The following is a 57,671-nucleotide window of genomic DNA, read 5'->3' on the forward strand; positions in this document are numbered from 1 at the left end:
TGCGCGTGGACGAGGAACCTCCGAAGGCATACGCCAGGAGCGTCAGCAGTACACCGATCGCGGCCAGTGTCCACCAACCCGATCGAGACGGGAGCGGCTGGTGGTGGCACTGGCCCAGGGGTCGGGCGGCGGGCGCGCCGGGGCCGGGGTGGTCTGCGCAGGCGCGATCGGGGCCGGGGTAGTCATGACGGATAGCTCCTTCGCATGACGGATAGCTCCTTCGGTGGATGGGGGATGCGCTGGCGCCACAGTCCGCGATCCGGAGGCGTCGGCGGCGCGTCATCCCTTACGGGCTGTCCCGCGATTGGTCATGAGGCGTGTTGGCCTGGAGGTTCGGCCGGTGGTTGGTTCAGCGGGTCATCGGACGGACGGGCACGAGTTCGGTGCTCGTCCGGCGCTGGGTGGTGCGCTTGGCGGCGCGGTCGGAGGCCAGGCCGGCGACCGCTGCGTGGGTTTCGCCGTAGGCGCCACATTGCCCGGTGTATCTCTGGAGCGGACGCCACTGTGGAGTTCGGCGTTGGCGTGTTCGACGCGGATCCGGCATGAGGACTGGCGGCGTTTGCGCTCGCGCCAGCGGTAGTACTCGGTGACCGGCAGGTCGTCCAAGTCCTTCGGTCGTCGTGGCGGGGCTGAGATCTGGTTGGGGAACTCGTTCGCAAGGCCCCGATAGCCGTCGTCCACCTATGCCTTAACGCCAGGGTGGAGGCGAAACTGCTCGGCCATGCCCTCGGTGCGCTCGCAGGTCTGGTCATGCATCCGGCCCGGACGCACCGCTCCGGACCACAGCGTCCGGCCCTGCCCATCGCTGATCGTGGTCGTCTTGACCGTGTTCTTCTTGCGCTTGCCCGACTCAAACGCACGTCGGCCGGGCCGGTGTGCTCTGGGGCGCCTCACCTGGGTCTCCATCTCGTCGATCCGCAGGGTCACCCCCTCGGCCTCGGCATGGGCGAACACATCCTCCAATGTGCGCAGCCGCAGCCCGGGGCGCTGCGGCACCGCGAGCCCGCGGGCCGCGAGTAGTGGCCTCACCTCTGCCACCGCCCGGCCGATCGTCGACTTGCCTACCTGGTAGATGACGCCCAGCGCCTCATAGGTGAGCTTGGTCGGCAGGTGCACCAGCGTGGCCAGCTGCCGATCGGTGAACACCAACTCGTACTTCGGCCCGGCCCCCGCCTCACGTCGGCGCAAAGCCTGACGCCGGTCATGACGTTCGGACTCGCAGCGGGCCTCCCAGTGCCCAGTGAGCTCCGTGATCAGCTCGCCCAGGAGCCACTCCGGGACACCGCAGAAGGCGGGATGCGTCATCACCGCATGGATTTGATGGGTCATCACGATCCGGATAATTCGCACGAACATCCTGATGTTCCCAATCGTGACGAAGATCATCGCTCGCGGAAGAGCCCATAAATCCCAGGTGTCCCCTCCCGACCGCCCCGGTAGCGTGCGCCGGCATGACATCGGAACTGGAATACACGTGGGCCACCGCCGCGTTGCCGCGGCCACCGCCGCGTTGCCGATGCTCCGCTGGAACGCGTGGATCGCGGCCGGGGCGCCGCCGGCCCTGCCGAACGGCGCTGGGCTCGGAACCGGTGGAGCCGTGCCGGACGGCGGGGCTTCGCCTCGTCTGTCGCTTTGCCCGGATCCCGCGCGCACATGCGGTGAGCCTCTTCCGAGGAACAGGAAGGGCCGCCTCATAGGTACGGGATCAACTGGGCCCGCCGGAAGGGGAAAAGGCAGTGCCTCCGCACCTTGAGGGCATCCGGACGCGTCTGCCGGGACACCGGCTGTGTCCCCCGGTCTGCTGACCGGAGACCTGCTCTGCCGGTATTTTCGTACGGTGAGCCTATGGACTTCCCTTGAGCCGGCGTCAACCACCGTAGACGCGGGCGGTGCAGCCACCGTACGACTACGGCTTCGCAACACCGGCGACGTGGTTGACGAGTACCGCTTCGTCCCCGTCGGGGAGATCGCGCCCTACGTCGCTGTGGAGCCGCCGACCCTCCGGCTGTACCCGGGCACGACCGGAACCGTCCAACTCACCTTCGCGCCGCCGCGTACCCCGGACGCCACCGCCGGGCCCAACCCGTACGCCGTGCAGATCATTCCGACGGAGCACCCCGAGGCGACCGCGGTCCCCGAGGGCAACCTCACCATCACGCCGTTCACCGAGATACGGGCGGAACTCGTCCCGCACACCGTCAAGGGACGCTTCCGGGGGCGGCCCAAGCTCGCCATCGACAACATCGGCAACACCACGCTCACCGCTTCCATCGCGGGGAACGACAACGGCGACCAACTCTCGTACGACGTCCACCCCGCCAATGTCCAGATCGAGCCGGGGCGCGCCGCCTTCGTCAATGCGACGCTACGGCCCCGTCAGCTCATCTGGTTCGGCCACAAACAGCAGCGGCCCTACCGCCTGGCCGTACGCCGTTCCGGCACCGCGCCGCTCGACATCGAGGGCACGTACATCCAGCGCGGTTTTCTTCCCGGCTGGCTAGCCACCCTTCTCACCCTGCTGATCGCCCTCGCCGTCGTCTTTCTTGTGCTCTGGTTCACCAAGGCAGCTTCGGTCACCAGTCGGGCCACCCCGCAGGCCTCGCAGCCCGCCGTCACCGCCCTCGCCCCGCCGCCCACCTCAGTGCCTCCGGCGCCCAGCGATACGCCGTCCCCGTCAGCGACCGAGACGCAGGCCGAGGCCGGAGGCGGTGGAGGGGCGCCGGCCGAGCCGAAGGCCAAGCCCAAGCCGAAGGCGAAGCCCAAGCCGGACACCGCGTCGGTCGCTGTCACCAGGCTGAACGAGAAGGCGCCAGGCCGGCACGTCTGTTACCGGGCCTACGTGGCCGATATCGGCTGGCAGCACTCGGCGTGCGACGGCGCCATAGTCGGCACGCAGAACGAGGGCCGCTCCATCGAGGCCGTCAATATCGCCGTGTCGGGCAGCAGGGCCACGTCGGGCAACGCGTTCATGGAGACGGTCGGTTTCCCGCCCTCATGGACGTCCGCCGCGGAGAAGAAGGATTTGACGGTTGGGACCCCCGGCAAGGGCCTGCAGTTGGACCAGTTCACCATGAGCCTCAGTGACGGCGTCATCTGCGGCAACGCCTTCATCGAGAGGGACCAGTGGCTGGGAAAGCAGTGTGACAGCCCGGGTGGCGCGGCCCATTGGATCAGTGTCGGGGTCACTGGTCAGACACTCCACCTCGAAGCCTTCCAGCTCAAGATGGACAGCATGGACGGTGTGGGCAGCTAGGTGGGGGGTTCGTGATTCTTTGGGTTGGTCTGCTGTCGCCTGATGGTGTGGCGGCCGGGCGGAGTCGGCCGGTCCGCGGTTGGTGATCTGGTGATGTGACCGGGTGAGTGAACGCAAGCCGTACCCAGGTGACTTGCGTACAGGGCGCCACGGTCGCCGTCTTCGGCACGGTCACGCAGCGCCGCCTCCATGCCCTGCTCTCGAAGTGATCTGTTGAGTCTTCGACGTGCGTGGTTATCCGTGGGGGCGCGCTGCGTGAGTTCTGGAATCCGTTCCGCTCGGGCCAGTAGATCCATGTGCCACAGATGGTTGTTGTGCATGTCTGGATCGTCGGAGAAGCATTCGGCGTGGGCGCTTACCAGCGCGATCGCCACGTCCCAGTCCTGTAGCTGTTCCGCCGCCCGAGCCCGCTCCGACCAGTCCACGAGACGAGTATCGCCTGTGGCCCCACCGGGCAGCGCCTTTTGAAGTAACCGCTGATGAGCGCCCTTCAAGGCGAGGCACGGCCAAATGCTCACGAACCGCCCTGTGGGAGGTGTCCCGCTGGTCGAGGGCCAGGTAGGGCTTCTGGCGTGCCTTGGTGGGGTTCTCCGCCCACGGGCATGGGGTGGCGGTGGTGCGGTCCGGGGTACTTCGACCGGTGCGGTATCGGGGCCCGGCCCGGAGCCCGGAGTTACCGCTCGTGCGGGGCCTGTCGCCGTCCGTCGACAAGGCCGGACTCCCAGGCCCAGGCGGCGATCTCCACGCGGTTGCGGGCGGACAGTTTGGTCTGCACGTTGCCGAGGTGCGTCTTCACGGTGCCTACGGAGATGGACAGTTCGGTGGCGATTTCTGCGTTGGTCAGTCCCCGGGCCACCAGCCGCACCAGGTCTTTCTCGCGTGCGGAGAGCGCGGTGTGCGGCTCCCGGGGAGCGGGGACGGCGCTGTTGAGGCGCCGCAGCAACCGGACGGTGATGGCCGGGCTCACCAGCGCCTCGCCGGAGGCGGCTGCTCTGATGGCCTCGACCAGGAGGGCGGGGCCGGAGTCCTTGATCAGGAATCCGGAGGCCCCTTCGCTCAGGGCGCGTTGGACGTATTCGTCGTCGTCGAACGTGGTGACCACGACGATCTTCGGTGGGTCCACGGTGCCGGGGCGCGTCAGCCTGCGCAGGGCCTCCAGCCCGTCCATGCGGGGCATCCGGATGTCCATCAGCACCACGTCGGGCCGGTGGCGCTCGGCCAGTTCCACGGCATGCAGCCCGTCCGTGGCCTCTGCCACCACGTCGATGTCGTTCTCAGCGGCGAGGATCATCGCGAACCCGGCGCGGACCATGGCCTGGTCGTCGGCGATCAGTACGCGGATCGTCATAGGGCCACCGCTCCTGCCGTGGACACGGGGAGGGTCGCCTCGACGCCCCAGCCGCCGGCTGTCACCGGCCCCGCCTGGATGCTTCCGCCGATCAGGCTCACCCGCTCGGACAGGCCCTTCAGCCCGAAACCGTTGTGGGAGGCGTGGCGCGGGTGTCCGTCGTCGCTGATCCGTACGGTGAGCCGGCCCTGTGAGCGGTCCACGCATACCAGCACTTCGGTGCAGCCGTGGGCGTGTTTGCGTACGTTGGTGAGGGCTTCCATGACCACCCGGTGCGCGGTGGTGGTCACCTCCACGGGCAGGTCGTCGAAGGTCCCCGCCGTGTGAAGCAGGGCGCGGGCGCCGCCGACGGCCGAGAACTCCTCGACCAGTGACCGTACTTCGCCGATGCCGGCCAGGGGTGTCAGAGCCACTTCCCCGTCGGTGTCGCGCAGCATCCCCACCATGTACCGCATGGAGGTCAGTGCCTCCGAGCCCGCCTGTTCGATCCGCTGCAGCGCGGGTGGCAGCAGTTCGGGGCGCCGGCCGGCGATCGCCTGGGCTCCTTGTGCCTGTACGACGATGCCGGTCACGTGATGGGCGACGAAGTCGTGCAGGTCTCTGGCGAACTCCGTGCGCTGCTCCAGTCTGAGGGCTGCAGCCTGCCGGCGCCGGTCCACCAGCAGCAGACGCATGCCGAGGCCGGTGCCCAGCGCCGTGACTGCCGCCAGGGCGAAGAGGAGCGCCATGATGGTGGTGGACTGCCGCACCGAGACCGATACCGGCCGCAGCACGATGGCCATGCCGAGCAGAGGCAGAGCGGGGGTCGCCCACGACGGTTTCCCCCGTCGGGCGACCAGCAGCAGGAGCCACACGAGCGCGGCCGGTTCGGCGAATCCCAACGCCTGGGAGCTGCCCACCATTTCGAGGTGGATCCAGACCGAGAGGCACAGCGATCCGGCCGCGCACACGCAGGCGGCCACCGGCAGCGCCCGGCTGTCGAGTCGGGGTGAGACGACGGCGAGAGCGACGATCAGCAGGGCGCCGATCAGTTTGGCGGGGCCGCGGTAGTGGATCCAGTAGAGGCCGCCTGCCGAGTCGAGCACGACGAGGCCGATCAGGACCCCGGCGAGCAGCATCCATGCCGTGACGGGCAGTACCTGCGAACGCCCCGTCTCTCTTTTCCTTGTGTCCGTGGGTGTGGACGCTTCGTTCGCCGCTTGCACCATCTCTCGCACCGTCCTTCCGGCGGACCGGCCGAAAGTAGGAGCCGGTCGCGCATGATCTGTCTTTCGTCCGATCCGCCGCGAGTCGCCGCGCAGGAGAGTCGTGGTCACCGGGCGGCGTTCGCCGTTCATCACGCAAGACGCAAGGACCACGTCATGATCACGGCCGATATCACCCTAGTGGGGAGCCCCGGGGGGTTCGGATCCCGCGTCGGCCGGGAGCTTGGTGGCAGCCGGGGAGGCTGCCCGCGCGGCTGCTTTGCGGGCGCTGCTTTCCGGGCACTGCGCGGCAGCCCCCGGCCGGCCGCTCCCCCACACGGCATGCCCGCCCCACACGTACAGGAGCCACACATGGAGCACAGGGACCACGCGGAGATGCGGCACGGAATCGGGCCGGGGTGCGTACCCCCCGCCGGGGAGCCGGCGATCGAGGCCCGTGGGCTCGGCAAGAGGTATCGGCGCGGCTGGGCCCTGCGGGACGTTTCCTTCCGGCTGCCGGCCGGGCGGGTGTGTGGCCTTGTCGGCCCCAACGGCGCAGGCAAGAGCACGCTGATGGGTCTGGCCACCCGCATGGTCCGGCCGACGACCGGCGCCCTGCGGGTGTTCGGTGCGGCTCCGGGGTCGGCGGAGGCGGTCCTGCAGACCGCGTTCCTCACTCAGGAGAAGCCGCTGTTCCGGCGCTTCACCGTGGCCGAGACCCTGCGTCTGGGCCGTGAGCTGAACCCCCGCTGGGACCAGGAGGTCGCCGAGGGCATCGTCCACGCGGGCCAGGTGCCGCTGAAGGCGAAGGTCGGCACACTGTCCGGCGGTCAGCGCACTCGCGTCGCCTTCGCCCTGGCCTTCGGGAAGCGCCCTGACCTGCTGATCCTCGACGAGCCGATGTCCGATCTGGATCCGCTGGTCCGCCGCGAGCTCATGGCCACACTGACGGCGGAGGCCGCTGAACACGGCACGACGGTCCTGGTCTCGTCACACATGCTCGCCGAGCTGGAGTACATCTGCGACTACCTCCTCGTCATCGCGAACGGCGGTCTGCGTCTCGCGGGCGGGGTGAACGAACTGCGCGCCGCCCACGCCCTGTTCACAGCCCGGGGGGACGGGTCGCTCGCCGCCGTCGCACCGCACACGGTCATCGACGCGCGCGGCGGCGAGGGCAGGCCGGGCGCCCTGGTGCGCCTCGGCGGGCCTGTCGAGTACGGCGGTCAGGCCGAGTCCCCCACCCTGGAGGAGCTTCTGCTCGCCTATCTGCGCTCACCCGACGCGCCGCCGCTGATCGCCCCCAGCGCCAGGATCGGCGACATCCACGACATCATCACCCGCGATCAGAAGAAGGCTGTGACCGCATGACCACGCTCACTCCTGACCCGGTCCGTTCGGCGCGCGGTGGGCGCGCACACAACGGGCGGGGTCCGCGGCTCGGGGGTCCGGCCTGGCTCATCCTGCGCCAGCACCGCGCGGCGTTCTGGACCCTCTTCGCCCTCACCCTCCTCTGTGTGATCGCCATGGTCTGTCTGCGCGGGCAGATGATGAACTACCTGGACGCCCTGGGCTCATCCCAGCGGAAGGCCGGCAGTCTGCCGCCGGATTTCGAGAAGTACTCCAACCGCCTGTCCGGTTTCGGGGGTTACCTGGGCTATCTCCCTGTCCTGGCCGGGGTCTTCCTCGGCGCTCCGCTGATCGCGGGTGACCTGGAGACCGGCACGGCCAAGCTGGTGACCTCGCAATCCGTCAGCCGGCTGCGGTGGCTCGCCGCGAAGCTCGCCATACCCGCCGTGCTGATCGCTCTGTCCGCCGCTGTGCTCGGCGCTGTGTTCAGCTGGTGGTGGCATCCGGTCAAGACTCTTACCGATCAGGTGGAATGGACCAGCGGCACCTTCTTCGATGTCACAGGGATCATGCCGGTGGCCTACGCGCTGCTCACGTTCGCCGTGGGTGCGGCGGTCGGTATGCTCCTGCGCCGCACGCTGGTGTCGATGGTGGTCACTCTGGGTATCGTCGTGGCGATCGGGGTGGTCTGGGACCGGTTCCGGCTGGACCTGGGGCATGTCCTGTCGGTCAGTACCAGCAAGGGTGTCGGCCCCGGAGCCAGGCTCCCGAAGCTGCCCGCCGAGGCGGTCCAGCAGGGCCGGGGTACCTACTTCCTCACCAGCTCCGGAGGCCGTCTGGACTGGACCACCTGCCTGGACGCACCGGACAACGAGAAGGCGCACACCGCGTGTCTGGAGTCCAGGCACGTCATCGGCTGGTCGATGGACTACCTCCCCGTCTCCCAGATGCACACGATGCAGTGGCTCGGAGCGGGCATCATGCTCACCCTGACGGCCGCGATCGCCGCCTTCGTCATCCTCTGGGGCCGCAAGCGACTCCTGTGAGGGGGTGCGGGGGCGGCGCGTGGGATGCGGGGGTCGCGGGCGCTCCCTGGGCGCGGGGTTGCGGCGGGGGCCGGGGGGCGGCGCCCTCGCACGGCGGGGAACCCGGGGCCGGGTCCGATCCTCGGCGGCGCCATCGTGATGCTGCTCGGCAACCCGCTTGCGGGCCTGGCCACCAACCCGCACCCGCAATAGGGGTGCGGGTGCGGCGTGTCCAGCCGTCGGTCCGTCGGTCCCGGAAGTGCGGCGGCGACCGTGCCGAGCGTGCTGCCTCGCACTGCCGACTGGGTTCGGCTGCCAGGGGCGGGGAGGCATTCAGGTCATTGGGTCCCGCGTGTGCGGCCTCGCGGCCGGATCACACCTGCCGGTTCGGCAGCACGATCACTTGGCGCAGGTTGACGTGCGCCGGTCGGCTGACGACGTACCCGATGAGGTCGGCGACATCCTCCGGTGCCAGGGTGCCGATCGCCTCGTACATGCCCCCGAGTTGTGACGACAGTTCCTGGTTGTCGAGGTGTTGATCGAGCTCGGTCTTGGTCAGCCCTGGCTCGATGTTGGTGACGCGGACGTCGCGCGTGCCGAGTTCGGTGCGCAGTGTTGCCGACAGGTGGGTGAGCGCGGCTTTGGTTGCCCCGTACACGGCGTACTGGGGGAATGTGACGTGCGCGCCGTTCGAGGAGATGTTGACCAGGTCGGCCGGCCGCTGCTCGGCCGCCGCGGCGACGAGGTCGGCGGTGAAGGCGCGGATGATCCGCAGCGCACCCGTCAGGTTGGTGTCGATCATGCGGGACCACTCGTCGATCCGGCCGTCGTCGACCGGGTTGGGCAGCATGACGCCGGCCGAGTTCACCACCAGGTCGACCGGACCGTATGCCTGGTGGATCCGGTCGGCGGCTGTGTCCACGGAGGTGCCGTCGGTGACGTCGACCGGTACAGCCAGCGCTTGTCCGCCGGCTGCGGCAATGCTTTCAGCGAGCTCGTCCAGCCGGTCCGCGCGGCGGGCCAGCAGCGTCACCCGGGCGCCGTTCGCCGCGAGCAATCGGGCGGTGGCCTCCCCCATGCCGCTGGCGGCTCCGGTGACGACTGCGGTACGGCCTGCGAGGTTGTCGTAGCTCATGCGGCATGCTCCCTGAGGTGGTGGTGGCGGGTATGTCCTGCTGACGCCCTTCACTGTGCTGCCGGTCGCGACGGCCGCCCGGGGTGGTGCTGTTCCTGGGTCTGCTGCTGCCTGTACCAGGCTCGGGTGCCACCCGTGATCGGGGCTGCTGTCATAGATACAGGTCCGGGCGGGTACCTGCAGTCGCGCCGCGCCCGGATCCAGCCGGGCGACGTGGGCCTGCCCTCACACGGGCTGCCCGCCTCGGCAACGTCCCGACACAGTGCTCGGCGTCCTGTCGACGCCGACGGTCATCCGTACGACATTGCGCCCGGCGTACACTTCGACGGCGATGACCTGGGGAAGTGGCTTCAGTGGCAGGAACTGGCCGGCAGCTGGGCGCGGCCCAGCAGGGGCGGCGGTGAAGTTCGGCGTGCGGCCTGCTGAGGCGTCTTTTCTTCCACCGGCTGGTGAGCGGGCGGGCCGCGGGGAGCCGGCCAAGGGTCAACAGGCCTTGCGGTGGGGCCTGGCAGCGTTGGCGCAGTGGGTGGGACGAGGAGGCGCAGGCCGGCCGGTGCCACGTGATCGCAGCGGGCAGATCGCAGGTGGCGGTGAGAGGGAGTCAGTGGCCGTGAAGCTGGGCGCAGGGGTCTTTGACTCCAGATCCCGGCGGGGCGGGCTCGCCCGGGGGCAGTTGGATGCTCTGCGGGTGCTGGGCGTGGGGTGGGCAGCATGACCGCCGGTGGCGAAGGGCGCGAGGCGCGGCTCGCGGCGCCCGAGGTCAGTGTTGAGACCGACGGGCGGCTGACCGTACCCGCTGGCCACGTCACCGCGCTCCTGCGTTCCATCGCGCGCAGCTGGAAAGCCGGTACATGTGACGGGATTCCCGTACTCGTTGTCGAGGACAGTGCGGACATCACTCTGGAACCCGTGACCGTCCGCGCCCTTGCCGGCGCTCTCATCACGATTGCCGACGAACTCGACGTCCAGTACATCCACATCACTACCCACACCTCACACACCGAGTAGGGCTGGGCCTGTCCCCGGTGGTTGAGGGGGTGTTTCGGGAGCGGTTCCCGGCGGGGTTGGGGTTTGGCGTCAGTGGACGTCGAAGTCTGTGGAGTGGTTGTTGCGGGAGGCTTCCTTCTCGCCTGCCGTCTTTCCGGTGCATCGGAGGAGGGCTTCGCCCTGGCCGGTGTCTTTGCTCGGGCCGGCGCGGGGAGCCAGTCCGAGCCGCACTTCGGCTCCGGCTCCGGCGAGCGATCGGTCTGTCGGTCGGTCGGTCGGTCGCAGAGTTCGCAATCGGTATCCGCCGGCCCGGCACTCATCGGCTGCTCAGCACCGGGATTCGGTGAGGGGCCGAAAGCGGCTCCCACGCGTCCTGAAGCACCGCGGCCAGCCGCCGTACGCCCTCGGTGACGTGTTCGGGGGTGGGGTAGCAGAAGGAGAGGCGCAGCTCGCGGCGGCCGCGGCCGCCGGTGTAGAAGCCAGTGCCCGGCACGTAAGCCACACCGGCGGCGACCGCGGCGTCCAGCATCGCTTTGGTGTCCAGCGGCTCCGGTAGTGAGACCCACACGAAGAAGCCTCCCTGCGGTACGGTCCAGCTGGCTCCGGGCGGCATGTATCGCTCCAGGGCCCGCAGCATCGCGTCCCGCCGGGAGCGGTACATCGTGCAGGTTTCCACCAGTTGGGCCTGCCAGAGCTGGGTGCGCAGGTAGCGGTCCACGGTCATCTGTGTCAGCGGGGACTGTGAGAGCATCGCGCTCTCCGCGGCGAGGACCAGTTTCTCGCGTACTGCCGGGGGTGCCAGTGCCCATCCCACGCGCAGGCCGGGGGCCAGTGTCTTGGAGAAGGAGCCGAGGTAGATCACCTCGTCCGGGGCGGACGCCCGCAGGGGCCGCAGCGACTCGCCGTCGTACCGGAGCAGCCCGTACGGGTTGTCCTCCAGCACGAGGACGCGGGCCCGCCGGCACACCTCCAGTACCTCTTGCCGGCGTCGCGCGCTCATGGTGATACCGGTCGGGTTGTGGAAGGTGGGGATCGTGTAGAAGAGCTTGGCCGGTCGTCCCTGTGCGGCGAGGCGCGCGAAGGTTTCCGAGAGGGCGCCCGGCAGTACTCCCTCCTCGTCCATCTCTACTTGTGCCACGCGTGCCTGGTGCGCGGCGAACACCGCGAGCGCGGTCACGTAGGTGGGGGCTTCGGTCACCACCGTGTCGCCGGGGTCGACGAAGAGACGTGTGACCAGGTCGAGTGCTTGCTGGGATCCTACGGTGACGACTACGTCGTCCGGGTCCGCGGCCACTCCTTCCAGCGACATCACTTCGCAGATGCTTTCCCGCAGGCTCGGGTCGCCCTGTGCCGTCCCGTACTGCAGTGCCGTTTTTCCGTGTGTGGTGAGGAGTGCGGCCACCAGGTCCGCCATCACGCCGGTCGGCAGAGCGCCGACGTCGGGCATGCCGCCGGCCAGGGAGATGATCTCCGGCCGTGCCGCTACAGCGAACAGGGCCCTGACTTCGGAGGGCACCATCAAAGCCGTGCGGGTGGCGTAACGGGACTGCCAGGGGTCATCCGTTGTGTGCATGCGAACTCCTCGAGCCGGCGTGCGGGGCGGCTGGAAATCGGGAACGGGAGGGTGGGAGGGGAAGGGATGTGGGGTGCGGCGTGCGTCAGTCAGAAGTGAGCCGGACGAGCATCTTGCCGCTGTTCTCGCCCCGGAGCATGCCTGTGAACGCGGAGACGACGTGGTCGAAGCCGTCGATGACGGTCTCCTGCGAAAGGACGCGGCCCTCCTGCAGGTGCGGGATGAGGAAGTCCTCCAACTCGTGTCTGCTGTCGCGGTGGTTGCGGACGAGGAAGCCCTCCAGCGTGATGCTCTTCTCGACGATGTCGAAGAGGTTGCGGGGTGCGGGCGGCGGCTCGGTGCTGTTGTACTGGGCGATGGCGCCGCACCATGCGATGCGGCCGTATTCGCGCAGTGATGCGATGGCGGCCTCCAGGTGCTCCCCGCCGACGTTGTCGATGCAGACGTCGATGCCGTCGGGTGCCGCCTGGGCGAGCTGGTCGCGCACCGGGCCGGCGTGGTAGTCGAAGGCGGTGTCGAAGCCCAGCTGGGTGAGGCGGGCGGCCTTGGCTGCCGAGCCCGTACTGCCGATCACCTTGCCCGCACCACGCAGCCGGGCCATCTGGCCGGCTGCGCTGCCGACTCCACCGGCGGCTGCCGAGATGAAGACTGTCTCACCCGGGCGTACTTTGGCGATCTTGGTCAGTGCCACGTAGGCGCTCAGCCCGGTGCCGCCCAGAATGCCGAGCCATGCGGTCAGTGGCACCCCGGTGTGTGGCGGCAGGATCCGGGCGTCGTCGGGTCGCACGACGGCGTGGGTTCGCCATCCCTGGCGGTGCTGGACGATGGTCCCTTCGGGGAGCGAGGGGGTGCGGGAGTCCACTACCCGCCCCAGGGAGCGCCCTTCCAGTGGGCTGCCGAGCTGCCATACCGCGTCCATGTTCTCCCGCATGTAGGGGTCGACGGACAGATAGAGGTTCTCCACGAGGGCTGTCCCGGGTTCCGGGACGGGAAGCGGGGACGAGACGAAGGCGAAGTCTTCGGCGACGGGCATGCCGTCGGGGCGGCGGGCCTGGTGGACGGCGAGCATGGTGGGCTTCATGATGTGCTGCTCCTGTTGTGCGGGGGAAGGGTGCTGGGGCCGGCCGGCCGGTGGGGGGTCAGTCGTTGTCCCAGCGCCGCAGGGTGGGCAGGGCCAGCAGGACGACGGCGAGGTTGAGGACGGCGCCGACGGTCCATGGGGCGACCAGGCCGTAGGAGTCGGCGACCATCCCGCCTGCCAGGGCCCCCAGGGGTATGGCTCCGTAGGCCAGCATGCGTCCGGCGCCGCTGACACGGCCCAGCAGTGCGTTGGGGGTCAGCCGCTGTTTGAGCGTGCCGGAGACGACGTTCCAGACCGACAGTGACGCCGAGCGGAGGGTGAAGAGTGCGACCACGACGAGGGCGCTGCGGCCCAGGACTCCGATGGCGAACCAGATGAATGGGCCTGCGAGCTGGACGGTGAGCGCTACTGCGCGTCCGCCGAAGCGGTCCACGAGCCGTTTGGATGCCAGGCCGCCCAGCACTCCGCCGACCGCCATCGCGGCCAGCAGCAGCCCGTAGCCGCTGTCACCCACGTGCAGTATGTCGCGGGCGAAGAGAACGAGTGTGGAAAGGGCCATGGTCTTGCAGAAGTTGCTGGCGGCCGCCATCAAGGACAGGTTGCGCAGTAGCCGGTGGCCCAGGAGGAACCGCAGGCCCTCGGCGGTGCCCGCGAACAGTGAGGCGGGGGCGTTCACGCGCTCCTGCCGGGGCAGTCGGCGGATGCGCAGGACGAGCAGCAGTGACGTCAGGAAGGTAAGGGCGTCGATCCAGAAGGGCAGTGGGAGCCAGAAGGCGAACAGGGCGGCGCCGAGAGGTGGCCCGGCGAAGTCCCGGGTGACTGATTCGGTTGCGATCTGACGGCCGTTGGCCGCTTCCAGCAGGTCTGACGGTACGACGTTGACCACCAGGGCCTGATTGGCGCCGCTGAACAGGACGTCGCCGGTCCCCACTCCGAACGCGAGTACGTAGAGGGGCCATACCTGGTGCAGGCCGAGGGTCGCGGTCAGTGCGATGCCGGCAACGAGCAGGCCCTGGCCGACCTGCGCCGCTACCATCAGCCGGCGGCGGTCGAAGCGGTCCACGATCGTGCCGCCGATCACGGCCAGCAGCAGCCATGGCAGTCCTGCGGCCAGCGTGATGCCGGAAATCAGCCGCGGATCGTCGGTGAGCCGGTGGGCCAGCAGGGGCAGAGCGGCCAGGAGCGCGCCGTCGCCCAGGGTGGAGACGGCGCCGGCCGACCACAGCAGGAACCAGTCACGTCCCATCCGGGGGCGCCGGTCCTGAGTCGGGGCGCCGGCCGATTCCGGCGCGGTGGTGGTCACTGTGTGTCTCCGTGGAACACGCCGGCTGTCCGTGTCGCGGGGTGGGCGGTGATGCCGATGACCGGGCTGAGGCCGGACGGCAACGCTCTCGCGTAGGTGCCCGCGTGTCCGGCGGGGGTGTAGAAGAGTCCCCAGGCCGTCTGCCACAGATGTTCCTGGCCGGTGGCCGGGTCGGTGACCGGCTCCGGGCGCGGGACCACACGGCGCTGCACCACGCACCCGGCTTCTGCGCCTTCGTGCAGGACGCGTCGCCAGTCGTCCACGGCGGTGTCCCAGCCTGCCACCACGCCGCGTCCGCCGAACTCCGCGTCGGGCTTGACCACCAGGTGTTCACGCTCGTGCCGGCAGTAGTCCATGAGTGTCGAGTCGCGCAGGTCTTCGGGGGCGCCCAGGCGTCGCGTCCACGGCAGGGTTCGCTCCACCACGGCCCGGTCCTCGGTGGAGAACGCCTGGGTGTGGCGGGGGTCGGACAGCAGTGCCATGCCGCGTTTGCCCGCGAAGAGCTCGCTCTCCATCGGTATCCACAGGGCGGCCAGTCCTTCACGGTGGGCGTGCAGTACAGGGGCGATCAGGTCCAGCCCGTCGGGTTCCGCCAGCACCTGCTCGGTGTTGAAGCACCGGAAGATCACATCGACGGGTGTCCCCGCCAGCGCCAGGCGGTTGCCCTGCAGCCGCAGGCCGTCCAGTTCTCCGATGTGGCACTCCAGGCCGTGTCGGCGCAGCATGGATCGCAGCGGCCGCCAGGCGGTGCCGTAGCGGGCCAGGCCGCCGGGTCCCTCGACGAGCGCGATCACCGGGTCGCGTCCGGGCGCCACGGCTGCTCCCGCTGTGCGAAGGGCTGTGGCCAGCTGTGCGCCGGTGTCGGTGTGTTGCAGTCCGTGGTGGTCGGCGAAGGCGGCGAACTCGGGGTCGCCGAGCAGTGCGCGGGGTATCTCGCCGGCGCGGTCGACACCGCCGACCGCGCTGGCGAGCCCGAATTCCAGCAGTCGGAAGGAGGTGCCGTCGTGGTACATGTCGGCCCGCCCGTACAGCGGTGGGGCGCCCCCGCCGCAGTGCCGGGCGAGTTCTGCTCGAGGTCCCTCGATGCCGGCTGCTGCGCAGTACCGGTCGAGGTCTCCGTCGAACAGGCGGTGCGGGAGTGAGGTGAGCAGGCGCAGCATGTGGTGTACGTCGTCGGCGAACGTTCGCAGCTGCCTGCGGTCTGCGAATACCGGGCGGGAGAGGAACTGCCCTGCCCAGTCTTTGAGTTCGGGGGCCTGTTCGGCGCGCTGCATGGCGTGTGCCAGTTGGCTTCCGGGGGTGTTGACGGCCTGTTGGTAGGCGTGTGTGAGGGGGTCGGTCGTCACGGTCCGATCCGCGGTGGTCGCGATCATGAGACGGGTTCCAGTCGGTGGTCGATGACGGTGGCGAACTTCCCGCTGACGGCGTCGCGGGGCAGGTCGCCCTCCTGGAGGCATTCCACGCGCAGGGCGAAGACGTCGAGGCCTGCGTCGAAGTCGGTCGTCTCTCCCAGTGAGGCGAAGCGTTCCAGCAGGTGGGAGCGCACCTTCTCGGGGTCGGGCTGGGGGTCGGACTCGGTGCGCAGCACCACTGTCTCCCGGTGTCCGTCGGACAGGATCTCCACTTGGAGGCGTGCGATGCCGAATGGTGTGAGGGCGTCGAGGAGTTCGCCGTGCAGCACGCGGCGGCCCATGATCTTCAGGAGGCCGTCGGAGCGGCCTGCATACTCCAGGACGGGGCCCGAGACGCCGCAGGGGCAGTGGTGGTGGCGGAGGCGGCCGTAGTCGCCTATGCGGTAGCGGATCAACGGGCCTTCGGTCTTCTGCAGGCAGGTGACCAGCAGATGGCCGAATTCTCCGTCGGGTACCGGTCGTCCGTCGTCGTCCACTGTCTCGATGAGGTTGTAGTCCTCGCACAGGTGGTGGAGGGAGCCGCCCATGGCGGCGCACTGGTAGCCGAGCTGGGCGCCGTCGTTCGCGGCCAGGATGCTGGAGATGATCTCGGTGCCCAGTTCGCGGCGCAGCCAGTCCTTGTCGGTCTCCGCCATGGGTGTGCCGCCGTAGATGACCTTTTGCAGCCGCAGTTGTGGCCGGCGTGCCTTGGCCTGGCGGAGCAGGGGCAGGAGCAGGGCGGGCTGTCCCAGTACGGCGTTGGCGGCGAAGCCTTCGCCGGTGAGCATCAGCAGGTCGTCGACGGTCACCAGCTGGCCGGTGGTGTAGCACTGCACCGGCATGAGGGAGAGTTCGCACACGGTGGTGACGAGGCCGCCGTACAGGCCGCCGCCGAAGAGGGTGTTGACCAGCCGGTCGCCTTCGGACAGTCCCAGTGCGTAGAACAGTGGGACTGCCTCGCGGACCATGTTGGCCCAGTCGCTGCGGGAGTAGACGACGTAGCGGGGTGTGCCGCTGGATGCTCCGCTGCGCAGTACTTCGCCGCTGGGGGCGGCGTCGGTGGACAGGCCGCTGCCGTGGGGCAGGGAGTGTGCTTCCAGGGCTGTTTTGTCCAGAACGGGCAGCGTGTTCAGGTCGGCGCGGCCGGTGATGGGGGGCAGTCCTGCGTAGTGGGTGGTGTGTGAGGCGCGTCGTACCAGGTAGCGGAGTTTGGCGTCGATCCTCGCGTCCGCCGCGTCCGCCGGTGTCTGGCTGCGGGCTGCGGGGAGGGATACGCCGTGGTGGTGTGTACGGCGGGAGAGCTGGCGGGTCCAGGCTGCGTCGCGGTCTGCGGCCCACAGGGCCCGTCCCAGTGCTTTCTCGTCCGTGACCAGGTTGGCGGGGAGGTGGATGCGTAGTGCCGACGGGTCGTCGTGCGCTGGTGTCACCAGCGTTTCGGATACGGCTGGGGTCTGGTGCGCCGTGCGGAGGCCGTCGGGCAGTAGTGCTGCGTCGGGGACGCGTATTGCTGTGCCGTCCGTCTCGCCGGTGTGGTCCGTGGCGTGGCCCGGCGGGAGGCGGTGGGTGCGGCCGCGCAGATCCTGCAGGAGTGCGTTCCAGAAGGGGATCCGGTTCGCGGGGGCGTGGACGACGACTGTGTTCCCGGTGGCCCAGCCCAGCAGCAGGCCCCGCAGGGTGTTTCCGGGGCGTATGTCGTCCAGCACGACACGGCCGACCGGTGACCATTCCACGACGTCGCCGGTGGCCGGCAGGGGCTGCCATGGGTACTGGCTCAGTCCGTCGAAGAGATCGTCGAGTGTCCGGGTGAGGGGGTCGGGGGCCAGGAGCAGGGCGAGAGGGGTCAGGTCGTGCTGTGCCAGGAGGGTGGCGAGGGGGCCGGTGGGTGCGGTGTCCAGTTCGGCGCGGGCGTCCTCGACGGCGAGCAGCAGGTCGGTGGGGTGGTGGATCACAGTGTTGTGCCTCCCTCGACCGTGATGGAGCGGGCGCAGTCCTCCAGGAATTCCCGCAGGAGGGCGGAGTCGTGGTGTGAGGCCTCTACGAAGACCGGTGTTTTCCATTCCTGGTAGGTGATCTCGGTGGGCAGGGGGGTGCCGGGGGCGAGGACGTGCAGGCGGTCCATGCAGGGGTGTTCGCGCAGCCGGCGGGGTACGGCGATGTTGTGGTCGCCGCCTGGTGGCAGGTGGTGGCCCGGAAGGACGAGCCAGCCGTGGTAGCGGCCGCTGGGCTGCTGTGCCGGGACAGGGTTGAGGCCGAGCCGGGCCGCGATTTCCCAGGACGGCAGGTGGACGCCGGTGTGCCGGTGGTGGGCGGTGATCACGCCGGCCCCTCCGACCCGATTGCCGATCTCCAGGAACACCAGGTCGTTGTCGGGTGTCTCGAAGAATTCGAGGTGCACGCAGCCGGTGGTGATGCCCAGGGTCTCCACTACCTGGGCGGCGAAGGCGTGGTGCCTGGGTTCGTGGGGCAGTTGGTGTGAGCCGAGTGGCTTGCCGTCGGCGAAGTCGACCGGTTTGCCGACGTATCTGCTGGTGACCAGGGAGGTCAGTGATCCGTCGCGGACTACGGCGTCGGTGTGCAGGATGTGTCCGTCGATGTGCTCCTCCAGCTGGTAGTCCAGCCGGTCCTGCAGTTTGCGGTATGCCGCCAGTGCTTCGCGGGCCGTTTCGTACACGCTCACGCCCTCGCTGGACGCGCCGCGGCGTGGCTTGAGTACGGTGCGTCCGCTCCACGGCAGCGGGCCGCAGGCGGGGGGGTGCGGCACGAATCGCGGTACCCGGATGCCGGATCCCTCCAGCGCCTGTTTCATGGTCACTTTGTCGCGGACCTGCTCCAGTTGTTGCAGGCAGGGGCCGGGCAGGGCGAGGTGCTCGCGTACCCGGTGGGCGAGGAGGATGCCGAACTCCGACAGTGAGAGCACATCGTCGTAGCCGTCGGCGCGGGAGGTACGGGCGATGATTGTGTCTGCGACGTCCTCGTCCTGGGGGATTTCCATCAGGGTGCAGGGCAGGTCGGTGGGAACGCGTGCGAGCATGCTGGCTGAACCGGCGTAGGTGATCTCGTGCTGGTGGTGGTCGAGTGCCCGGTGGTACTCGACCTTGCGGTAGGGCACCTGGTGAATGACGAGGATCTTCATGGTCGGTACTCCAGAGTCGTGACGCCCCAGGTGAAACCCATGGCACTGGTGGCCAGGAGGATGAGGTCGCCGGGCCGAAGGCGCTCCTGGTCGAGGAGGTCCCGGAGCGCGATCAGGGTGTCTGCCCCGCCCATGTGACCCAGCCGGTGGTAGTTGAAGACGCTGCGTTCCTCGGGAATCCCGAGAGCCTGCAGGAGCCGCAGGTGCATGGTGCGGTCGCCTTGGTTGATCAGGAAGTGGTCGATGTCGCCGGGTTTGCGGCCCAGGGAGGCGAGGCTGTCGTCGACGAGTGCGGTGAAGTTGTCGACGTAGGCCTGTGCCAGGCCCTTGCGGTGGGGGCCGCGGCGGATGATGACGTCGCCGTCACGGCGCTCGCCGTAGTAGTAGTCGCTCCAGCTGGGATCGGTGCGGGTGGCGGTGTGGAGGAGGGGGAGGATCCCCCCGTCACGCGCCAGCAGAACCGCTGCAGCCGCATCACCGAAATTGAAAAGTGCCTTGGAGCCGGGGTCACCCTGGTCCACCATTCTGCTGAGCCGGTCGGCTATCAGGACCAGGGCGTGGCCGTCGTCGCCCCTGCGGGTGAGCGCGTCGGAGGCGATCTGCAGTGCCGCGGTGCCGGCGTTGCAGAAGTTTGTCACTTCGAAGCAGTGCGCCGTCTCGATGCCGAGTGCGTGTGCGACCTTCGCGGCGGGCGACCAGAACGGCAGGTCCCACTCGCCGGAGCCCGCGAAGATCACCTGTTGTATGGAGGAGGCGGCGGCGGGTGACCGGTCGAGCAGCGCCCGTGCTGCGTCCAGCGCCAGGCGCCAGGACGGTTCGTTCTCGCCGAGGACGGGGAACGTCTCGCAGTGTGTGACCGCGCGGATCTCCTCGATGCCGAGACCCGACCCCGCGTGCAGTGCACGGACGCTCACCTGCGACGCGGGGTAGCGGATCTCGATGTCGGTTATGCCGCCCACTGATCAGCCGACACGATGCTGACGCGGTGGACGGTGCGCGAGACACCCGGCTCCACGGCGGTGGCCGCGTGGTAGGTGGTGGCGGTCTTCCACAGCACCAGGTCGTTGGGGGTCCAGCGGTGGACGTAGACGTGGTCCGGGTCCTGGATCAAGGAGTCGATGAGTGAGAAGAACTCCTCGTTCTCGTTGGCGTCGAAGCCCACCACGGAGTGCAGGTACTCGGGTGCGCCGTACAGGTACTCGTGGCCGCTGTCGGGGTCCTTGCACACCAGCGGGTGTTCCACCGGCGGGTGCTCCTGGGCGATGACGGCGCGCAGTTCAGCCACCGAGAGGCCGGCATGCTCGGCACGGATGCGGTAGCGCTTGGCGACCGAGTGCAGTGCCGTGCGCCCCGCGATGCGGGCCTTCCACTCGTCGGGAAGGCGGTTGTAGACGTCCACGGCGTTGGCGTAGAGGGTGTGGCCGCTGGTGCTGGGGGCGTTGACGCCGTGCAGCAGGGTGTAGGGGGCGGGGTCGGCGACGTAGCTGGAGTCCTGGTGCCAGAAGTTGCCTACGCGGGCGACGCCCACCGGCTTGTTCTCTCGCATTTCGTTGGAGGAGATCATGATCTCCTCGTGGTCGGGGTGCCGGTACCGGCTCATGAGGAAGGGGACCGGACGGCCGATGCGGCGGGCCAGTTCTATCTGCTCGGAGGGGGTGATCTGCAGGCCCCGCACGACGACGAGTTCGCGTTCGGCCAGGCGCTCGAGCACCGAGTCGAAGACCTCGTCCTGACGCAGGTCCTCGATGGTGGCACCGGTGATCTCGGTGCCGATGAACGGAGTGAGGTCACGCATGTCCATGGTGGGTTCTCCTGGGTAGTGGTCCGGTGGGCAGTGGTGCGGCGCACGGAAACGTGGTGCCGGCAACGGCCTGGCGGACGCTGCGGCGGGAACGGTTTCAGCTCTCGGACAGGCAGGTGCGCAGGGCACTGGCGAAGTCGTCGATCTGCTGGGGGGTGCGGAAGGGGGCGACGGTCACGCGGAACCGTTCCCCGCCCTTTGGCACGGAAGGGAAGTTGACGGGCTGTACATAGATCCCGTACTCGTCCAGCAGGCGGCGCGAGACCTGGCGGATGCGGGCGCCGCCGGGAACGAGCACGGGTACCAGGTGGCTGGGTGCGTCGATGAAGTCGATGTGCGCCCGGCGCAGGGCCTGTTTCATCCGTGCCGCGTTGCGCCGCAGGTCACGGCGGAGCCGGGCGTCCTGTCGGATGATCTCCAGGCTGGTGACGGTGGCGTCGAGGCTGGAGCGCGGAATCGTGGTCGTGAAGATGAAGCCCGGTGCGTGGGAACGTACGTAGTCCAGTGCGGTGTCGGGGCCGGCGACGTATCCACCGGTGGTGCCGACGGCTTTGCCGAACACGCCCTGGACGAAGGTGACCCGGGTCTCGCCGGTCTCCTCGCACAGGCCGGCGCCGGTGGGCCCGTTGGTACCGATGGCGTGGGTCTCGTCGAGGTAGGTCAGGGCGTTGTAGCGCTCCGCGAGGTCGCAGATCTCGCGCAGCGGTGCGTAGTCGCCGTCCATCGAGTAGACCGACTCGAAGACGATCAGTTTCGGGCGCTCGACGGGGTGGCCGGCCAGTGCCCTCTCCAGCTGGCCGAGGTCGTTGTGCGGGAAGACGTGTTTGTCGGCGCCGGTCCGGCGGATGCCTTCGATCAGTGACCGGTGGTTGAGAGCGTCGGAGAAGACCACCATGTCGGGCACTGCGCCGATCAGCGTGCTGAGTGTCTCCAGGTTGGCGATGTAGCCGCTGTTGAAGACGAGGGCGCGTTCCTTGCCGTGCCAGCTCGCCAGTGACGTCTCCAGTGCGACGTGGGCCTCGCTGGTACCCGCGATGTTGCGGGACCCCCCGTTTCCGGTGCCGTGGCGGAGGGTGGAGTCGACCTGCGCCTGGATGACTTGCGGGTGCTGGCTCATGCCGAGGTAGTCGTTGGTGCACCACACCTGAATGCGCCGGTCCTTGTGGATGGCGTGGCCGGGTTCGTCGGCGAGGTAGGAACACGCGACGAAGTCCCGGTAGAGACCGGCTGCGCGGAGCTGGTCGAGATCGTGTCGGAGCGTGTCGAACGCGGGGTGGGGGCGTACTTCGGCCAGGGCCGTGGTCATGCCGTTCCTTTCGCTGGCGGTCCGCTGGGCAAGGAGAGTCACGGCCAGTCGATTTCGCCAGTGGTGGTGTCCTGGGCGGCGGCTGCCGACGCCTCGTGCTGCGGACTCGTCGCGTAGGCCGCGTGACCGCCGGCCTGAACGATGACGAAGAGGCCGAGAGCGATCAGTACACGCCGTACACGCTGGCTGGATCTCATGGTGTTTTCTCCCGTTGTCTGTTCCGGGTCTGCGTCGCAGGTCCCGAGCCCGGCGGACTGCCGGACAGGGCGCTCACGAAACGTGTTCGCTCCGTTGCCCTCGATGAGGAACCTAGACCGCCGAATCGACCGTTGGCAACCCATGCCAAAAGATTGTCCAACTTGGCAACAACCTAGGGAACTGTGAATAGCTACACCCAGAGCGTGACCATGGGCGGCCCCGGAGGAGGCGGCGAGGATCCTGGGTTGCCAAGACAGAGACAGCAAGTTGCCAATGCTGCGCCAGTCGATTAGCCTGAGTGACTCCACAATGCGACTCAAAGGGGAGCCTGCATGTGCACGGCGCACCTCACCCGGCGCACAGGTGTAGCGGCCGGGCCGGGCAGCCGTCATCTGCAGATGCCCAGAAGCGAGGGGCCCCAATGGTGAACGAAGATCGTGGTGCCGCACTCCACCCCGTGGTGGCACGAACGGTCCACTCCTGGGGGCAGCCGGGCTTCGGGCGAAGACTGAAGTCGTTGCGCGTCGAACGCGGCCTCTCGCAGAAAGCGCTGGCGGGCGAAGGCATGTCCACGGGATACCTCTCACGGCTGGAGCGCGGCGAACGCCCGCCCACCGAGAGGGCCGCGACCTATCTCGCCGACCGACTGGGCGTCCCTGCCCGGGACTTCGAAGAGCCGGCCATGCTCGCCGCCCCGACCGACCTGCCGTCCCTGCTGGCCACCGCGGCATCCACCACCGAGGCCGACGTTCCCCAGCTCACCCGGTCCCTGCGCGAAGCACTGGGCTCGGACGAGAACCACAGCCCCGAGCTTCGCTGGCAGGCGCTCTGGCTGCTGGCACGGTACGCGGGCCGAAACGGCGAACACGAGGAGGAACTGCAGCACCTGCGTGAGCTCACCGAGCTCAGCGACGGACTGCCCCGTCCCGAACTACGCGTACGGGCCCGCACGCAACTGGCCCGATGTCTGCGCGGCTCGGGGCAGGTCCAGGAGTCTCTGCGCTACGCCGCGGGGGCCGCCCGGACAGCCGCCGAGCATGACCTGCCTGCCCACGAGCGCGTCAGTGCCCTTCTGGCACTGGTATCGGCCGAGGCCGAGGCCGGGCGGCTGCCGGAGGCAGCGGCACACGCCGACGAACTCCTGGAACTCGCCCCGCAGACCTCGGGCACACTGCCGGCAGAAGCGCGGTGGACATGTGCCATGGTCCGGGTCCGCCAGGGAGACCACACCACCGCCCTGAAACTCCTCGAAGAAGCGCTCGCCGGCCTCGACAGCCACGACGATCTGCTGCTCTGGCTTCGCCTGCGCATGGCCGCCGCATCCATGTACCTCCAGATCAATCCGCCCCACACACACGCCGCGGCCGAACGCCTGCGGGAAGCGGAGATGGTCATCGGCCTCGTGGGGACCGAGCGGCACAAGCAGGAGCTGCTCTCCCTCCGTGCCCGCCTGGCATTCGACGAAGGCCGCCTGGACGACGCCCGCACACTGTGCCGGCGACTGGAGAAGAACAATCTGCAGCTGAGCTTCCGCGACCGCATGCGCCTGGACATCCTCCGGTGCCGCCTCATGATGATCGACGGCGATACCGACCGCGGCGTGGCCCGCCTCCAGGCCCTCGCCACCGAAGCCCGCGACGCCCTCAACATCGACCTGGCCGCCGACATCTGGCGTACCCTCGCCGAAATTCTCGGCGCCCGGACGGCCCCGCACGCCCGGTGAAAACCGGTCCGCTGAGCCGCCGTCACCCGACAGGACCACCCGCCCCCTGCTGTTCCGGACACGCGGTTCAGCAGGACCGGCCATGAATCACACAGGCTGCCTTCAGCTCCGCAACGTAACGTACGGATGATCTAGGTCCGGACGGGACCGCGGACCCAAGCTCTGCCCGGCATCGGCGAAGGGCCGGCGGTCACGCCGGCCGGGCTCCGGTCGCGGCGCAGCGTCAGTCCGCTTTCAGCGCCGCGACGGCACCGCTGCCGCCGCCGGGACGATCCGGGGCGGCGAGGGCGCCGTCACCAACGTCCTGGCCCGCAACGACTAGTGGCACGTGTGCGGTCCCGGCGCCGTCCCCCTCCCCCGGCTCCCGAGGTCGTCGCAGCGGCCCTTTGCGAGGCGCGGCCACTGACCGATGGGGCGTCCGCCCGACCGGTCCGATACGGGTGGCCAGCCCGGCGGGCCGCCCTGCGTCCGCACGTTGGAGCACTGCTGGGGCCAGCCGGCGGGCGAGTCCTCCCAGCCTTCCTGCCGTCCGTAGGCGGTGAGGTCCATCAGCGCGTAGCTGTAGTCCATGGTCTGCACGCCTCGGCGTGTGGTCCAGTACGTCTCGAACACGCGGTCGCCGTCCCGCAGGTAGCACACCAGGTGGAACAGGCCCAGCCGGCGTCCCACCAGCAGCGCGTCGAGGGAGGGCTGCGCCGAGTACCAGGGCATGTCCCAGCCCATGAAGTCGCGGTAGCGGACGCTCTCGTCGTACGACGCCCGGGGCTCTCCCCCGCCGGCGGAGACGTTGCGCCCCTGGCAGAAGACCGCGTAGGTGATGTCACGGGAATGCAGGTAGGACAGCTCGGTGACGTGGCTGGTGTAGAAGGTGCAGCCTTCGCACTGCTCGGGTGCGGGCCGGCCCGGGTTCCACATGAAGTAGTAGGCGATGAGCTGTCGGCGTCCTTCGAACGCGTCGAGCAGGGTCAGCGGCCCACCGGGTCCGATCAGCCCGAGACTGGCGTCCACCTCGACCATCGGCAGCCGCCGGCGGGCCGCTGCGATGGAGTCGCCTTCGTGGGTATGTGCCTTCTCCCTCACGCGCAGCGCGTCCACTTCGGCCTGCCAGGCGGCCCGTTCGACGACCGGGGGCAGCGCGGGGCTGGCGTCGCCGGGGGCCGGCGTCGCGGTGGACTTCGAGTCATCGTTCATGATCGCCTCCGTCTGCGTACGGCTGTACGGGGGCCACGCGGCTGCGCCGGCAGTGATGGATCCTGGCGCCGGCCGAGCCGGGCCGGGCTGTGCCCCCGTGCTCCCTTCTGTCTCTTCGGCCGTTGCGGCGACGGGCTTGAGATGCGCGCCGTATCCGGAGCGTCCCGGGAGGGGCAGCGGGAGGGCCGCCGCGGGGCCGCGGCCCGCGCTGTTCCCGCCCGCGGCCGCTCGTTCACGCCCGTACGTCATCCCAGGTGCCTGGCGCGTGTCCTTTCGACGGCCGGGGACGAGCGGCGGGAGAGGCCGGGGACCATGGTGCGCACATTGCCGGACGACAACGGGCCGGGGCCGCGCGGGGCGCCGGCGGGCTGGTCGGGACTCATGAGGGCTCCGAGGGCCATGCCGAGCTGGAAGCGGTTGTCCACTCCGAGGCGGTCCATCAGGGAACGCAGGATGTTGGTCACCGTCCGGGGGCTCACGCCGAGCCGGCTCGCCGCGCTGGAATCGGTGCAGCCCGCCCGGAGGAGCGCGATGAGTTTGCGCTGGCGTTCGTCGAGGTGCAGTGCCTGGGGGTGCGGGCGGCTCCTGGCAGCGTTTGCCCCGAGTGTCCAAAACCGCGCAGGGACCGCACTGGAGATCGTGTTCTGAGCTGTCACTGCCTCACGTCCTTCGGGTAGGCCATCGACTCGCTCACCGTGGCAGGCAGCGATCGCCACCCGATCCGCGCCGGATCAGCGCCGGATCAGCGCGGAATCAAAGACGTCCGGTCCGTGTCTGCTCGGCCCGGCGTCACGAGGTGTGGAGCCGCCCGGTCATGACAGGGGCGGTGTGCCGGGCGGGGCGGAGCCGCCGAGTGCGGTGAGGGACAGGGGCTCGGCGGCCGTGGGCATGCGGTCGATGCGGGCGCGGCGGGCCAGTTCCACGAGGTCCTTCGGGGTGAGAGCGTCGAGCCGGTGGCGGGCTGCGTCCAGCAGGGCCGCGGCGGTGTCCTCCACGTCCTGGTCGCTCAGCGGCAGCCGTTGGCGGGTGACGCCTTCGCCGATGCCCTCGCCGAGTGCGGCCGACAGGTCGGCGGTGGCGACCTCGCGGACGGTCAGCGAGAGGTGCACGGAAAGGCCTTCCTGGCCGGTGGCCCGGTGCGCGAATCCGCGGGGTACGTAGAGGACGTGTCCGGGGCTGAGGACGTGGTCGGCGATCTGCGCGGGCTGCGGCTCGTCCGCGGTGATGCGTCCGGCGTGCCAGTCGGCTCCGGCCGGTCCCTCGTGGACGGCCCAGCGCTTGGACCCGGCGATCTGGAGGACCAGTACGTCGGCGTCGTCACGGTGCAGGGGCAGCCCGGGGCTGCCGGCCGGGGTGATGAAGCAGAAGGACTCGATGGGCCGGCCCATCTCCTGCGCCAGTGCGGTGATGAACTCCCTTGTCGGGGCGTGCCATTGGTCGAGACTGCGCAGCAGCAGCGTGGCGCCCTCGTCCAGCAGGGTGCCGATCTTTCCGGTGTCGACGAAGCCGTCGGGCTTGTCCCGGGCGACCGTACGGCTGGTGGTGTAGTGGCGTCCGGAGAGCATCTTGCCGTCCGCCCACATCTCCGCATAGGGCGTGCGCAGGAATCCGGTGGCCAGTGCGGTATCGACGTCTTCGAGGGTGAGGGGCGGGGCAGGAGCGGGGTCGGGGGTGAACACTGCGGGGTGGCGGCGCCAGTGGGCGGCGAAGAAGTCGCGGACGTCGCCGACCCAGGGGGCGAGCAGGGATTCGGTCACGGTGGTGGGCTCCTTGTCAGCGGGTTGTGGGGTTGGGTGGCGGGCCGGTCGCTGCCGCCCGCGGCGGCGCGTGCGGCCGGCGTGCCCGGGTCAGCCGGGGAGGGCCGCTTGCGGCCACTGCCGGCAGGCGGCGTCCACCAGTTCCGGGGAGACGACCGGCCCGTCGACCAGGAGGAACCCGCCGACCGGGCAGCGGACCATGGTCAGGCCCTGCCGCTCCTCGACCACCGTGCGGGGCAGGGCCGGCCCGCGGCCGAGGAAGAATCCGTAGCGGGTGCGTGGTGCGCGGTCCGCGCCCGTGCTGCGTCGCGCTGTCTCGGCGGCCGCCGGTTGTGCCAGGTCCTGGGCGAGCCCGGCTGCCGCCCGGCATCTCAGCTGTGGTACGGCCGCCACGGCTTCGGCCAGGCGCAGGAGTTCCGGTGCGAGCCGCCACTGCGCTGCCGCCCGCAGCAGCGCGGGGCGGCCCGCGTCGCCGGTCGCGTCCATCAGGACAGCGGCGTCCAGAACGTCGCGTCCGCGCGGTTTCTGCTGGAACAACTCCTCCGCGATGCACAGGAGTTGTGTGGCCTCGGGGTTGTCGGGGTGTCCCGGGCGCAGGGGGACGGTGGAGTTGTCGCCGGTGAAGGCCGCGGTGACGAACTCCGCGGCGTAGGGGTATTCCAGGTCGGACTCGGGGGCCGGCCAGGTCAGGGCGACGGCCCAGTCGCGGCGGCCGGGGCTCTCCAGCAGGCTCATCGCCGGCTCGGCGCCGGGGCGGGCCGCGTCGACGGCGGCCACGGCCGCCCACAGCTCGTCCTCGTCCGGTATCAGCAGGTCGACGTCGTGGCTGGTGCGCAGGATGCCGTCCGGGTAGCAGTGTTCCACCGCGGCCCCCTTGAGGACCGTGAGGTGCGCGTGCTCGGCTGCGATGCCGGTGAGGTGTGCGTATTCGGTGCGGCGGGCGTTCGCGGCGGCCAGCTGGGCCTTGCCGGTGGCGCCCAGTCTCAGTCCCTGCGCGTGGACGAGGGTGAGCACCGTGGCGGCCAGCCGGTTCGTGCGGGGCTGGGCGCGTTCAAGTACCAGGCCGGGCAGGATGTCGGGGCGCAGTCCCATGACCGCCCGGACGGACTCCAGCGACAACTGCACGTTTACTCCCGGGAGTCGTTGAGGGGGCACGCCGTGCGCGGGCCGGAGCCGCATCGCTCCTGCCCGTCGGGCGGGAAGTGGAGCGGGGCGTGGAGATATCGCACCGTAACAGCGGAGCACCGTGTGCGATGCGTTTCTTTTCCGTATTCAGCAGGGATATGGCGGGCCGCCCGGATGCAGATTTCGTGATTCAGAAGATTCCTTGCCGACCGCAAGTCGTGACGGCTAGCTTCCTTCTCGCACCACCAGTAATACCGGAATCAAACAAGGAGTGATCATGACGAACCACGCCTCGATCCTGCGTCCGCGTCTGGACAAGATCAAGCCGCAGGACCGCTGAATCACAGCCCGATGAACGGAATGCCGCCACCTTCGGGTGGCGGTATTCCCAATTGGCAGGGAATTTCCTTCCGAGGAGTCAACTGTGGACCAGTACAGGACGATCGACAACGAGATTCCGGTCGTCGCGCAGATCGATGAGCGTCTGCACACGACCACGATCTGTCTGGCGTCGAAATATGGCGCCCGGCATGATCCGCAGGGGCAGTGCGGGGCCGCCCATCTGCTGGAGCATGTGCTCATGTCGGCTCCGGTGGGCTCCGTGTCCTCGCTCAGTGAGCACGTCGAGCGCCTGGGCGGATATGCGAACGCCGAGACCGGTCCGGACCGGATGCTCTTCTACGCCCAGGTCGGCGCCGACGACGCGGACGATGTCGCCCGTCTGCTGCAGCAGGCGGTTCTCGAGCCGCGGTGGCAGGAGCGCGTGGTGGAGCAGGAGAAGCGCGCGGTCTTCCAGGAGCTGGCGGCGGGGGCGGCCGATCCCAGTGATGTGGTCCAGGACGCCATCCTCGCCGACCTGTTCCCCGGCCACCCGCTGGGCCGTCCCGTCGGCGGGCTGAGCGCGGACGTCGAGGCCCTGGACGCCGCAGCGCTGGCCGCCGCCCACGCGGAGCGCCTGCGGAATGCGGCGTTGTCGGTGGTCGTGGTCGGGCCGCGTATCCCGGAAGCAGTCGATCCGGCGGCCGCCGGTGTGAGCGCCTCGGCCTTCGCCTCGCTCGCCACCCTGCCGGTGGCCTCGTCCCCGGTGCCCTCGCTGGCCCCGTCCCCGCCGCCGGCCTGGCCGGACGAGTTCGCCTGGCTGTGTGTGGGGGCGCACTCGGTGCACAACCACGACCCGCGGCGCCCGCACTACAACGTGCTCGCCCAGCTCATGGGTTCCAGCCCCTCGTCGTTGCTGTACCGGCGGCTGCGGGGTGAGGCGGGACTGGCGTACTCGTTCCAGGCGTGGAACCGGGGGTACGGCGAGAGCGGTGCGTGGCGGGTGATGGCCGGGGTCGAACCGGGCAACGGGGAGACCGCGCTGAAGGTCATCCGCGACACCCTGGAGGAGCTGGCCGAGCGGGGGCCGGAGCCCGAGGATCTGGCCTCCGCCCGACGGCAGGCCCAGATGCGTATCCTCACCTGCGTCGACACGCCGCTGGAGTGCGCCCGGTTCCTGGCGATGCGCAGCGGTGGGCCGGCCGGCTGGTCGCCGGGCGCGGAGGTCGATTTCATCGGCCGGATCAGTGCGGTCGATGTCCGGTCCGCGGCCCGGCAGGTGCTCGGCGGTCTGCGCACGGTCGTCCGTCCGGAGGCGAAGTGAGCTCCGTCGTGTCGTACTTGGAGCGGGCGGCCGAGGCCGGGCTGGCCGGTGAAGTGTGCGGGCTGCCCTATGTGGCGGACCGCTACGACGACCCGTTCACCGGGGTGCACCAAGTCCTCGTCGAGTACTGCGCCCCCGGCCTCGTGGCTCCGCACGGCCGCCTCGGCGCCCTGCTGGGGTCTGTGATGGAGCGTCATCCGCTGGCCGGGCGGGTGCTGTTGCGGGTGGCGGGTGCGGGGGTCCTGCCGGCGCCCTGGCAGCGGCGCACGACGTACATCGAGTACGGCGGCGGTGACCGGCAGCCGTCTGCGGGCGCCGTCACGGTGCGCCCGGCGCGGGCGGCGGACGATCCGCTGGTCCACCGGTGGCTGGTGTGCGCGTTCCGTAACTCCTATCCGGGCCAGGTCATCGATCCGCAGCACGCCGGTATCACGTCTCTTCTGTCGGCTCCCGGCCGGCGGTCCTTCATCGCGGAGGTGGCCGGTGTGCCGGTGGGTCACGGCACGGTGCTGCTGGGCGAGTCGGACGAGATCACGGGTGAGCCCTTCGCCGAGCTGGTGGACATTCTGATCGATCCGCCGGAGCACCGCAGGGCGGCCACCGGCGCACTGGTGTCGGCTGCTGCCGCGGCCGGCGGGGATCTGCCGCTGCGTGGGCACGTGGTCCATCCCCGGGACGGCGCCGGCGGCGCGCGTGCGGGGCAGGTGCTGGGCGGCCTGCTGCATGCCGGCTGGCACATCGCCCACGGCTTCTGGGACCGGGACCTGACGGCGGTGCCCGCCGCTGGGGGCGGTGCGGCCGACGGTATGAGGAGGCAGTGTTGAACGCCGTAGTCACCCAGGACCTCAGCCGCCATTACGTCGAGCGCCGTTCGGGGTCCCAGCGGGAGGTCACCGCCCTGGAAGGGGTCGCTCTCACGGTGGAGAGGGGTGAGGTGCACGGTCTGATCGGCCCGAACGGGGCCGGCAAGACCACCCTGTGCAAAATCCTCAGCACCGTGCTGGAGCCGTCGTCGGGCCGGGCGAGCGTTCTGGGCCTGGACGTGGTGCGCGAGGCGCGCGCCGTGCGCCGGTCCATCGGCCTGGTCTTCGGCGGTGACCGGGGCCTGTACGGCCGGCTCAGTGCCCGGGAGAACCTGCAGTTCTGGGGTTCCATGTACGGGGTGGGAGGCAGTGAACTGCGCCGCCGTGCGGATGAGTTGCTGGAGCGTGTGGGGCTTGCGGAGAGGGCCGGCTCCCGGGTCGACACGTTCTCCCGGGGGATGAAGCAGCGCCTGCACCTGGCCCGTGGGCTGATCGGTTCCCCGCAGCTGCTGCTGCTGGACGAGCCGACGGTCGGTATGGATCCGGTGGCCGCACTGGACTTCCGTACCCTCATCGACGAACTGCGCGCGGAGAACCGCACGATCCTGCTGACCACGCACGACATGGCGGAGGCGGCGGCGGTCTGCGACCGGGTCACGCTCATCGATCACGGGAAACTGGTCGTCACCGAGAGCCCGGCGACCATCGGCCGCCTGGTCACCCGGTTCGAGCGGATCACGGTCCGCCAGGCCGCGCCCGGTCTGCTGGACCTGGTCCGGGATCTGCCGGGTGTGGCGGGCGCCGAGTGCGACGGCGACACGCTGTCGCTGGAGACCGACGGCGGCGAGGCCACCTCCGCGGCGCTTGCGGTACTGGTCGGCGCGGGCGCACGGCACATCAGCACCTCCCACCCCGGGCTGGAGGAGGTCTACCTGCACCTGGTGGGCCGGCGGGGAATGACGGTGACACCGTGAGTCTGTTCCTCGTCTCCCTCCGGTTCCAGCTGCGCCTGGCCCCGCGCTCCCGCAGCGCGCTGCAAGTCTGGTTCACCGCACCGCTGTTCACCACGATCTTCCTGTCGATCGCCGAGCACGCGCACCGGCAGGACATCACCTCGTACGCCGTGGTGGCGCCCACCCTCATGGGGCAGTGGGCGCTGACGCTGGGCGTGGCCGGGGAGATCATCACCGATGAGCGCAACCAGGGCACGCTGGAGGGGCTGACCGCCACTCCGGGGCGGCTGTCCGTCGTCGTCGTGGGCCGGATCTGCGCCGTGAGCCTGATGGGTCTGGTGGCGATGGCGGAGTCCTGGACGGTGGCGGGTGTCTTCTTCGGCCGGTGGATCGCCGTGCCGCACCCGGTCGTCCTGGCGCTGGGGTCGCTGGCCACGGCCGCGGCGATGGCGGGCACGGCCAGTATCCTCTCGCCGCTGTTCGTGCTGATCCCGACCGCCCGGACGGTGCAGAACACCCTCAACTATCCCGTGTTCCTGCTCAGCGGGGTGCTGGCGCCGGTCAGCACCCTGCCGGCCTGGATCCGGCCGGCCTCCCACGTGGTCTTCCTCAGCTGGAGTGCCGATCTGCTGCGCCGGGCCCTGTCGGGGGCCGCCGTCGACCACGTGGCGGGCCGGATCGCCATGATCGCCGTCCTGGGCATGGCCGGCTACCTGACCGGTGCCGTGCTGCTGGCCCGCGTGCTGCGCCGGGTCCGCAGAACCGGCACCCTCAGCCACTCTTGAGAGGCCACCCGATGTACTTTCCGAGCGCCCGGCTCATCCGGTCCGGGTTCCGCAACGCGGTCGCCGATTTCAAGGCGACGTACACGTGGCGCAGTTGGCTGTTCGCCTGGCTCGGCCGGATGCTGGCGCAGGTGGTCTTCTTCACCGGCCTCGGCCGCGCCATCGGCTCCCCCGGCGAGGTCGGCTTCCTGGTCCTGGGCAACGCGATGATGACGTGTGTGATCGACGCGATGGCGGTGGTGGCGACCACGAGCGGGGAGCGCCGCGCGGGCACCCTGTCGCTGCTGATCGCCTCGCCGTCCGACCCGGTCTGGGTGCTGTTCGGCCGCAGTCTGCACTGGCCGGCGAGCGGGGTGGCGACGTCGGTCGTGGCGCTGTTCGCCCTGGGGCCGCTCTACGGGATCCGCTGGCAGGCCGCGCAGGTGCCGGTGGCCGTGGCGCTGGTGTTCCTGACGGCATTGGGCACGTACTGCGTCGGCCTGTTTTTGGCGATGGCGGTGCTCAACGTCCCGCAGTGGCGCAACGTGGTGTCCAACTGCGCCTATCTGGCCATGATGGCGTTCTGCGGGGTGCAGGTGCCGGCGTCGTTCTGGTCCCCGGCCGTGCGGGTGGCCGCGCAGGCGGTGCCGCTGACCCACACGCTGTCGGCCCTGCGGCTCGTGGTCGGCGGCGCACCGCTGTCCGCCGTGGCCGTGGAGGCGGCGCCCGCGCTGCTGTGCGCGGCGGGCTGGCTGCTGGCGGCGTTCGGGGCGTTCCACTGGATGGTCTCGGTCCGCGCCCGCCGCTTAGGCTCCCTCGATCTGTCGGCCTGACCCGCCGCGCGGCCGGCCGGGTTCAGCGCGGCCGGCAGCCGCAGGCAGTCCCCGGGTCCGGGCAGTGCGCGGCCAGGGAGCGGGCCAGGACGGCCGTTGCCTCGTCGACGGCGGCGGCGTAGGCGTCCCCACCGGTACGGGCCGCCGGATCGAGTCCGAGGTCGAGTACGACGCGGTGTCCGCCGCTGCGAGCGCAGGTGAGCCGGCAGCGGTTCAGCGACAGCGCGACCTGCGGCGGGGTGTGCGGTATCGCCTCGTGGACCGCGCGGCACAACGCCGCCTCGGCCGCGGCCTGCTGGGCGCCGTCGCGCGGGAGCACGCCCACCCGGCGAAGGGCGGGCTCGGGGCCGTCCTGGCCGTAGGCATGGCCCTGGCAGCTGTCGTACGTGGTCAGCCGCCAGGCGCCGGTGGTCAGGATGTTCACCAGGGGCCAGACCCCGGGCTCGATCGCCTCCCGCCACCGCGGGTGGTGCGGGTCGAGATCGTCGGCCTCCTGGATGCCCGTCAGGCCGACGGTGTTGACGTTGCCCGCGCTGCTCACGTGCAGCCGCGCTTGGGGGCGCCAGGCCGCCGGGTCGTCCCACCGCGCGAGGAAGGCCGCGATGTCCGGCATCACGTTGGGTTCCCGCCGGCGCACACCGATCAGCCGGCAGGAATCCGGTGCCGCCGCAAGCGCGTCCTGCGGGGAGTGTGTTTTCTCGGTCATGAAATTCCTCCGTGCGGAGAATGAGAATTTTTCGGGCCATCCTAACGACGCAGGCCGCACGTGTTGTCCGCACCGGGCGCCGGGGTTTGCGCTTTCCGGCAGAATCCGCGGCCTACGGGGCCGCCCCGTTTCGCATACCCGCAATTTCTTCGACATCGGGCGGGCGGTACCGGATTCTCTTGGCAGGGCTGCGTCCGGATCCGGACGCACACGTACCCCTCCAACGGAAGGAACCCGGCTGTGAGAGCACCGTACGATCTCGCCGTGGTCGGTCTGGGCTATGCCGGTCTTCCGCTCGCGATGGCCGCCTCCCGGGCCGGCCTGCGGGTCGCGGGCCTGGACACCGACGCGGAGCGGGTCGCCCGGCTGAGTGCGGGCGGCAGTTACGTGGACGACGTTCCCGCCGGCGAGGTGGCCGGCGCCCTGGCGGCGGGGTTCACCGCGACGACGGACCCGGACGTGCTGGCCGGCGCCTCGGCGATCGCCATCTGCGTGCCGACACCGGTGCGCGACGAGCAGCCGGACCTGACGGCGGTCACCGACACGGTCGGGCTGATCGCGCCGCGCCTGCGGCCGGGGGCCCTGGTCGTGCTGGAGTCCACGACCTACCCGGGGACGACCACGGATCTGCTGCTGCCGGTGCTCGCCGCGGGCGGGCGGACGGTGGGCAAGGACTTCTTCCTCGCCTACTCGCCGGAACGTATCGACCCCGGCAACCCGGCCTACCGGCTGGACAACACGCCGAAGATCGTGGGCGGTGTCACCCCCGAGTGCGCACACGCCGCCTCCGCGCTCTACGAGCCGCTGGTGCAGAAGGTCATCAGCGTCAGCACGCCCGCCGCCGCCGAGACGGCAAAGCTGCTGGAGAACACCTACCGGCAGGTCAACATCGCGCTCGTCAACGAGCTGGCGGTCTTCTGCAACGGCATGGGAATCGACGTCTGGGAGGTCGTCGCCGCCGCGGGCACCAAGCCGTTCGGCTTCCAGTCCTTCCACCCCGGCGCCGGCGTCGGGGGGCACTGCATCCCGGTCGATCCCCGGTATCTGGCCTTCCGCGGCCGGAGCGTGGGCAGTCCGCTGCGCATCGTCGAAGTAGCCCAGGAGATCAACGACGCCATGCCCGGCATCGTCGTCGAGCGCATCACCCGCATCCTGAACGACCAGCGGCGCAGTGTCCGTTCGGCCCGGGTGCTGCTGCTCGGCGCCACGTACAAGCCGGACATCGCGGACGACCGGGGTGCGCCCCTGGTGCCGGTCGCCGAGCGGCTGCACCGCCTCGGTGCCCGAGTGGCCTTCCACGACCCGTACGTGGAGCGGGCCGATGTGGCCGGGCTGACGCTGCGGTGCGAGGAGTCGCTGGAGGACGCGGTCGCGCGGGCGGACCTCGTGGTCCTGCTCCAGGCGCACCGCGAGTACGACGTCGTCACCCTCGCCGACCGTGCCGGCCTGTTCTTCGACACCAGCGGCCGTGCGGCCGGCAGCGGGGTCACTCTCCTGTGAGCCGCCCGCTCACGGAACGACTCCTTTCGTTCCTGCCCGCCGCTGCGGCGGGCAGGAAAGGAGTTTTCCGTGTTCCCGCATCCTGCATCCCGCATCCCCGAAATGCGGAAAACAGAACTGCGGCAATCGGAAATTTCAGCGGCCGGAAATCATTGCCGCGCCCCGAGACGCATTGCTAATTTCGTGTGCAGCGGAAGGGAATTGCCTTCCGGAGAGAATGGGAGAGGAAAGATGTCGCAGTCCCAGAACGCCGAGTTCGAGTTCGACTCCTTCGTCGACGCGGTCAAGACGTACGGCCTGGAGGCGGTCAGCGCCAAGGACACCGCCCACTCGTCCGCGGTCTCCGTCCGCCCCTGGCAGCACGTTGAGGAGCAGCTCGGCGGCGGCACCGTCGCCCGCTGATCCGGGCCCCCCGATAACCCGCGGGGGCGGCCGGTCCCATCCGGCCGCTCCCGCGGGCGCGGTCCCCTCCACCCACGGCACGGACACGAGGCAGGTATGTCAGCGAACCGCAATCCGGCAGGCACCGGGCCCGATCATGCCGTCGAGGCGGACACGGTCATCCTCGGCGGCGGTCTGTCCGGTCTCGCCGCCGCGTCCGGTCCCGGTGATGAGGCCGTGGTCCTGGAGGCGCAGGACCGCCCCGGTGGCCTGGTGCGTACCGAGCGGATCGGTGACTACTGGTTCGACCATGTCATCCATCTGCTGTACTTCAGCCATCCGGTGGTCGAGGAACGTGTCACCGCCCTCCTGGGCGATGTCCTGCAGCCCTGTCCGCCGGTCTCCTGGATCGAGACGAGTGCGGGCGACACCCGCTTCCCCATCCAGCTCAACCTCGCCGGCCTGGAACCTGCCGCGCGCGCGGCCTGCCTCACCGACCTGGAGGCCGCCCATGAGCGGCCGCTGCCGGCGGCCGATTACGAAAAGCTGCTCCTCAACGCCTTCGGGCGCTCCCTGTGCGAGCTGTTCTTCTTTCCGTACAACCGGAAGCTGTGGCGGCGTCCGCCGTCGGAACTGTCGGCTTCCGGTTTCCACTGGAACCTGACCCGGCCGAGCGTCGCCGACGTCGTGCGCGGGGCCGATCCCGGTCGTGAGGTGGCCCAGGGGTACAACTCCCGCGGCTGGTACCCGCGTCCGGCCGGCCCGGGGCGGCGGGGCATGGAGGTGCTGAGCCAGGCTCTGGCGGCCCAGGTTCCCGGACTGCGGCTGCGCCATACCGTCGAAGGCATCGATCCGCTCTCGCGCACCGTCACCGCCCGCACCCCGCAGGGCACGGCCCGGTTCCGGTACGTGCGGGACTGCGTCTCGACGCTGCCGCTGCCGGTCACCGTGGCGCTGTGCAGCACGGCCCCGGCGGACCTGGTGGAGCGCTGTGCCGCGCTGCCGCGCAACCGGGTGCGTTCGGTGGCGCTCGCGGTCCGCGGTCCGCGCCCGGCCGGCACCGGTCACTGGCGGTACTACACGCGGGAGGACGTGCCCTTCACCCGCCTGGTGTTCATGACGGAGTTCGATCCCGGTATGGCACCGCCGGACGGCTGGGGGCTGCTGGCGGAGGTCGTCGAGCGGGCCGAGGAAGCGCCCTGCTCCGACAGCGCCCTCATCGAGCAGGTGATCACCGGGGTCCGCGCCGTAGGCCTGCTGAGCGAAGCCGATGAACTCGTCGCCACCCGGGTTCTGACCTGTGACCCCGGCTATGTGGTCTTCACCCCCGAGAGCCGTGCGGTGACCCAGGAGGCGACGGCGTTCCTGGCGCGCGAGGGCGTCACCGCCCTGGGCCGCTACGGCACCTGGACCTATTCGTCGATGTCCCAGGTCATGGAGTCGGCGTTCGCCTGGGCGGCGAACCGCTGACCCGCCCCCCCCTTTCTGCCCCGCGCGAGCGATTGCCGCGCACCTCACACGACGCCGCAGGCCAGGCGCGACGGCCCGGACGGGCGGCGGGAATGGACACACTGATGCCGTCAACCACCACCAGCCACCGCTTCTTCGTCATGGAAGGCATCGACGGGTCGGGGAAGACCACGACCGGCGGGCTCATCGCCGCGCACGTACGCGGCCGGGGCCACCGGCTGTCCCGTATCGGCCAGCACTCCTGGCTGGACCCGCAGGCGGCGCGGAAGATCATCACCGTGCGCGAGAACGAGGAACACGCGTACAGCCCGCGGGAGATCGCCGACGCCTACTTCACCGACCGCCGGCTCCAGGCCGCGGCCGTCGGCCGGCTCCTGCGGGACCGCAGCGTGCTCAGCGACCGCTTCGTCTTCAGCGAGGCCGTCTATATGGAGGCGCTGTACGGAACCCCCGCGCGCGAGACCCTGGACCGCTACCACGCCTCCGGCTCGCTGTTCCCCGACCTGATCATCTACGTCGACGTCCCCGTCGGTGTCGCCACCGACCGCGTGATCACCCGCGGGCGGGGCATGCGGCACTACGAGAACGGCTATGCGCTGGGCAAGGTGAGCCGGATCTACCGTGACCTGCTGCTGGACAATCCCCCGCCCTACCTGCCGCCCGTCCAGGTCTTCCACAACAGTGAGGGCGCGCACCACGACCACCGCTTCACCGAGCTGGCCGGCGCCATCGGCCGGCATCTCAGCCCCGGCGGGCGGCTGGTGAGCACCCCGTGAGCAGCGTCTGCGTCGTCATCCCGTGCCTCAACGCGGCGCACCTCGTCGGGCGCCAGCTCGCCGCCCTCACACGGCAGCCGTCGGCCCGGGAGCTGAAGGTGGTCCTGGTCGACGACGGTTCCCAGGACCACCTCACCGACGTGGTCCGCCGCTACGAACACCACCTGGACATCCTCGTCGTCCGCCAGCACCGCCGCCGCGGCACCGGGGCCGGCCGCAACGCCGGTGCCCGCGCGGGCACGTCGGACGTGCTGCTCTTCCTCGACGCCGACGACGAGGTCGCCGACGACTACGTCGAGGCCATGACCAAGGCGCTGGAGTCCAGCGCCATCGTGAGCGCCGGGATCGACTACCGGCTCCTGAACCCCGCCCGCGTGATCCGCCGCACCCCGCCGGACCAGCTGTGCCCGGTCCTGGACGACGGCTTCTTCCTCCCGTTCGCCCTCGGCGGGCTGGTGGGGATGACCCGCGGGCTCTTCGAGGAGATCGGCGGTTTCGACGAGTCGCTGCCCGCCCTCGCCGACCTGGACATCTCCTGGCGGGCCCAGCTCGCGGGCCACTCGATCGGGCTGGCCGACACCGTGGTCTCGGTGGGCCTGCACGACGGTCACCGCTCGCGGCTGCGCCGGGCGAGGTTCCAGGCCCGCGACATCGTCCCGCTGCGGGCGAAGTACGCGCCGCACGGACTGCCCGCGGTCACCTGGCGCGCCCACGCGTCCGGCTGGCTGCGCCTGGTCACCGGCGCCGGCCGTGCCACCCGGCCCGCCGGGCGCTCCTGCCTGGTCTGGGACCTGGGATGGCAGACGGGCGAACTGGGCTCCCTGATCAGCCACCGGCCGCTCCCCCGTCCCGCCACCGCCCGCCCGGAGAACTCATGATCACCTTGTCCCGAGGGCTCAATCCGAACGAGTCCGCCTGGATGGAACCCTGTGTGCCCGGCGAGGAGCCCTTCGATGTGCTGGCCGGTTCGCCGTCCTGGGACCACGTCCTGGACGCCCTCGGCGGCTGGGCGCTGGCCAGGGAACTGGACAGCCGCACCGGCCGGGCCGCCTGCGCCGCGCTCCGGCACGGCGCGCCGGCCGGGGCCGCCCTCGGTGTCCGTCCGGCGCGGGCCGCCGAGTCCGCCGCAGGGGGGCCGCAGCCCGCCGGCCCGACCGCCTCGGCGGTGCTCCGCGCCCGCGGGAGCGGCCCCGGCTGCGCCCAGGGCGACTTCGTGGCCGTCTCCCGCACGGTCGGCTTCGCACCGGAGCTGTTCGCCGGTGCCTCAGGTGTGATCGCCCCGCGGTACTCGCCCTCGGCGCTGGCGCGGCTGCGGGAGCTGGACGGCGGACGCCTGGTCGTGCTGCAGAGCCGCCCGGCGCCGCCGCCGGCCGTCCGGCGCAGCGTCACGGAGTTCCACGGCCTGCGGCTGGTGCGCGAGACTCCCGAGCCGGCCCGGTTCCTGGGCGGTGTGGAGACCCTCTGCGGGGAGGTCACGGACCTCGAAGACCTCACCGTCGCCGCCCTGACCGCACGTCAGGCCCCTGCGGGTTCGATGGTGTTCGCGGTGCAGGGCCGGGCCGCCGGCTTCGGCACGGGCCACCGCGACCGGCTGGACGAGTCCCCTCTGGCGGCCGGCCGGGCCCGTACCTGGCTGCGTCGCCACGGTCCGGACCTGCTCGCGGTGGAATTGGGGCCCGGTGCGTTCCCGGCGGTGACCCTTGCCGCGGACGAGGACTTCGCGCTCGCCGAGGTCGTCGAGATCGCCGCCGGCCTCGGTGTCACCCAACTCGTCACCCCGCGCGGGGCGGCCGGTCCCGCCGCGGTCCTGGAGGCCTGCGCGCGGCACGGCATGAGCTGGACGGTCACCGGCGACCGGTTCTCCCGCTCCTGAACCGCCACCCGTCCGGGCTGCGGCGCCCCGCGATCGCGCGCGGGCGCCGCGGCCCGGCACATCCCGAAGGAGAACCATGCAGCGTTTCACCGAATCCGATCGCCCGGTCCTGGTGACCGGTGGAGCGGGATTCATCGGCGGGCACCTCGTCGAGGCACTGTCCCGTGCCGGGCACCGGGTACGGGTGCTGGACGACCTGTCCACCGGGCTGGCCGCGACCGTCCAGGACCTGCCGGGCGTGAGACTGGTGCGCGGCAGCGTGCTCGACGCCGGCGATGTCTCCCGGGCGGCCGAGGGCACCGGACTGGTCATTCATCTCGCCGGTGTCGTCGGCATGCGGCTCGCCGCCGAGATGGCCGACCACGCCTACCGTGTCGGGCGCGAGGGCACCGACACCGTACTGCGTCACACCGGAGGGACCCCTGTCGTCCTGGTCTCCAGTTCGGCGGTCTACGGGCTGTCCGACGGCAGCAGCCCGCTCGACGACGAGCTGCCCGTGGACCGCTCGGTGCCGCTCGCCTACGACGGGGGCGCCCCCGGCTACGCCACCGGCAAGTGGGAGATGGAACGTCTGGGTCTGGATGCCGCCGCCCGCCGGCCGGTCCTGATCGTCCGGCCGTTCAACGTGGTCGGCCCGCGCCAGAGCGGCCGCTACGGCATGGTGCTGCCGACGTTCTGGGGCCAGGCCCAAGCCGGGGTGGCGCTCACCGTGCACGGGGACGGCAGCCAGCGGCGCTGCTTCACCGACGTCGGCCAGTTCATCGGCCGGCTGCGGGAGTTGTGCGCCGCCCCGCGCGCCTGGCAGGCACGCCGGCCGCTCTACAACATCGGCTCCGTCACCAGCACCAGCATCACCGAGCTGGCCGCTCTGGTCCTGAAGGCCACCGGCGGCACGGCCGGTATCACCCATGTCCCTTACGAGTCCGTCTTCCCCGGACGCGTCGATGTGACCGGCCGCGTTCCGCGCGTCGACCGGCTCCGCGACCTGACCGGCGAGACCGTGTGGCTGCCGGCCGCCTCGATCGTGGCGAAAATGCTCGCCGACCGCACCGGGAAAACACCCGAACCGCACTGCGGATAGCCGCAGTTCCGCCGTTCGGCGTTGACGCGGCGCGCCCGGAAAGAGAAGCATTATCCACGGGAATTGCGCAGCCGACCGTACTGCTTTCACGCGAGGAGACTGAGGACCATGGAACTACGACTTCCCGCACCTGGGGAAACACTTCTGGTGATGCTCAAGCTCCCCGGGGAAATGTGCAACATAAACTGCCACTACTGCTATGAACGCCGCAAGCCGTATCCGAACGCGCTGATGCTGAAGCCGGATCTGCTCCGGAGTTTCCTGGAGACCTGCGGCGAGCGGCCGCTGGCCATCGAACTGCACGGCGGGGAACCGCTGCTGATCGGCCGGAAGAAGATGGCTGCGCTCTTCGAGGAGATCCGGGCCTATCCGGGGCCGGTGTCCGTCGCGATGCAGACGAACGGCATCCTGCTGGACGGTGCGTGGCTGGACTTCTTCGACCGGGAATGGCCCGGCATCGAGATCGGTGTCAGCCTCGACGGTGACATGAAGGGCAACTCCCACCGGGTGGACTTCGCCGACCGTCCCACCTACCCCAAGGTGGTCCGGGCGCTGGAGCTGCTGGCCGCTCGCGGCCGCCAGGTGGGAGTGATCACCGTGGTGACCCGGCACGTCCTGGGCCGGGCCGGTGAAGTCCTCGACACACTCGCCGCGTTCGAGGCGGTCAAGACCGTCAAGCTGTCCGGCTGCCTGGACTTCAACGTCCGCACCAAGAACTACCGGACGCCGAACCGCACCTCCCTGAAGCTGCTCAATCCCGACGGGGTCGGCATGCCGGGCTGGGCGACCAGCCCGGGTGAGTACGCCGAATTCCTCATCGAGGCCTTCGACCACTGGCACTCCACCAAGTCGTTCCGCTCCTACATGCTGGAGCCGTTCTTCAGCATCATCCGCTCGCTGTCCGGGCTGCCCGCCGGTTACTCCGGCTACAGCGACCGCAAGGAACCCTTCATCGTCACCCTCTACCCGGACGGCCGGGTAGGCAGCTCCGACGAGCTCAGCATGCCCACCTCGCTGCTGAGCAGGGTCGGCGACTTCACCGACATCGACGACCTGCTCACCCTCGACGGCAACGCGCCGCTGCGCGGCGACCTCTCGGCCCTGCTGGCCAAGTGCGCCGGCTGCTCGCACCTCGCCTCCTGCCGCGGGGGCGCCCTCCCCGACCGGCTGCGCTTCGAGGGCACCGGCTTCGAGGAGGAGTACTGCGACCACCGCCGCCAGGTCATCGACCACGTCGCGGCCGCCCTGCCCACCGCGTCCGCCCCCGAACTCACCACCGCCTCCTGAACCCGCCTTACCGAAACTGGAGCACGACATGTTCCTGCTGTCCGAGATCGACGACGACCCGTCCGAGAACCGCGTCTGGAACGACTCCCTCGACGGCCGGGCGATCCACTCGTTCCTGCTGTGGAGCGAACCCGCCTCCGAGCGGGCCGTGCGTGCGGCGCTCGGCGAGGACTCCACGCTTGCGGGCAGCGCGGTCCTCCAGCCGGTCGACCGGGCGCGGCCGGCCCTGCAAGCCCTGCAGGGCGGCCTCGACCTCGCCGGTGACGGTACCCAGGGACCGGCCGGCACCGTCACACCGCAGGGCGGCCCGCCGATCGCCGTCCTGGAGGACTGCGGGCGCCCCGGCGACGCCCCGCGGCTGCGCCCCGCCGGGCAGCCGCTGCGCGATGCCGTCCTGGACGCCCTGCGCGTGCTCTCCCGGGCCCGCCTGCGGTACGTAACGGACCTCGGTGTCGGCGCGGTCGTCCTCGGCGGTGATACGCATCCCCTTCCGCAGACGCCCGAGATCATCTGGCTGCCGCAGCCGGCGGGCTCCCCCCTCGCGGATGCCGAACAGCTGCTGAGGGCCGGCGCCCGCGCCTGGGCCGGCCAGTGGCTGCGCGCCGAACACGAGGCGGGCATCCGCACCGCGCCGCCGGCCGACGAGGACCGTGCCTGGGTCGCCGGCCTGCTCGCCGACTGCTTCGCCCACCAGCTCCACGACCGGCTGGCCACCGAGCACCCCGGCCACCAGGAGTGCGCCGAGCGGGCCGGGACACTCCTGGCCGAACTGCGGGAGCTGCGCGACACCCTGCCCGAGCGCCTCGGGCGGATCACCGGTTTCGGCATCGTCACCGAGTTGGTGTCGTTCATGTATCCGGTCTGGAACCGGCGGCAGTTCGGCGTCAAGTCACCCTTCGACTACATGCGCCGGCTCCGTCCCTTCACCCAGGCGGAGCGCGAGGGGCACCACGCCCGCTGGGTCGCCGGAGCCACGCGCTGACCCTGGCCGCCGCACCCTCCCCCCTTCGCCGTACGTACCGAAAGGATCTGCCATGTCCCTGCCCGTCATCACCACCCGGGAGATGTTCGAGGGCCTCACCCATGCCGTCATCACCCGCCGGGGCGACCGCCGGCGCCGGCTGCTGGCAAGTCTGCGCTCCGTGGCTCCCCACACACCGCTCACCGGCGACGACGCGGAGACCGACGCCTTCGACAACGCCCTTGTGCACCACGTCTTCCAGCAGGTGCAGGCCGCGGTCGCCACCCGTGACGGTGAGCGGGTGGCACGGGCCCTGCGCCTGTGGCAGAACCGCGATGCGCTGCGGGCCCAGGCCATCGCCACCGCGGTCGGACCGGTCCTGGTGGTCAGCGCCGAGCAGTGCACCCCCGTGCAGGACGACCGGCTGGGCAGCAGGATGTATCTCCTGGACGCGCCCGAGCCCTTGCCCGGCCCGGAACGCGAACAGCTCGCCCTGACCCTCAACACCGCCATCGACGCCGCACTCGCGGTCGGCGCCGAGGTACTGCGCTCCTCCACCGCCGTGGTGATCCGCACCGGCGAGGTGGCACTCGGCGAGACCTGCCGCAGCTACACCTTCGACTTCCTGCCCGGGACCGTCGTGAGCAACTGGTCGGGCGAGCCGTTGCGTCTGGCCGAGACCCTGGTGCACGAAGCGACGCACTCATGGCTCAACGAATGCCTGGAGAGCGAGGAAGTGGAGTTCCCCCCGGGAACCAACTTCCACTCCCCGTGGAAGGGCGAGGAGCGGCCGGCCTTCGGCATCACCCACGCAGCGCTCGCGTTCGCACATGTCATCCAGTACCTCTCGCGCGTCCAGCCCGACGCCGGCGACCACTCCCGCCTGGCCGCCGTACTGCGCAGGCGCTGGGCCGATGAGCTCGACTCCCTGAACAGCGGCCGTGACGCCGCCGAGCAGTGCTTCGACATGGTGAGCAGCGAACGGCTGCGGGCCTACCTGCGCGCGGCCGTCGCCGACGCACACCGCCCGGCGTAGGCGGGCCGCGGTGAACGGCCCGCCCTACCAGGTCCCTCCTCCCCCGCCGCCGCGGCGAAGCGAACTGCGGGCGCCCCTCGCCAGGCTGCTCGCGGACCCCGGCGCCCGGATCGGGAGTTTCTGCTGGGAACCGGTGGCGTACGAGAGCTGGAGCCGCGCCGCGGACGGGGTGGCCCTCGTGCACGGGATGGCGCTGACCCGCACCGGCGCGCAACGGTTCTCGATGGTCCTCAAACGGCTCCGGCACCGGCCCTGGCAGCCCTTGCCCGGCGATCTGGCCCGCCAGATCGACGACGGTGGCGACGGCCCCGGGGACTGGTGCCTGTGGGAACGCGAGGCGCTGGCACGGGAGTCGGGGCTGCTCGGCGAGCTGCCCGGCCGGTTCAGTACCGCGCGCTGCCTGGGCATCGAGCGTAGCGGTGACGGCCGGCTGAGCCTGTGGCTGGAACACGTCGAGGGGCTGGCGGGCGCCGGCTGGGACGCGGGAGAGGTCCTCGCGGCCGCCGGGGATCTCGGGGCCTTCCACGCCCGGTACTTCGCCCGCCCCCCGGTGGCCAGCGCGTGGTTGTGCCGGCCGTTCGCCGAACAGGGAGCAGCCGCCCACCGGGCGGGGCTGGCGGACCATCTGCACGAGGCGTGCACCTCCCGGGACCCGGCGCTGCGCGCCCTGTTCCCGCCCTGGTCGGGTGCGGCGCTGCGGGCGGTGTGGCGGCACGGGCCCGCAGTGCTGCGCACCCTGCCGCGGACACTGGTGCACCGGGACCTGATCCCGGGGAACCTCTTTCGTACCGCCACGGGCACCGTCGCGGTGGACTGGGGGCAGGTCGGGCTCGGCCCGGCAGGCGAGGATCTGGCCACCCTCGTCCTGGCATCGGCGCCGGCCGCCCGCCTCACCGCGGACGAGATCGCCGATCTGGGGGCGGACGCCTCACGCCGCCACCGTGCCGGGCTCCGCGGTGCGGGACAAAACACCGGCCCCGGCCCCGTCGGTGTCGGGTACCGGGTGACGGCCGCGCTGCATTTCGGGACTCCGGTCGCCCGTACCGCGGCCCGGCTGCTGGCCCTGCCGCGGCGTGCGTTGTGTGCCGCCGCCGACGACGCGGACACGCGGCGCCGTATCGAGGTGATGCTGCACCACCTGGCCTGTGCGCAAGGCGACTTGCCGGCGGTGGAGGCCTGAAGCTTCCCGGGCTCAGGCGGTGGTGTGGGGGCGGTGGGAGGAGATGACCGGCCGCCCGGACCGCACCCGCAGGCGGTACCAGCCGCCCCGCGGGACGAGTCCGGGCAGCGGGAGAGCGTACGCGGCCGCGAGGAAGGACAGCGTGGCCGGGATGATGTCGCCGTGCGAGCACAGCACGACGTGCCCGCCGCGGTGCCCCGCCGCAAGATCCATGATCACTCCCGCCGCCCGGCCCGCCGCCCACGCTCCGCCGATAGCACCGCCCACCGGCGCGAACGGGCCGGCGACCCATGCCCTGGGCTCGGCGAAACCGAAGGCCTCACGCAGTCCCTCCACCGGGGTCACCTCGACACCGTCCCGCCGGGCCAGGGCTTCCACCGACTGACGGCACCGCAGCGCCGGGCTGCTGAAGAGGGCCGTCACCGTGCCGTCCAGCACGCCGGCAAGGACGTCGGCCTGGCGCAGGCCCGCCTCACTCAGGGGGCGTGCGTCGTCGTGCCCGCTCCAGGTGTCGCGGGGTGTCGAGGAGCAGTGCGGTACGACGTCGATGACGAGGTCTGCTGTTTCTGCGAACATGTGCCGCATTGTGGCGCGCCCTTGGGCATGCGCCCTCGCCATTAGCGTGAATCAGCAGTTTCGTTGACCGCCCCCAACGCCGCGCACAACAGTGGGCAAGCAGTTTTCCCCCACCGCGCCCTGGAGGTGCTGATGATCTCCGCGGGAACCCCCCTGGACGACATAGCGGAAGCCTTCATGGACCGCGGCGCCGCCGCCGTCCTGGACCACGCCCCCGACCTGGTGCGCCTGGACCGGGACCAGCTGGCGGCCCTGCCGTCCCTCCCCTACAGCGACGCCGGCTTCAGCCGGCGGCTGCTGCGGGAACAGCTGAACCCCGCGACCTCGGACTCCTCGCGTCCGCTTGCGCTGATCCGCCGGCAGCTCGACTGGCTTACCGGCGCGGCAGCCTGGCAGCCCCGTTCCGTGCTGCACCCGCTGTGCGGTCCGGGCAGCTACGCCGTCGCACTGCGTGAGCGCGGTGTGGAACGCTACACCGGTATCGACGCCGGGCCCGCGGTGGTGGCCCACGCCGGACAGCGGCTGCACGGCACGGAGGGCTTCACGTTCCTGCGCGGCGATGTCACCGACCCCGGGCTCCTCGGCCCGGCCCAACCAGCCGGGACACACGCGCCGGGCAGGGGCTTCGACAGTCTGCTGCTGTCCTACGACGCGCTCAACTTCTTCACGCCGCGGGCAGCCGTGCGGATGCTGGCTCCACTGGTGGACCGGCTGCACGACGGCGGCACCGCGGTGTTCGACGTCCTCCTCGCCGAGGACGGTGCGCCCGGCTTCGACGACGGCCGCCGGGCACAGCTGTGCCCGCGAGGCGGCCTGTTCCACGCCCGGCCGCACCTGCTGCTCAGTGAAGGATTCGCCCTGCCCGACGGCTCAGCCGTCGGGCACCGCATGATCGCCGTCGACACCCACGGCCCGCGGGTAGCGGGCGTCCATCACTCCATCCTGATGATCCCCACCCGTGAAGAACTCACCCACACCCTGCGCACGGCCGGCCTGCGGGCCGGCCTGGTGGGACGCCCGTTCCACGACCAGAACGACCCCAATCTCCTCCGCCATCTCGTCGTCGCCCACACCGGCCGCCGACCCGGCAACAGACGAAGGACGCAATGAAGATCACCTTTCTCGGACACGCCGGCGCCCTCATCGAGGCCGGGGACGTGCGCCTGGTCTGCGACCCCTGGTTCTCCCCCCGCGGCGCGTTTCTGTCGGGCTGGCACCAGCTGCCCGACAACAGCGCCTGCACGGACCTGCTCACGCAGGCCACCCATGTGTACGTCTCCCACGACCACGAGGACCACTTCGATACAGACGTGCTCCGCGGCCTGGACGAATCGGTCGAGCTGATCAGCGCGAACTACCCGCTGCCGAGCTGGCACCGGCTGGTGGAGGGCCTCGGCCACACCCGCACCACCCTGCTGGACGACGGCCAGACACTGCGCGCCGGACAGCTCCTGCTGCACCTGATCACCTCGCCCACTGCCCGGCACCAGGACTCCGCACTCATCGTGCAGGACACCGTGACCGGCGAGGTAGTCGTCAATCTCAACGACTGCCAGACCGACCGTGACCAGCTGCGCGCCCTGCGCCGGCGTCACCCGCGCATCGACGTGGTGCTCGCCCAGTACTCCGGAGCTACCTGGTACCCCTTCGTCTACGAGTTCCCCGCCGGCCGGCAACGGGAGCTGGCGGCCGCCAAAAAAGTCAACTCCATGCGGCGCTGGGCGGACTACATGAAGATACTGCGGCCCCGCACGGCCGTAGCCTTCGCCGGGCCGCCCGCGCTCCTCGACCCGGACCTGCGCACACACTCCCGCGGCCCCGGATCCATCTTCACCACACCGGTAGAACTCCAGCAATGGCTGCAGGAAACCGACCCCGGCCTTGCCGAGCGGTGCGTCGCACCGCTGCCCGGTGACGTACTGGACGTCACCAGCAGCACGATGCGGGAGGATCCCGGCATCCGCCGCGACTTCGCCTGGGACCGCCTGGAGGAGTACACGGCCCGCTACGCGAAACGCCGGGCGCCCGACATACAAGCCGTGCTCTCGGCCTGCCCGGAGCCCACACAAGACCTCTATCCCGCCTTCGCCGCGCACTTCGAGGCCCTGTTCGCGGTAGCACCGAAGGCCTGCGCCGCAGTGGACTGCATCGTCGGATTCGATATCCGCGGCACGGGCGGCGGCCAGTGGAGCGTCGATTTCACTACCGGCCAGATACAGCGCGACGAGCACACACCCCCCTCACAGCACGACTACCGTTTCACCCTGGAATCCCGCTTCGTCCCGGGAATCCTGCGCGGTGAACGCAGCTGGGAAGAGTTCTTCTTCTCCTTCCGCTTCCAGGCCTGGCGCCCATCGGTCAACGCCTACAACGAAGAACTGATGTCGCTCCTCAGCCGCAGCGACCCCCAAGACCTGGCCGTGTACTGCACCCGGATGGAACAAGCCCGCGGCCACGAACCGGGATCCTTCCGCCTGACCACAGCAAACGGAGACCTCGAGATCAGCAACACCTGCCCCCACATGGGAGCACTCCTCGGCCCCGAGGACTACGATCCCAGACTCGGAGCGATCGTCTGTCCCCGGCACTCCTGGCAGTTCACCGTCCCCGACGGCACCTGCGCGAACGGGCGAGCGACACTGGACATACACCCGCCCACCCACGACCAGGCATCCTGAACCACACCACCCCCACAGCACACAAACCCACACAAGCCACGGGACTGCGCACGGACACACAAGCCGCGGGACTGCGGGACCGCACGAGCACACAAACCCACACGCGCACACAAACCACACGCGCACACAAACCACAGGCGCACAAACCACACGGACCACGGGACCGCAGGGCCGCACGAGCTACGGGACCGCGGGGCCGCACGAGCTACGGGGCTGCGGGGGCACGGGCCACGGAGGCACGAGCGCACGGGGCCACGGGGCCGCGGAGGCACGAGCGCACGGGGCCGCACGGGCCGCGGAGGCACGAGCGCACGAGCTGCGGGACCGCGGGGCCGCACGGGCCGCGGGGCTGCGGGGGCACGGGCTACGGGGCCGCACGGGCCACGGGGCCGCGGAGGCACGGGCCGCGGGACCGCACGGGCCGCGGAGGCACGGGCCGCGGGACCGCACGGGCTACAGGGGCACGAGCGCACGGGGCCACGGAGGCACGAGCGCACGGGCTGCGGGACCGCACGGGGCTGCAAGGGAAGCCTCAGCGATACGTGCCGGGGAAGGCAAAACCAACCAGACCACCGCGTGCCGACAGACACCGGCCACGGCAACCCCTCACTCCTCAAAACCTGCACCCGCCGCGCCCGATCACAACCAGAAAGGCCCGCACCACAACCAGAACCGCACACCGCCCAGCAGGAACTCCCTCCAGCACAAGACCCACCCACACACACGCCACAAGTGCGCTCCGTGACGCAGACCCGATACGCCGCCCCCTTCCGCGGACCAGCATCCCGCGGACCCCACCACGAACACAACGGGCCGGCGAAAACACCAGCCCCAGTCAACGACAAGCCACCCGGGACGAGCCCCCACACATCCCGGACCCTCAACGCTGCGGCGCGGTCACCCTCTGCTTCCATCTGCCGCCGCCGGAGCGGGATTCGGCCCGGCGCACTCGTCCTGTGCGCGGACGGGGCGCGGGCTGAGCAGACAGGCGGCAACCAGCAGGAGCCCGCAGGCGAAGAACGGGGTACGCAGGCCGAAAGCATGCGCCGTAAGACCGGAAGCGGCCGCGCCCAGGGCCGCGGCGCCACCGGTGGCCATCTGGTAGGCCATGCTGACCCGGCCCATGAGCGCGGTGGGCACCAGTTCCTGACGCTGAGAGACCGCAGTCACGTTCCAGGCCACGCTGGCAGCGCCGTACCCGACGACCGCGACCCCTGCCACGGCAGCCGAGGTCGCAGCGCCCAGAAGCGCCACGCACAGGGCACCACCGGCCATGGTGAGCCGCAGAAGCGGACCGGGACCCAAGCGGGTGAACACACGCGGGGCGAGGGTGGCACCGGCCACCCCGCCGACCGCGGAGGAAGAGAGCAGAAGCGCGAAGCCCATCGCGTCCAGGTGCAGGGACCGCTCAGCGAAGAGCACCAGGACGGCGATCACCGCGGCACCGACGAAGTTACCGATCCCCGCCACCAGACAGAGCCGGCGCAGCACCCAGTGCCGCCACAGCCAGCGGACGCCCTCCACCGCGTCCCGGCGCAAGGTGGCCGGTTTCCCGCCAGCGGGAGCAGGCCGGAAATCCCCGCGCAGCGGGAGCAGGAGAGCCGCCGACAGGGCGAAGGAGACACAGTCCACCGCGAACGGCAGCGCAGCGGTCACCGCGAACAGCACCGCACCCAGCGGTGTGCCCAGCAGAGTGTTGCTGATCAGTGCGCCGGCCTGCAGCCTGCCGTTGGCCCGCGGACGTGCCGCGGGCTCGACCAGTACCGGCACAACACTCGAGAAGGCGCCGCCGAACAGGGTCTGGCCACACCCCAGGACGAAGGCGACCGCGGCAAGCAACGGGATCGACCCGGCGTGGGCCGCGACCGCGACCGCGAGCAGGCCCACCACCAGCGCCCGGGCCACGTCCACCGTCCACAGAATCCGCCGACGGTCGATCCTGTCCGCCAGCGCCCCTGCCTGCAGGCCGAACAGCAGCCATGGCAGTTGCCCGGCCAGGGTCACCGCGGCGATCGACCGCGGGTCGCAGGTGAGCCGGGCGGCAAGCAGCGGCAGAGCGACCAGACGCAGGCCGTCACCGAGGCTGGAGACGACGACCGAGGACCAGACCTGATGGAACCCGGCAGTGAGAGAGGGAGCGCGGGAGATCCCGGCGGAAGGCATAACGGCAGTCCCTTGATCGCGGTGGGGGGGGTTACCGGGAATGGGTGTACAGCCGCCCGTCCGACCAGATATAGCGGGCGCCTCCCCATCGGGCAGCCGAAGCAACATCGGGAAAGAAACCACTGCCATTGAGGTTGGCACTGGTATTGCACAGCACCGGGATACCGCTGATCCGCTCGTACGCGACCAGGATCCGCGCCGCCGCCACATCCGCCGAGGCATCGATGGTCTGCAACCGCGCCGAACCGTCCAAATGCACGACCGCCGGGACACGTTCAGCCCAGCCAGGCCGCATGCGGTGATCGAAGAGCATGAAACGGTCCGGAGTGCCCGGATCGAAGACCTCAGAGGCACGATGAGTCAGGCACAAAGGCGCAACCGGCCGGTAGTGCGCGCGCTGCTTCATGTCATTGAGCCGTTTCTTCATCCCCGGGTCCACAGCAGGAGCCAGGATGCTGCGGTTGCCCAGGGCGCGGGGGCCGAGTTCAGCCCTCCCCGACAGGACAACCACCGGTTCCCCCTCGGTATGCAGGAGTTCAGCCAGCCCGGACTCGTCGCAGGGACGGACGGTCCAGCCCTCGGGCAGCGTTCCCTCGAAGACTCCGGGACCGCTGTAGACGTTCCAGTCCAGGGCCGGGCTCCCGCCGGTGCGGAAGAGTTCACAGGCGGCGGTGCCGATAGCGGCGCCGGCGTCGTTGGGGAACGGCGGTACCCAGACGTCCCGGAACAGTCCGCTGCGCCGGATGGCACTGTTCCACTTGATGTTCAGGGCGCAGCCCCCGCCGATGCACAGGGCAGGGCTCTGCCCGGGGAAGCGGGTACGGACCACTTCGGTCAGCCGCTCGATGAGCAGGACACCCAGGTGGTCCTGGAAGCTGGCGATCAGGTCGGCGTTGGTCAGTCCTGGGAAGAGCGCATCGCGATGCGTACCGGTCAGCCGGTCGAGCAGCTGCTCGCCCAGAGAGCTCTGGAAGGCGGCGACGAGATCGGCGTTGGCCAGGCCCGGGATCAGCGGTTCGCGGTCGGCCGCCAGGAGTTTCGCCGGCGGGGACTCCGCGAACTCGGGGATCTTAGCGAAACCGGCGAAGAGCCGGTCGAAGTGCGGGCGGGCGGAGGAACTGACCGAACCCAGCGCGGCGTACGCCATGGCCTTCCCGGCCACCGCCAGCAGATGCTCGGCTTCCGTACCGGATGCGCCCGGCATGCGGCGGAAGGGGTCGAACTTCGAACTGAAGGTGGTGAAGATGTCCCCGGTCATGGGGAACAGCGGGCCGAGCGGCACAAGCGTTCGTGGGCCGGGGGCGACCTGGTACAGCCTGGGCGAGGTGCCGCCGTCCCAGACCAGTACGAGTGCTTCCTCACCGTTCTGGGCGAAGGGGCTGGTGCAGTAGGCGGCGAGGGCGTGGCCGCTCACGTGGTGGTAACTGCTGTATCCCGTGCGCCTGGAGTTGAAGTGGTGCGAGGAGAAGGTGTAGCGGTGCAGCGGGTCGGTGTTCGCCGCGCCGTCCGCGTAGGGGGCCAGCGGGATGAAGAAGGGTTCCCCTCCCCGGCCGGTGGCAACACCGGGGTGCTCTGCGTTCCGCTCCGGCCACCAGCCGTCCACCACGAACCGGTCGACGTCCTTGGGGTCCACGCCCTGGCCGCGCAGGATCTCGCTCACCTGGTCCAGGTCCCGGAGCTTGGCGTAGCGCGGCCCGTTGTCCAGCTTCTCCACCTCGACACTGAAGACCAGGCGGTCCCCGTCGATCAGCGCGACACCACCGTCATGTGATGCCTTCACGCCCGCTGTCAGCATTACTCATCCTTCTTCTGGTCCGGCGCCCGGCGCTGAGGTCTCCTCGGATCACCCGGTGCTGCTCCACTCGGTGGAGTCGCTGGTGCCCGGCCCGTCGGCGACGGTGCTGTGCGGGTGGTCATGCCCCGTCACCAGGGCCGAGGCCGAAACACCGCCGAGAGCCAGGAGGGCTGCCGCCGCGATCGCCGCGCAGGCCTTGCGGGTGGTCCCGGTGACCGGTGCGATGGTGCGCTTCACAGGATTTCTCCGTTCGTGTGCTCTTACCCGCACTCGAAGCTGGCCAGGGACTCGGCCCCTGGCCGGCGGGGTGACGCACACTCTGGTGAGCGCCGATCTTCATGCGATCCGCAAGGAATCGTCGTCCCGCTAAGAGCAGGTCGCGCCCCCGGCCCCCGCCCGGTACGCAGGCCGGGCCCGCGGGGGCGCCCGCCCCCCGGCTCTCCTGCCGGCAGGGTCCCATGACACCGGCCGGGCACCGGGCCCCGGCCGTTGATGGGATGCACATCGGGCTGCACGACAGTGACCGTCACCGGCAGGCGCCCGAACGCGCCGAGCAGCCACACCTCCCGAAAGGCCTCTGACCCATGCCCGTTGAATTCGTCGGCGCCCTCTTCACCAGCGACGCCACCGAAACCCATTCACGCACGACCAAGATCCTCGACCCCAACTACACCCTCCGCCTCGCACGCGCCCACGAGGACCACGGCTACGACCGAGTACTCGTGCCCTACGCGGCCGGTACCCCGGACCCCACCGCGGTCTGCGCCTACGTCCTCTCCCGGCTGGAACGGCTCCAAGTCCTGCTGGCCCACCGGCCGAACGCCTGTCACCCCACAGTCGCCGCCCGGCTCTTCGCCAGCCTGGACCTGATCGGCGACGGGCGGCTGAGCGTGCACATGATCTCCGGCGGCAGCAACGCCGACCAGGAACGGGAAGGCGACTTCCTGCCCAAGGACCGGCGTTACGCCCGGACCGGCGAGTACATCCGCATCTTGCGCAAGGCCTGGAGCTCCGAGCAGGCATTCGACCACAAGGGCGAGTTCTACGAGTTCAAGGACTACCGCTCGACGTTCCCGACCGTGCGGCCGGGCGGCCCGCTGATCTCCTTCGGCGGTGCCTCCGACGCCGCCTTCGATATCGGTGGCGCCGAGGCGGACACCTTCGCTTTCTGGGGCGAGCCCCTCGCACGCACCACAGCCGACATCGACAGGGTCAGGAACTGCGCACAGGCCGCCGGGCGCACCACCATGCCCAGGATCCAGGTCGGGCTACGATCGATCCTGGGGGCGAACGAGGAACTGGCCTGGCAGAAGGCACACCGGATCGCCGGTGTGATCGAGGGAAACGTCCGCAAATTCCTGCCGCCGGCGGACCCGGACGACCCGCAGGGGAAGCCCGCGGCGTGGGCACCCGAGAACGCGGCCTCGCAGCGCCTGATGTCCACCGCGGCGGCCGGTGAGCGCTACGACCGCGCCCTGTGGACCAGGATCTCCGGGCTCGTCGGCGGGATCAACGACTCCAACGCCCTCGTGGGCACCCCGGAGACGGTGGCCCAGGCGCTGCTGGACTACTACGACCTCGGAGTAGAAATCTTCACCGTGCGGGGCTACGACCTCCTCAACGACGCCATCGACTTCGGCAGGGACGTCATCCCGCTGGTCCGTGAAGAAGTCGCCCGGCGGGACGCCGCCAAGGCCGCTGCCGCCGTCCGGGCTGCGCAGGAGACGGCTCGCCGGGCGGCGGCCGCGGTCGGCTGACGGGGCGGCACACACCGGTGCCGGGGAACCGGCCGAGGGGACCCACCACCCCGGCGCGGGCGGGCGGGGCGGGGCGGCGAACGGGGCGGGTGACCGTCTCGGCGGCGGGTTCAGCACCCCTGCGGGCGGTCAACGGCTTCACGCCTGGAAGCCCATGCTGCCTGCGGGGCGGGTGTGCACGCCGAGGCCGCCGGAGACGAGCAGGCCGTCGCCCGTGATGGGAGCGGGCCCTGTCGGACGCGGGGAAGGCGACCGCCTCAGCGACTTCGGCGGCATCCTCCGGCACGCCCCAGGGGAACGTCAGCGCCCCAGGCGGCGATCGTGTCCGGGGAGTATCCGTGCGTCCCGGCGAGGCGCCGTAGCTGTCGCCGTGCGCCCGGCGGCGATCACGGGGCAGCCCTCCGGGGTCCTTGCACTATGAGCGTCCGATGAGGTCGCGTGGCCCGGTGACGTGTATCGCAGGGCGGCAGGAGAGACCAGGATGGAGGTTCCCCTGGCCATCAATGCCTTGGGGAGGAGCCGCCTGGACTTTTCAGCAACGCCGCGAGACGCGGCACCAGGCCACGCGACCCGGACGGGGCACAGTGCAAGGACCCCTTAGGCTGGCGCGGTGACTGATGAGCAGGAGCGGGTGCAGCCGTCGGGAGTGTGGGCCACGGCGGTAGGGGTGACCAGGGTGCGGGCGCTGGAGACCGAGCGGGAGAACGCGCTGTTCCGCGACCCACTGGCACAGGCGTTCGCCACCGCCGGCGGCCTGGGGCCCTCCTCGCCGCCGCCGCCCGGTGACGAGGCCGCGCGACGCCGCCGGCTGGGCGTGGCGTTGTCCATCGTCATCAGGACGAAGTTCCTCGACGACCTGCTGCAGCAGGCCTCCGCGTCCGGGATCCGGCAGGTCGTGCTGCTCGGCGCCGGCATGGACAGCCGGGCCTTCCGGATGGACTGGCCCCAGGGCACCCGGCTGTTCGAGGTCGACACCGCCGCGCCACTGGACTTCAAGGATTCGGTGCTGCGCCAGGAGCGGGCCCTCCCGCGCTGCGAGCGGATCCCCGTCGCGGTGGATCTGCGTGAGGACTGGCCGGGCGCGCTGACCGCCGCCGGGCACGACCCAGCGGTGCCGACCGTGTGGATCGCCGAAGGACTGCTGATCTATCTGCCCGAGGACGCGGTGGAACTGCTGCTGGCCCGGATCAGCGCGCAGTCGGCTCCAGGCAGCCGGATGGGACTGACGTTGGGCCCGCGCGGCGTGATCGAGCGCTTCGGCTCGGACGCCGTGCCGGGATCGGCGGCGTCCATGTGGGTCTCGGAGATGCCCGACGACCCGGTGGGCTGGCTGGCCGGGCACGGCTGGCAGGCCGGCAGCCACACCCTGCGCGAGCGCGCTGCCGCCTACGGCCGCCCGATCAGCACCCCGGCGCAGCGCGAGGAGGGGCCCGGCGGACTGATCTCGGCGCTCCGCCCGTAGAGCGCCTCCCGGTTGTCTGGATGATCGATTCCAAAGGGCCCATGAGCGGACCAGGTTCATGTGCAGCCGGCCGGTCATGCGCACCGACCGCCTACGACCACTGGTCCCCCTTGGAACCGATCGTCCGGAGGCTGCCGGTGAACCGCCGGTTCGACCGGCTCCTCAAGGGTTCCCACTACCGTCCCGGTGACCGGCGTTCTCATCTGGGCCTCAGCATCGATGCGGACGGTCGGGGCAGGGCGCGCGGAAGTCCCCGTACGCGCTCACGGGACTGGCGTGATCAGTCATGCCAGGTCACGGCCAGGCGAAAGCCCACACCGATCGCCACCAGATCTTGCTCGTAAGCACCGTGCCGACGGGCACATCGGGCCAGATCCCGGTCGTGGCGGAACGCCCCGCCACGAGTGACGTGCGGATCGAAGGCCCAGTCCTCGGTGACCGGGACCTCGCCAGGAGCACCCGGATAGGGGGCGTACAGGGTGGAGGTCCACTCGTCGGCATTGCCGGCCATGTCCAACACCCCGAACGGACTGGCACCGTCCGGGAACGAGCCGACCGGCATCGTGGTGCCGATGCCCAGGTCCACCAGATTGGCCAGGCCCGTGCGGTAGCGCGCCCCCCACGGGAACTCCCGGCCGTCGTCGCCACGGGCAGCGCGCTCCCATTCGTCCTCCGTGGGCAACCGCACCCCAAGGCCCCCGAGTTGATCCCCGAGCCACTGACAGTAGGCCGTGGCCGCATCCCAAGTGACCCCGGTAAGCGGATGATTTGCCGGTGCCTGCGGGGCCGGCCGGCCGGTGGCTGCCGCGAATGGTGCCCACTGGCCGACCGTGACCTGGGTACGGCCGATCCGGAACGCCGGGAGATGGATCTCCGCGCATGGGGCTTCCTTCAGATACCACTGCGCCGGTACTCCGGTGTCGGCATAGCGGTGGGCGACCTGCGCCACCTCGTCGGCCGATGTGCCTCGGCGCAGCAACCCGGCTGGGATCTCAACCCAGTCCACCTGCTCGACATGCATGTTTCTCCTCGACTCGATCGGCCTGCCCTCATCATCGCCTCGGTGGCCGAGGTGGAGGATCGGCCAATAGACCCATCTCGACAGTGACCTTGGGACCAGGACCCTTTTGGCTGCCGCTCCGGCGGTGCCCGGCCACGGTGAGCCGTACACGTTCGCGGCTACCGGGCGAGCGCGCTTTCGGGCGAATACCAGCACCGGGCGAAGGTGCGGTCGGCAGGCGCGGGGAACCGTGCCGGCCGCAGAGCCCGCAGCCGGCTCGCCTGGAGGACCGAGGCGATAAGGACACCCAGGAGTTGATCACCACACCCGAGCAGCCGGACGCAAGGCTGCTCGCACCGGTTGTCGCGCAGGTACCGGCAAGCGAAATAGCCTGCCCGCGAGGCCCGGCCAGGCACACCACCCACGACCGCGACCCCAGGGGGGCACACGCCGGCAGTATCTCCGGAGCCCGGTCCAGGGGTCACTGCGCAGCCTCGTACAGCCCCGGCCTTCGGCATCTGCGGCACGATGCAGCGCCTATCCCCCAAAGCCTCCCGGTGCTGCCCCGGAAGTCCTACTCCCCCACTCGTCAACATCCCCCGACCGTGCATCGGGTCGCCTCCCGAACCCACTGATCAAAGATCCGCCCCACAGGGCCCGGGGCGATCCCAGGCCCTGACCCAGCACCCCTCCACAGACGTCCGCGGAGCAGCACTAGAATCTCCGGTATGGCAAAGCGCAAGGTGCAGCGGCGGGCGCGGAAGATCCTGGGCGAGGAACCTGTGGCCCTGGTCTGGTGTGAGATCCACAAGCCCATCCCCACACCGCCCAAGGACATTCACCGCGCCGCGGGCAAAGGACGTCTGACATCACGCCACCACTGGTCGTGGTACGCCGCGGCCGTCATCTTCTTCTTCGTGGTGGTGCCGGTGATCCTGATCGACACACTCGGCCGCAAGCTGGAAAAAACGATGTCGGGGGCGGACCGCGGCCGCCGGAGCGGACCGCCACCGGCTCCACCCGAGGCGCAGCGCTCCGGCCGTGGCCGCGCCCCTGAGGACGATCGCGAGCCCGATCCGGCCAATGGCGTCTTCGACGGGGACTGGAACCTGACCGCCGGCCAGCTGCTGTTG

At 70.4% G+C, this 57,671-nt stretch carries 50 protein-coding genes (1 of these 50 only partly in view); 26 read left to right on the forward strand and 24 right to left on the reverse strand.

Annotation, left to right across the window (positions count from 1 at the left end):
* Nucleotides 1-681 precede the first annotated feature (681 nt).
* Nucleotides 682-1,386 carry a transposase family protein gene (locus tag OG584_RS00260; RefSeq protein WP_405773711.1) on the reverse strand — a complete coding sequence of 235 codons (705 nt, stop codon included), beginning with the start codon at nt 1,384-1,386 and terminating at the stop codon, nt 682-684.
* Nucleotides 1,387-1,837: 451 nt separating this feature from the next.
* On the opposite strand from OG584_RS00260, the gene OG584_RS00265 reads away from it, so the two are divergent.
* Nucleotides 1,838-3,253 carry a hydrolase gene (locus tag OG584_RS00265; RefSeq protein WP_405773712.1) on the forward strand — a complete coding sequence of 472 codons (1,416 nt, stop codon included), beginning with the start codon at nt 1,838-1,840 and terminating at the stop codon, nt 3,251-3,253.
* 673 nt (nt 3,254-3,926) lie between these two features.
* Here the strand turns inward: OG584_RS00265 and OG584_RS00270 are convergent.
* Together OG584_RS00270 and OG584_RS00275 are read right to left on the reverse strand one after the other, a co-directional pair.
* The gene (locus tag OG584_RS00270; protein ID WP_405773714.1) at nt 3,927-4,601 is read right to left on the reverse strand and encodes a response regulator; all 675 of its coding nucleotides are present in this window, start codon (nt 4,599-4,601) and stop codon (nt 3,927-3,929) included.
* On the reverse strand, nt 4,598-5,809 hold the full coding sequence (locus OG584_RS00275) for a sensor histidine kinase (protein WP_405773716.1): 1,212 nt from the start codon (nt 5,807-5,809) through the stop codon (nt 4,598-4,600). The genes OG584_RS00270 and OG584_RS00275 overlap by 4 nt, the downstream gene beginning before the upstream one ends.
* A gap of 348 nt (nt 5,810-6,157) precedes the next feature.
* On the opposite strand from OG584_RS00275, the gene OG584_RS00280 reads away from it, so the two are divergent.
* Together OG584_RS00280 and OG584_RS00285 are read left to right on the forward strand one after the other, a co-directional pair.
* Nucleotides 6,158-7,153, forward strand: coding sequence for an ABC transporter ATP-binding protein (locus tag OG584_RS00280; protein WP_405773718.1), 996 nt, complete (start codon nt 6,158-6,160; stop codon nt 7,151-7,153).
* A complete protein-coding gene (locus tag OG584_RS00285) occupies nt 7,150-8,178 on the forward strand; it encodes an ABC transporter permease subunit (protein WP_405773720.1) in 1,029 nt (342 codons plus the stop codon). Before OG584_RS00280 ends, OG584_RS00285 begins: the two co-directional genes overlap by 4 nt.
* A 352-nt stretch (nt 8,179-8,530) precedes the next feature.
* On the opposite strand, the gene OG584_RS00290 is transcribed toward OG584_RS00285, so the two are convergent.
* Complete coding sequence (locus OG584_RS00290) at nt 8,531-9,292, reverse strand: SDR family oxidoreductase (RefSeq protein ID WP_405773722.1); 762 nt, start codon at nt 9,290-9,292, stop codon at nt 8,531-8,533.
* A 711-nt stretch (nt 9,293-10,003) separates the two neighbouring features.
* On the opposite strand from OG584_RS00290, the gene OG584_RS00295 reads away from it, so the two are divergent.
* Nucleotides 10,004-10,300, forward strand: a complete 297-nt coding sequence (locus OG584_RS00295) for a hypothetical protein (protein ID WP_405773724.1) — start codon at nt 10,004-10,006, stop codon at nt 10,298-10,300.
* A 295-nt stretch (nt 10,301-10,595) separates the two neighbouring features.
* Here the strand turns inward: OG584_RS00295 and OG584_RS00300 are convergent, their stop codons facing one another.
* The 10 genes from OG584_RS00300 to OG584_RS00345 all read right to left on the reverse strand — a co-directional run bounded on the left by OG584_RS00300 (nt 10,596) and on the right by OG584_RS00345 (nt 22,064).
* The gene (locus OG584_RS00300; protein ID WP_405773726.1) at nt 10,596-11,852 is read right to left on the reverse strand and encodes a PLP-dependent aminotransferase family protein; all 1,257 of its coding nucleotides are present in this window, start codon (nt 11,850-11,852) and stop codon (nt 10,596-10,598) included.
* 85 nt (nt 11,853-11,937) lie between these two features.
* Entirely contained in the window at nt 11,938-12,933 is a 996-nt protein-coding gene (locus tag OG584_RS00305; protein ID WP_405773728.1) for an NADP-dependent oxidoreductase, read from the reverse strand.
* A 58-nt stretch (nt 12,934-12,991) separates the two neighbouring features.
* Nucleotides 12,992-14,236: an MFS transporter gene (locus OG584_RS00310; protein WP_405773730.1), complete on the reverse strand. Its 1,245-nt coding sequence runs from the start codon at nt 14,234-14,236 to the stop codon at nt 12,992-12,994.
* Nucleotides 14,233-15,609: a hypothetical protein gene (locus OG584_RS00315; RefSeq protein ID WP_405773732.1), complete on the reverse strand. Its 1,377-nt coding sequence runs from the start codon at nt 15,607-15,609 to the stop codon at nt 14,233-14,235. The genes OG584_RS00310 and OG584_RS00315 overlap by 4 nt, the downstream gene beginning before the upstream one ends.
* Nucleotides 15,606-17,576 carry a phenylacetate--CoA ligase family protein gene (locus tag OG584_RS00320; RefSeq protein ID WP_405773734.1) on the reverse strand — a complete coding sequence of 657 codons (1,971 nt, stop codon included), beginning with the start codon at nt 17,574-17,576 and terminating at the stop codon, nt 15,606-15,608. The genes OG584_RS00315 and OG584_RS00320 overlap by 4 nt, the downstream gene beginning before the upstream one ends.
* A complete protein-coding gene (locus OG584_RS00325; protein ID WP_405773736.1) occupies nt 17,573-18,760 on the reverse strand; it encodes an acetyl-CoA carboxylase biotin carboxylase subunit family protein in 1,188 nt (395 codons plus the stop codon). The genes OG584_RS00320 and OG584_RS00325 overlap by 4 nt, the downstream gene beginning before the upstream one ends.
* Nucleotides 18,757-19,719: a 3-oxoacyl-ACP synthase III family protein gene (locus OG584_RS00330; RefSeq protein ID WP_405773738.1), complete on the reverse strand. Its 963-nt coding sequence runs from the start codon at nt 19,717-19,719 to the stop codon at nt 18,757-18,759. Before OG584_RS00330 ends, OG584_RS00325 begins: the two co-directional genes overlap by 4 nt.
* On the reverse strand, nt 19,707-20,561 hold the full coding sequence (locus tag OG584_RS00335; protein WP_405773740.1) for a TauD/TfdA dioxygenase family protein: 855 nt from the start codon (nt 20,559-20,561) through the stop codon (nt 19,707-19,709). The genes OG584_RS00330 and OG584_RS00335 overlap by 13 nt, the downstream gene beginning before the upstream one ends.
* Before the next feature lie 97 nt (nt 20,562-20,658).
* On the reverse strand, nt 20,659-21,867 hold the full coding sequence (gene hemA, locus OG584_RS00340) for a 5-aminolevulinate synthase (protein WP_405773742.1): 1,209 nt from the start codon (nt 21,865-21,867) through the stop codon (nt 20,659-20,661).
* 38 nt (nt 21,868-21,905) lie between these two features.
* Complete coding sequence (locus tag OG584_RS00345) at nt 21,906-22,064, reverse strand: hypothetical protein (protein ID WP_405773744.1); 159 nt, start codon at nt 22,062-22,064, stop codon at nt 21,906-21,908.
* 422 nt (nt 22,065-22,486) lie between these two features.
* Between OG584_RS00345 and OG584_RS00350 the strand changes: the two genes are divergently transcribed.
* Nucleotides 22,487-23,788 carry a helix-turn-helix domain-containing protein gene (locus OG584_RS00350; protein WP_405773746.1) on the forward strand — a complete coding sequence of 434 codons (1,302 nt, stop codon included), beginning with the start codon at nt 22,487-22,489 and terminating at the stop codon, nt 23,786-23,788.
* Between the two features lie 318 nt (nt 23,789-24,106).
* On the opposite strand, the gene OG584_RS00355 is transcribed toward OG584_RS00350, so the two are convergent.
* The 4 genes from OG584_RS00355 to OG584_RS00370 all read right to left on the reverse strand — a co-directional run bounded on the left by OG584_RS00355 (nt 24,107) and on the right by OG584_RS00370 (nt 27,861).
* Nucleotides 24,107-24,979, reverse strand: a complete 873-nt coding sequence (locus OG584_RS00355) for a DUF899 family protein (protein WP_405773748.1) — start codon at nt 24,977-24,979, stop codon at nt 24,107-24,109.
* Between the two features lie 245 nt (nt 24,980-25,224).
* Nucleotides 25,225-25,635: a helix-turn-helix transcriptional regulator gene (locus OG584_RS00360; RefSeq protein ID WP_405773750.1), complete on the reverse strand. Its 411-nt coding sequence runs from the start codon at nt 25,633-25,635 to the stop codon at nt 25,225-25,227.
* A 156-nt stretch (nt 25,636-25,791) separates the two neighbouring features.
* Nucleotides 25,792-26,736: a JmjC domain-containing protein gene (locus OG584_RS00365; RefSeq protein ID WP_405773752.1), complete on the reverse strand. Its 945-nt coding sequence runs from the start codon at nt 26,734-26,736 to the stop codon at nt 25,792-25,794.
* 90 nt (nt 26,737-26,826) lie between these two features.
* Nucleotides 26,827-27,861 (reverse strand): hypothetical protein, encoded by a 1,035-nt coding sequence (locus OG584_RS00370; RefSeq protein WP_405773754.1) that lies wholly within the window; start codon nt 27,859-27,861, stop codon nt 26,827-26,829.
* Nucleotides 27,862-28,285: 424 nt separating this feature from the next.
* On the opposite strand from OG584_RS00370, the gene OG584_RS00375 reads away from it, so the two are divergent.
* From OG584_RS00375 to OG584_RS00395, 5 genes are read left to right on the forward strand one after another with little or no spacing between them, the layout of a single operon-like run.
* Nucleotides 28,286-29,503, forward strand: coding sequence for a M16 family metallopeptidase (locus OG584_RS00375; protein WP_405773756.1), 1,218 nt, complete (start codon nt 28,286-28,288; stop codon nt 29,501-29,503).
* Nucleotides 29,500-30,327, forward strand: coding sequence for a hypothetical protein (locus OG584_RS00380; RefSeq protein WP_405773758.1), 828 nt, complete (start codon nt 29,500-29,502; stop codon nt 30,325-30,327). The genes OG584_RS00375 and OG584_RS00380 overlap by 4 nt, the downstream gene beginning before the upstream one ends.
* Complete coding sequence (locus tag OG584_RS00385) at nt 30,324-31,280, forward strand: ABC transporter ATP-binding protein (RefSeq protein WP_405773760.1); 957 nt, start codon at nt 30,324-30,326, stop codon at nt 31,278-31,280. The genes OG584_RS00380 and OG584_RS00385 overlap by 4 nt, the downstream gene beginning before the upstream one ends.
* Complete coding sequence (locus tag OG584_RS00390; RefSeq protein ID WP_405773762.1) at nt 31,277-32,044, forward strand: ABC transporter permease; 768 nt, start codon at nt 31,277-31,279, stop codon at nt 32,042-32,044. Before OG584_RS00385 ends, OG584_RS00390 begins: the two co-directional genes overlap by 4 nt.
* Before the next feature lie 11 nt (nt 32,045-32,055).
* Nucleotides 32,056-32,856: an ABC transporter permease gene (locus tag OG584_RS00395; RefSeq protein ID WP_405773764.1), complete on the forward strand. Its 801-nt coding sequence runs from the start codon at nt 32,056-32,058 to the stop codon at nt 32,854-32,856.
* A gap of 22 nt (nt 32,857-32,878) precedes the next feature.
* On the opposite strand, the gene OG584_RS00400 is transcribed toward OG584_RS00395, so the two are convergent.
* Nucleotides 32,879-33,562: a hypothetical protein gene (locus tag OG584_RS00400; protein ID WP_405773766.1), complete on the reverse strand. Its 684-nt coding sequence runs from the start codon at nt 33,560-33,562 to the stop codon at nt 32,879-32,881.
* A gap of 240 nt (nt 33,563-33,802) precedes the next feature.
* Between OG584_RS00400 and OG584_RS00405 the strand changes: the two genes are divergently transcribed.
* The 11 genes from OG584_RS00405 to OG584_RS00455 all read left to right on the forward strand — a co-directional run bounded on the left by OG584_RS00405 (nt 33,803) and on the right by OG584_RS00455 (nt 45,107).
* Complete coding sequence (locus OG584_RS00405; RefSeq protein WP_405773768.1) at nt 33,803-35,062, forward strand: nucleotide sugar dehydrogenase; 1,260 nt, start codon at nt 33,803-33,805, stop codon at nt 35,060-35,062.
* A 231-nt stretch (nt 35,063-35,293) separates the two neighbouring features.
* Nucleotides 35,294-35,464, forward strand: a complete 171-nt coding sequence (locus OG584_RS00410; RefSeq protein ID WP_405773770.1) for a hypothetical protein — start codon at nt 35,294-35,296, stop codon at nt 35,462-35,464.
* A gap of 96 nt (nt 35,465-35,560) precedes the next feature.
* On the forward strand, nt 35,561-36,913 hold the full coding sequence (locus OG584_RS00415) for a protoporphyrinogen/coproporphyrinogen oxidase (protein ID WP_405773772.1): 1,353 nt from the start codon (nt 35,561-35,563) through the stop codon (nt 36,911-36,913).
* A 104-nt stretch (nt 36,914-37,017) separates the two neighbouring features.
* Entirely contained in the window at nt 37,018-37,689 is a 672-nt protein-coding gene (locus OG584_RS00420; RefSeq protein ID WP_405773774.1) for a dTMP kinase, read from the forward strand.
* Complete coding sequence (locus OG584_RS00425) at nt 37,686-38,567, forward strand: glycosyltransferase family 2 protein (RefSeq protein ID WP_405773776.1); 882 nt, start codon at nt 37,686-37,688, stop codon at nt 38,565-38,567. The genes OG584_RS00420 and OG584_RS00425 overlap by 4 nt, the downstream gene beginning before the upstream one ends.
* Entirely contained in the window at nt 38,564-39,562 is a 999-nt protein-coding gene (locus OG584_RS00430) for a hypothetical protein (protein ID WP_405773778.1), read from the forward strand. Before OG584_RS00425 ends, OG584_RS00430 begins: the two co-directional genes overlap by 4 nt.
* Nucleotides 39,563-39,638: 76 nt before the next feature.
* A complete protein-coding gene (locus OG584_RS00435) occupies nt 39,639-40,643 on the forward strand; it encodes an NAD-dependent epimerase/dehydratase family protein (RefSeq protein WP_405773780.1) in 1,005 nt (334 codons plus the stop codon).
* 150 nt (nt 40,644-40,793) lie between these two features.
* Nucleotides 40,794-41,930, forward strand: coding sequence for a radical SAM protein (locus OG584_RS00440; RefSeq protein WP_405773782.1), 1,137 nt, complete (start codon nt 40,794-40,796; stop codon nt 41,928-41,930).
* Nucleotides 41,931-41,958: 28 nt separating this feature from the next.
* Complete coding sequence (locus tag OG584_RS00445) at nt 41,959-42,912, forward strand: hypothetical protein (protein ID WP_405773784.1); 954 nt, start codon at nt 41,959-41,961, stop codon at nt 42,910-42,912.
* A gap of 52 nt (nt 42,913-42,964) precedes the next feature.
* Nucleotides 42,965-43,927, forward strand: a complete 963-nt coding sequence (locus tag OG584_RS00450; protein WP_405773786.1) for an aKG-HExxH-type peptide beta-hydroxylase — start codon at nt 42,965-42,967, stop codon at nt 43,925-43,927.
* Nucleotides 43,928-43,937: 10 nt separating this feature from the next.
* Nucleotides 43,938-45,107, forward strand: coding sequence for a phosphotransferase (locus tag OG584_RS00455; protein ID WP_405773788.1), 1,170 nt, complete (start codon nt 43,938-43,940; stop codon nt 45,105-45,107).
* 12 nt (nt 45,108-45,119) lie between these two features.
* Here the strand turns inward: OG584_RS00455 and OG584_RS00460 are convergent, their stop codons facing one another.
* On the reverse strand, nt 45,120-45,683 hold the full coding sequence (locus OG584_RS00460; protein ID WP_405773790.1) for a histidine phosphatase family protein: 564 nt from the start codon (nt 45,681-45,683) through the stop codon (nt 45,120-45,122).
* 63 nt (nt 45,684-45,746) lie between these two features.
* On the opposite strand from OG584_RS00460, the gene OG584_RS00465 reads away from it, so the two are divergent.
* Together OG584_RS00465 and OG584_RS00470 are read left to right on the forward strand one after the other, a co-directional pair.
* Complete coding sequence (locus OG584_RS00465; protein WP_405773792.1) at nt 45,747-46,793, forward strand: class I SAM-dependent methyltransferase; 1,047 nt, start codon at nt 45,747-45,749, stop codon at nt 46,791-46,793.
* Nucleotides 46,790-48,361, forward strand: coding sequence for an MBL fold metallo-hydrolase (locus OG584_RS00470; RefSeq protein WP_405773794.1), 1,572 nt, complete (start codon nt 46,790-46,792; stop codon nt 48,359-48,361). Before OG584_RS00465 ends, OG584_RS00470 begins: the two co-directional genes overlap by 4 nt.
* 897 nt (nt 48,362-49,258) lie before the next feature.
* Here OG584_RS00470 and OG584_RS00475 read toward each other — a convergent pair.
* Genes OG584_RS00475 through OG584_RS00485 form a run of 3 tightly spaced genes read right to left on the reverse strand, consistent with a single transcriptional unit; the run spans nt 49,259 to nt 52,556 of the window.
* Entirely contained in the window at nt 49,259-50,524 is a 1,266-nt protein-coding gene (locus tag OG584_RS00475) for an MFS transporter (RefSeq protein ID WP_405773795.1), read from the reverse strand.
* 31 nt (nt 50,525-50,555) lie between these two features.
* On the reverse strand, nt 50,556-52,319 hold the full coding sequence (locus tag OG584_RS00480) for a carbamoyltransferase N-terminal domain-containing protein (protein WP_405773797.1): 1,764 nt from the start codon (nt 52,317-52,319) through the stop codon (nt 50,556-50,558).
* A 48-nt stretch (nt 52,320-52,367) separates the two neighbouring features.
* Nucleotides 52,368-52,556: a hypothetical protein gene (locus OG584_RS00485; RefSeq protein WP_405773799.1), complete on the reverse strand. Its 189-nt coding sequence runs from the start codon at nt 52,554-52,556 to the stop codon at nt 52,368-52,370.
* 347 nt (nt 52,557-52,903) lie between these two features.
* On the opposite strand from OG584_RS00485, the gene OG584_RS00490 reads away from it, so the two are divergent.
* Nucleotides 52,904-54,076 (forward strand): LLM class flavin-dependent oxidoreductase, encoded by a 1,173-nt coding sequence (locus OG584_RS00490; protein ID WP_405773801.1) that lies wholly within the window; start codon nt 52,904-52,906, stop codon nt 54,074-54,076.
* Between the two features lie 610 nt (nt 54,077-54,686).
* The gene (locus OG584_RS00495) at nt 54,687-55,538 is read left to right on the forward strand and encodes a class I SAM-dependent methyltransferase (RefSeq protein ID WP_405773803.1); all 852 of its coding nucleotides are present in this window, start codon (nt 54,687-54,689) and stop codon (nt 55,536-55,538) included.
* Between the two features lie 280 nt (nt 55,539-55,818).
* On the opposite strand, the gene OG584_RS00500 is transcribed toward OG584_RS00495, so the two are convergent.
* Nucleotides 55,819-56,559: a formylglycine-generating enzyme family protein gene (locus OG584_RS00500; protein ID WP_405773805.1), complete on the reverse strand. Its 741-nt coding sequence runs from the start codon at nt 56,557-56,559 to the stop codon at nt 55,819-55,821.
* Between the two features lie 707 nt (nt 56,560-57,266).
* Between OG584_RS00500 and OG584_RS00505 the strand changes: the two genes are divergently transcribed.
* A protein-coding gene (locus tag OG584_RS00505) for a hypothetical protein (RefSeq protein ID WP_405773807.1) crosses the window boundary here: on the forward strand, nt 57,267-57,671 show its 5' portion. The gene runs 285 nt beyond the window's last position; the window shows 405 of its 690 coding nt (coding positions 1-405); it begins with the start codon at nt 57,267-57,269; the stop codon falls past the right edge of the window.

Origin of the sequence: Streptomyces sp. NBC_00859 (genome assembly GCF_045161865.1) — a bacterium.
In the GTDB taxonomy this organism is placed as follows: Bacteria; Actinomycetota; Actinomycetes; order Streptomycetales; family Streptomycetaceae; genus Streptomyces.

Coding starts and splice junctions, on each gene's coding strand:
- OG584_RS00260 (WP_405773711.1), bottom strand. CDS start 1,386: ATGATCTTCGTCACGATTGGGAACATCAGGATGTTCGTGCGAATTATC.
- OG584_RS00270 (WP_405773714.1), bottom strand. CDS start 4,601: ATGACGATCCGCGTACTGATCGCCGACGACCAGGCCATGGTCCGCGCC.
- OG584_RS00275 (WP_405773716.1), bottom strand. CDS start 5,809: ATGGTGCAAGCGGCGAACGAAGCGTCCACACCCACGGACACAAGGAAA.
- OG584_RS00280 (WP_405773718.1), top strand. CDS start 6,158: ATGGAGCACAGGGACCACGCGGAGATGCGGCACGGAATCGGGCCGGGG.
- OG584_RS00285 (WP_405773720.1), top strand. CDS start 7,150: ATGACCACGCTCACTCCTGACCCGGTCCGTTCGGCGCGCGGTGGGCGC.
- OG584_RS00290 (WP_405773722.1), bottom strand. CDS start 9,292: ATGAGCTACGACAACCTCGCAGGCCGTACCGCAGTCGTCACCGGAGCC.
- OG584_RS00295 (WP_405773724.1), top strand. CDS start 10,004: ATGACCGCCGGTGGCGAAGGGCGCGAGGCGCGGCTCGCGGCGCCCGAG.
- OG584_RS00300 (WP_405773726.1), bottom strand. CDS start 11,852: ATGCACACAACGGATGACCCCTGGCAGTCCCGTTACGCCACCCGCACG.
- OG584_RS00305 (WP_405773728.1), bottom strand. CDS start 12,933: ATGAAGCCCACCATGCTCGCCGTCCACCAGGCCCGCCGCCCCGACGGC.
- OG584_RS00315 (WP_405773732.1), bottom strand. CDS start 15,609: ATGATCGCGACCACCGCGGATCGGACCGTGACGACCGACCCCCTCACA.
- OG584_RS00325 (WP_405773736.1), bottom strand. CDS start 18,760: ATGAAGATCCTCGTCATTCACCAGGTGCCCTACCGCAAGGTCGAGTAC.
- OG584_RS00335 (WP_405773740.1), bottom strand. CDS start 20,561: ATGGACATGCGTGACCTCACTCCGTTCATCGGCACCGAGATCACCGGT.
- hemA (WP_405773742.1), bottom strand. CDS start 21,867: ATGACCACGGCCCTGGCCGAAGTACGCCCCCACCCCGCGTTCGACACG.
- OG584_RS00345 (WP_405773744.1), bottom strand. CDS start 22,064: ATGAGATCCAGCCAGCGTGTACGGCGTGTACTGATCGCTCTCGGCCTC.
- OG584_RS00350 (WP_405773746.1), top strand. CDS start 22,487: ATGGTGAACGAAGATCGTGGTGCCGCACTCCACCCCGTGGTGGCACGA.
- OG584_RS00355 (WP_405773748.1), bottom strand. CDS start 24,979: ATGAACGATGACTCGAAGTCCACCGCGACGCCGGCCCCCGGCGACGCC.
- OG584_RS00395 (WP_405773764.1), top strand. CDS start 32,056: ATGTACTTTCCGAGCGCCCGGCTCATCCGGTCCGGGTTCCGCAACGCG.
- OG584_RS00400 (WP_405773766.1), bottom strand. CDS start 33,562: ATGACCGAGAAAACACACTCCCCGCAGGACGCGCTTGCGGCGGCACCG.
- OG584_RS00410 (WP_405773770.1), top strand. CDS start 35,294: ATGTCGCAGTCCCAGAACGCCGAGTTCGAGTTCGACTCCTTCGTCGAC.
- OG584_RS00415 (WP_405773772.1), top strand. CDS start 35,561: ATGTCAGCGAACCGCAATCCGGCAGGCACCGGGCCCGATCATGCCGTC.
- OG584_RS00420 (WP_405773774.1), top strand. CDS start 37,018: ATGCCGTCAACCACCACCAGCCACCGCTTCTTCGTCATGGAAGGCATC.
- OG584_RS00430 (WP_405773778.1), top strand. CDS start 38,564: ATGATCACCTTGTCCCGAGGGCTCAATCCGAACGAGTCCGCCTGGATG.
- OG584_RS00435 (WP_405773780.1), top strand. CDS start 39,639: ATGCAGCGTTTCACCGAATCCGATCGCCCGGTCCTGGTGACCGGTGGA.
- OG584_RS00440 (WP_405773782.1), top strand. CDS start 40,794: ATGCTCAAGCTCCCCGGGGAAATGTGCAACATAAACTGCCACTACTGC.
- OG584_RS00445 (WP_405773784.1), top strand. CDS start 41,959: ATGTTCCTGCTGTCCGAGATCGACGACGACCCGTCCGAGAACCGCGTC.
- OG584_RS00450 (WP_405773786.1), top strand. CDS start 42,965: ATGTCCCTGCCCGTCATCACCACCCGGGAGATGTTCGAGGGCCTCACC.
- OG584_RS00460 (WP_405773790.1), bottom strand. CDS start 45,683: ATGTTCGCAGAAACAGCAGACCTCGTCATCGACGTCGTACCGCACTGC.
- OG584_RS00470 (WP_405773794.1), top strand. CDS start 46,790: ATGAAGATCACCTTTCTCGGACACGCCGGCGCCCTCATCGAGGCCGGG.
- OG584_RS00475 (WP_405773795.1), bottom strand. CDS start 50,524: ATGCCTTCCGCCGGGATCTCCCGCGCTCCCTCTCTCACTGCCGGGTTC.
- OG584_RS00480 (WP_405773797.1), bottom strand. CDS start 52,319: ATGCTGACAGCGGGCGTGAAGGCATCACATGACGGTGGTGTCGCGCTG.
- OG584_RS00490 (WP_405773801.1), top strand. CDS start 52,904: ATGCCCGTTGAATTCGTCGGCGCCCTCTTCACCAGCGACGCCACCGAA.
- OG584_RS00500 (WP_405773805.1), bottom strand. CDS start 56,559: ATGCATGTCGAGCAGGTGGACTGGGTTGAGATCCCAGCCGGGTTGCTG.